The organism is Treponema sp. J25, assembly GCF_004343725.1.
GTDB lineage: Bacteria > Spirochaetota > Spirochaetia > Treponematales > Breznakiellaceae > J25.
This window is the reverse complement of record NZ_PTQW01000012.1, coordinates 115,344-173,014: the sequence shown is the minus strand read 5'-3', so window position 1 is coordinate 173,014 and position 57,671 is coordinate 115,344. Positions and strand designations below refer to the sequence as shown.

Below are 57,671 nucleotides of genomic sequence, written 5' to 3'. Positions count from 1 at the left end.
AACTTTTGCCGGAAGAAATTCTGTATCGACTTGAACATTCGGAAGCAAAAATCGTGGCCACCAATACCAACCATATTGATAAGATTGCCCGGGTGTGCCGGGACGTGGAACAGAAAACGGGCAAACCCCTGACTATCATTTGTTTAGATGAAACCTATGACCTTAGCTCCTGTGATTTTCCCCGGGACCGGCTTTTCAGGATGGATCACTGTCGGACCCAGGGGGAGGCGGCTCTTTCGGTAACCGCATCAAAACTCGATCAAATTGAAAAAAACTGCCAGGGCGACGATGTGGTCACCATTTCTTATACCTCGGGAACCACCGGGAACCCGAAGGGTATCATGCTTACCCATTATAACTACTATATCAATAGCCTTGATTCGGTGAATATTTTTAAAGTTCCAGAAGCAAAATACGTGAATTTTGTTATCCTTCCAGTGGACCACTCCTTTGCTCAAACCGTTGGGATCCATGCGGCGGTCCAGCGGGGTATTCAACTCTGGTTTGTAGATTCCCGCGGGGGATCCATGGCGATCCTCCGGAATATCCCCCAGAACCTTAAGGAATGTGAGCCCGTCTTTATGATGACTGTGCCGGCCCTTTCGGCGAATTTCATGAAAAAAATCATTGCCGAAATCGATAAGCGGGGTGGAATAGTGAAGACCCTTTTTGATCTAGGGATAAAAAGTGGTATTGCCTATTGGGGGGACCATACCCATCCACCGAAGACACTGAAGTCCTTTGTAAATGGTCTTATCTATTGGCCCCTTCGGAAGCTGGTACTGGATAAGGTCCGTACGCAAGTGTTTGGACGGCGGGCCCAGTTCTTTTCCGGGGGAGGGGCGAGCTTTGATATCGGTCAACAGCGGTTCTATCGGGCCCTGGGCATGCCCCTGTACCAGGGCTACGGAATGACCGAAGCGTCGCCGGTCATTTCGACCAACATTGCGGAACATTGCAAGCTGGGGACCAGTGGTATCCCCCTGGATCATGTAGAGATTCGGATTGAACGGGAAGATGGGACCGTGGCGGCTCCCGGCGAAAAGGGAGAAATTTGTGTCCGGGGCCCCAACGTAATGAAGGGGTATTTTAAGAATCCTGAGGCTACCCAGGAGGCCCTGCGGGGGGGCTGGCTTCACACCGGAGACCTTGGCTGGCTCGATGCGGATGGGTATCTTACCGTGGCCGGACGAGCGAAGGCCCTCCTGATTTCGGCGGATGGAGAGAAGTACAGCCCCGAAGGAATAGAGGATGCCATCTTAAACTCCGCTACCATGATAAATCAGGTCATGGTCTGGAACGACCACAAGAAATTTACCTGTGCGCTCATAACCCTGGATGAAGAAAAGGTTCGTCGGACCATCCGCGAGCGGCATATAAAGACAGCGGAAGAACTCCTTGAGGTAATCAAGGACAGTTTCTATTCTTTCCGCCAGGATCCGTCGTATAAAAATATGGTGCCCCTTAACTGGACGCCGGCCACCTTCCAGATTATTCCAGAGCCCTTTAGCGAAAAGGACGGTTTAATCAATTCTACCATGAAGCTGGTGCGCCATAAGGTGGTGGAAAAATACCATTCGGTCTTGGAATATATTTACAACGAAGGTTCAACCTATAAGAATCCCCAGAACCTGGCGGTTTTAAATACCTATTTTAACGAGAGGAGACCCTGATGAGTGATCGTACCTACATTTTTACCTCCGAATCGGTGGGAGAAGGCCATCCTGATAAGCTCTGCGATCAGATTTCTGATGCCATTCTTGATGCCTGCCTTAGGGATGATCCTTCAAGCCGCGTGGCCTGTGAAACCTTTGCTTCTACGGCGATGGTGTTAGTGGGCGGTGAGATTACCACCAACACCTTTGTGGATATCCAGCAGGTGGTCCGGGATGTGGTAAAAGAAGTGGGCTACACAGATCCCGCCTATGGATTGGATTATGAATCCATGGCGGTGCTCGATATGATCCATGGCCAATCCGCTGATATCAGTCAGGGGGTTTCGGGTAACGGCCTTGAAGAATTTAAAGGGCAGCAGGGTGCGGGAGACCAGGGCATGATGTTTGGTTTCGCCTGTAGCGAGACACCAGAGCTTATGCCTGCTCCTATTCTCCTGGCCCATCGAATCCTTGAGCGGGCCACCCATTTGCGAAAGGCCAAAACGATTCCGTGGTTGCGGCCCGATGCAAAAAGCCAGGTTTCGGTGGTGTATCAGGGACATAAGCCTATTCGGATTGATACGGTGGTAGTGTCCCATCAACATGATGATGGGATTGCCTACGATGAAATAAAATACACCATCATCGAAGAAATTATAAAACCTGTTCTGGCCCCAACGGGATTATTGGATGAAAAAACCCGCTATTTCATTAACCCCACCGGCCGCTTTGTGATTGGTGGGCCCTATGGGGATACGGGACTTACGGGACGAAAAATCATCGTGGATACCTACGGCGGTATGGGACGTCACGGGGGAGGCGCCTTTTCAGGGAAGGATCCCACAAAAGTAGACCGCTCAGCCGCCTACATGGCTCGCTATGTGGCAAAAAATGTGGTTGCCGCAGGGCTGGCGGAGCGCTGCGAGGTCCAACTGGCCTACGCCATTGGGGTTCCCTTCCCGGTGTCAGTGATGGTGGAAACCTTTGGTACGGGCCGGGTTCCGGAGCAGGTAATTGAAAAGGCCATCCAGGAAGTATTCGATCTTTCCCCGGCGGGAATTATTAAGACCCTGGATTTATTAAGGCCTATCTATCGCCGTACCGCTACTTATGGACATTTTGGGAGAGACGGTTTTAGCTGGGAAAAAACCGATAAGGTGGATGCCCTGAAGAGGGCGGTAAAGTAAAAGGGCTGATTCCACCCCAGGCCCGTTCTGGGAAAGCGTATTGGCTGGGGTGGGCTAGCAGGAGAACCTCTAACAGTATGAATACATAAATATACAACAAAACAGTATATTTAATTGAAATTATGGTGTACAATAGGGGTGTTAAAAACAACGGATACAGGGCAATAGCCTATCAGAGCTAGAGGAGGAAAGGTTCTTATGAAACAACGGTTTTGGAGTGGATGGAAAATACTGGGATTTTTGGGAGTGGTCCTCGTGTTGTCTGCTTCCTGTGGGGGCAAGAAAACCGATTCGGCCGGGGCTGGTGAAAAGGGTGCTACTGGCCGTGTAAAAATTGTGGTGGCCTCCGATGCTACCTGGCCACCCATGGAATTTGTGGACGAAAACAAGAATATCGTGGGCTTTTCCCCGGATATGATGAAGGCTATTGCCGAAGCGGCCGGTTTTGATGTGGAAATCCGGAATACCGCCTGGGATGGTATTTTTGCGGGGCTAGAGGCAGGGGCCTACGATGCCATTTGTTCTTCTGTGACGATTACGGAAGAACGAAAAAAGACCATGGATTTTTCTGAGCCCTACGTGAATGCGGGCCAGGTGCTGGTCGTTTCTAAAAAGCTTGAAGGGGTAAGCGCTCTTAAAGACATGGTAGGTAAAAAGGTGGGGGCCCAGATAGGAACCACCGGCGATATAGAAATTCAGAAGGTCCCTGGTATACTTCGTTCTACCTATGACGAAATTGGTCTTGCCTTTGAGGATCTTGCCAATGGGCGCATAGATGGGGTTGTAGCCGATAGTCCCATCGCGGCTAATTTTGCCCTCCAAAATCCAAAATTCAAAGAGAAGCTTAAAATCGTAGGGGAACCCTTTACCGACGAATGGCTGGGTATCGCCGTGAAAAAAGGAGACACCCGGACGTTGGAACTGATAAACAAGGGCCTTTCTATTATTAAGGCTAATGGAACACTGGATAAAATTGCTGCAAAATGGCTCCACTAAGCATGAATCGGACGGGTACCCCAAAAAAGGGGAAGCAGGAGGTAGGTCCTAACCGGGAAGAACACCTTATCCCTGTTCCCACCCATATTACCGTTACCGATAGTACCCTTATCCCTCAAAAGGGAGAAGAAGGGGTACTGTCGGCCTGGAATATTTCTTTCTTTGGGGCCCTGGTGGTTCTGGCGGGGCTGGTAATTTTGTTCCCGGATCCGTACCGCCAGATCCTCGCCTTTGTCCCCGATGGTCTTGCGGTAACCTTCGGCGTAACCGTGGCGGCTATCTCTTTTGCCCTTGTTATTGGGCTTTTGGCAGGCCTGGGGAGAATTTCTCATAATGTGGTGATAAATCGCATTGCCACCGTATATGTGGAAATAATCCGGGGCATTCCCCTGTTGGTGCAACTTTTTTATATCTACTACGCCCTGGGAAACTGGATAAAGCTTAGTGGGCCCGCCGCCGCGATCCTTGCCATGTCAATCTGCTATGGAGCCTATATGGCAGAGATATTCCGGGCAGGGATTCAGTCCATTCCGAAAGGCCAGATGGAAGCCGCCCTTGCCCTTGGTATGAGCCGGGGCCTTGCGATGCGGAAGGTAATTTTACCTCAAACGATAAAGGTAATTTTGCCCCCCATTGGGAATGAATTTATCGCCCTTTTAAAGGATTCTTCCCTCGTTTCTATCCTGGCGGTGGCGGATCTTTTACGGCGGGGGAGGGAGTTTGCCTCTACCTCTTTCCGATATTTTGAAAGCTATACGGTCGTTGCGTTAATTTACCTCGTGATGACCCTATTCTTTTCGCGACTTGTCGCGATTATGGAAGAAAGGTTGCGAAACCGTGGAACCCTTCATTAGTATTCGTGGAGCCCGTAAGCATTACGGGAAGGTAGAAGCCCTGCGGGGTGTGGATCTAGAGGTATCAAAAGGGGAAGTGGTCCTCATTATTGGCCCTTCTGGGTCAGGGAAAAGCACCCTCCTGCGAAGTATTAACCGCCTTGAGCGACTGGATAGCGGCACTATTTTTATCGATGGGGACTGTGTCACCGACGAAAAGGCGGATATCCGGAAAATTCGGGAAGAAGTGGGAATGGTGTTTCAGAGTTTTAATCTCTTTCCCCATCTTTCGGTGATAGAAAATATTACCCTCGCCCCTGTTACGGTAAAGAAAATCGATCCCCTGGAAGCGGAAGAAACAGCCCTCAGGCTCTTAAAAAAGGTGGGCCTTTCTGATAAGGCCCGGGCTTACCCGGACCAACTGTCTGGGGGACAGCAGCAGCGGGTAGCCATAGCCCGAGCCCTGGCTATGAATCCGAAGGTAATGCTTTTTGATGAACCCACGAGCGCCCTCGATCCGGAGATGATAAAAGAGGTGCTGGATGTAATGACCAACCTTGCCCGGGAGGGAATGACCATGCTCGTAGTATCCCATGAAATGGGTTTTGCCCGCGCCGCGGCAAACCGGGTCATTTTTATGGACCAGGGCCAGATTATCGAAACGGCTCCGCCAGAAGAATTTTTTACTAATCCCAAAGAGGAACGGACAAAACGCTTCCTGGAACATATTTTATAGTTTTCCCCAGGGGGGCCCATGAGTGATAAGAAAAAGGTGCTTTTCCTATGCACCGGTAATTCCTGTCGTTCCCAGATGGCCGAAGGCTGGGCCCGGCACTATTGGAATGATCGCTATGAGGTGTTTTCTGCCGGTATAGAAACCCATGGACTTAATCCCCATGCGGTTCGGGTGATGGCCGAAGCAGGGGTGGATATTTCTTCCCATCGATCCAAGCATGTCCAGGAACTTCTGGATAAAGGAATTGATTTCGTGATTACCGTCTGCGACCATGCGGCCGAATCCTGTCCCCGCTTCCCCGGGAAGGCCAGGATCTTTCACCGTTCTTTTCAGGATCCCCCGGCGCTGGCAAAGAATGCTGCCTCTGAAGAAGAAGCCCTTACTCATTACCGACGGGTCCGGGACGAAATTCGGGACTTTGTGAAAAACCTGCCCCAGTTCTTGGAAGGAGAAGCAGAGTAAGTCGCAGACTTCTCCCGCTTTTCCCAGGTTCGACAAAGGCTGCCCGCCGCTCATGCCCGGCGTATCTCTTTAATGTTCCTATCCTCTGCTTATGAGCCTACCATACCTCCTCACCTTGTAAAGCTGTGGTCATGGCAGCGGGTACGATGAGGGCATAAAGCTCTTTTTAAAGGGTTCCTGAAAATAATGCAGGAAAAGCAATCCATACTGTTGAATCCCCTGGAAATAGGTGTCAATAAAATCACAGAGGACAGGGCTCAGATACCGATAGTGCCAGCTTTCCCATCGATACCCGGTAACAGCTTCATACCCCTGCGGAAAAGAAAGGGACCAGCCATAGCGGCTTGCATTTCGTTCTAACCAACGGCTTGCGGCAGTTTTAGCAAAACTATCGTCGATACTGCCAAAGTCTACCACCGTTCCTAGCTGGTGCTGACTGTGTCCCGGTCTGGCCGATTCCCGATCTGTCGCAGCCTGACCCATTTGCCGCACATTTCGTTCGTACACACTTTTTTGATAATTGTAAGAACGATAGGTGGAAGATACCACCAACGTTACCCCTTCTTTTCGGGCCGCCTCGGCCATAGCTTCCAGGGCTTTCGCTGCTTCCTGGCGAAGTGTAAGTCCTTCCCGGGAAAGACGGTAGACATTAGATCGGAGGGGTACTAAATCGGCTGGTTCATAGGAAGGATCGAGACCATGCTGCTTGTCCACCAGCTTCCAGAGATAAGGGTCAAGGTTGTATATGACGGTGAGTTCCCGTATAACTGCATCGGGTGTCTTGCGGGCCTTTGCGAGGAGTGGTTCATATATATTCCGGGGGAGCCTCAGGGATTCAGCGGTTGCCTGAATTTGCTCTGCCAGGGAAGGTGTTATTATCTTCCCTATTTCTTCGGCATTTGCCTTTTCTTCCTTTCCTGAACAAGAAAAAGTTACTACCAGTATCCAGAACAAAATCCCCGCAATATAAGATTTAACGAACCTCATGGATAGAGCGGATAATCTGGAAAAGTTCAGGGAAGCCCGTAGATTCTATCGCCAACCGTACAATTTCGCTCGGATTAAGGATATATAGCTTGTGCCCCCGTTCCTGTCCAATTTCGATAGCCGACATCAAAACCCCGAGCCCAGACGAAGAAAGGCTTGAAACCCGACTCATATCAAGCACCAGATTGGTTTGATCGATAAGGGTATAGACCCGTTGCTGAAAATCACTATAGGTATACGAATTGATAGTTCCCATGATTTCAAGAAGTACGTAATTATCGCCCGGCCGCTCACTTATGTTTAGATGATCCATAGATTACCTCTTCTAGAGAAATTTTATAGCCAGAATAGTGATATCGTCATTCAATTCCTGGGAAACAAACTCGATAACCGCTTCCTCCAGGAATCGGACGATCCGTTCTGCCGAAACACTTCGGTTTTCCAAAAGATTTTTTTGTATCCGTTCTTTGCCAAACCGAACTCCTCGAACCGACTCTGCGTCGGTCAAACCATCGGTGGTCATGAGGAGAATGTCCCCACTTTTAAAGGCTGCCTTCCGAACATTAAGGTATGGCCCAATATCTTTTACGAACCCCAGAACCTTCCCTGTTCCCTGAATTTCTACAGGGTTGTTGTACGATACTGAAAGCAGGTACATCACGGGAATACCGCAGTTTACAAAGTAGAGGCTCCGTTCTTTAAAATCAAAAAGCCCGATAAGGCCCGAAAAAAAAGTTCCCCGGGGTAGGTACTGCTTTATAAAGCTATTTATTTTAATAATAAGGCTCTTAAAATCCTTGGTTTCTTTTAAGAATGTCCGGATCATCGATTTAAGGATGATCATACTCATACTGGCGTTAAGCCCTTTCCCCGATACGTCACCGATAACACACATGTATCGATCAGGGGTCATGCGGACAAAATCGATGAAGTCCCCCCCCAATTTTCGGGTAGAGCGGGTCATAAAAGCAATGTCTGCATGGGGATGTTCGATCCGGTCCATGTTTTCCTGGAGGGACTGGATAATCTGCTCCGAATATTCAATTTCCCGGTCTACCGTAGTGACAAGGGATTGCTGGGCGATATTCTTAAGATAGTAGGCGGTAACAAAGAGCTTCCCATACACCCGTAACAGGGCTTCGTAATCGTAATCCAGAAAGTCACTTCCATTGATTTTACTCCCTATCAAAAGGAGTCCGATAATATCCCGCCCGTCCCGGAGGAGAACCAGGGCATCGGAGGAAAATTTATCCAGGAGGTCCAGGATTTCCTCTTTTACCGTGTGGTAATCATAATTTGTAATGACCTCAGTTTTTATCAGAATAGACACATCATTGTTCAACATGAGGTCGATAAAGGGAGTTTTTATAGGGATGGTATATGATTCAATGGTCTGAGTTCTGGATATTGAACGAACCAGGGCCAGTTCATTTTGATTGTTTTCTATGAACAGATGTACCGAAGAACAGGCAATGCGCTTTTGGATTGAATCCAGAAAATCCTGGATTACCGCATCTCGTCCTTTTGAATAATCGAGGGAAGAAAGATCTTCTTCCAGTCGTTCTGCGTAAGCCCGCTCTCCAAGAAGAATTCGTTTAAATCGGGTCTGTAAGAATGAACCAATCCGTTCTGCTAGTAGGAATACTACTACCCCAAGGCCAAATAAAAGAAGAGGATTCATTTCTTTTACTAGGAGATATACCAATGCATAAACGAAACCGGTGACCCCACCAACAACAAAGAAATACAAAATGAAAGAAAGAACAGAGGTAATTACTACGAAAAGATCTACAATCCTTGTAAGGGATACCCCATATCCCAGAACAACGGCCATAAGGGCAGCACCAAACATCATGAGGGGATATACCCAGCGGACATTCAGAAAGTGGGGGAGCCCTACCCCTAAGAGAAACGTAATTACATATCCCACGAGAATACCAATAACAAGAATGCCGCTCTGTAGTTTGTAGATTTTGCTTTCAAAAGAGAACTGACGAATAAAAAGTATCAGGGCCGATAGTAGTCCTAACGCCAGTCCTCCAACGGTAAAGGGAAGATAGAAGGGGCCCCGTATCTGGGCAAGGTTTCCATCCTGAAACGAAATATCTTCAAGGTATTGGTTGGTGAAAAGGATAAAGGCCGCCCCTACCAACCATACAAGAAGGATAAAATTCCTCAGAATTGCTCCTTTTTTTGCAGAGGGGAAAGAGACAGTCAAGAGGAAAACAAGAAAGTGGGTGCCCAGGGCCATGAGGGCTGTCAGTTTAATAAAGAACAGAGATGCTCCCTTGTATCCTGAAGAAGCCGCCGAGTACCCTGCGCCGATGCCCAGTGCCGCCAGGGCCACTGCAATACAGTAGTAAAAGATGAGATCGTTATGGTAGGTTTCGGCCCCCTTAAAGCGGAGCCGGAATCCATAAATAAGGAGACTTGCAAAAATAAGATAGTTTAGCAATGAAAAAACCATCGGATTACTCCTGTATTTTAGCTACGAGAATGGTAACATCGTCCCGTAATTTCATTCCCCCCGCATGTTCTATAACGAGGTTAGAAAGGGCCCCTACAAATTCCTGGGCCGGGGCTTTAGATTGCTCAAGGATAAAATCGATCCACTTATCCGTATCTCCCAGCATTTCCCCCGCTTCGTTGCTCACTTCTGAGACTCCATCAGAGGCCATCAAGAGGACATCCCCCTTAAGGAGAGGAACTGTTTCTACCCCTACTTCATCGAGGTCAAGAATCCCAATCACACTGCAGGTGGAGCCAAGACGACGGATCTGTCGTCCTGCCCGGGTTTCTGAAATTATAAGGGGATCCGCCATTGAGGCATTTACATAGGTGAGTTTCATTTCCCGGGTATCGATGATACCTACAAACATAACCGTGTATTTATCCTCAAGCCGCATTCCCTTGATGGCGCTGTCTACCGTGCGAATAACCAGTTCCAGGTCATCCTTCTTTTCCATGATGCGAATGGTGTTTACCACGATTCCCATGATAAGGGCTGCGGCAAGTCCTTTGCCCGAAACATCGCCCAGTAACAGGAGCGTTCGGTATTCATCGATGGGTAATACATCGAAATAGTCCCCTGACACGTTTACCAGGGGCTTAAAGTAGGAAGCCAGTTGAAGTCCCTGGATTTCCGGGAGCTTCTTGGGAAGAAAGGCCTTTTGGGTCTCTGCGATCATAGACCATTCTTTAGAGACCGCCGCAATGGCATACATTTTTTCTATGGTTTCGTTTCGTTTTAAAAAATTGGTGAATTCCGTATAAATCTGAGGAAAAATATCAGGATCCATGTTGCGAAGGTATCGCATGTACACATAGCAATGGAGATTGTTTACCACCATGAAAAAACCCCGGGCCTTTTTGCTGCTCGATACAAGGTCCAGATGGTCATCAAAGAAATAAATTCCGTTTTTCCAGTTATCATAGTGACGAACCAATTCCTGGAAGTTATACTGGTCCATACCGATAAGCGAAGAACTGTTGTAGATAAGGTAGCGTTTGGTCATATCTACGAAAAGCACCGTGCTATCAAGACGGGTTTCCAGAATTTCACGAAAGGCTCGAATGAGGTCACTGATGGTAAAGCAAAAGCGGAGTCGATCTACGAAAAGACCCAGCTCTCTACTTTCTCCTTTAACAAAATACCATTCATACAGAAAGCGTTGAATTCTCTGAAGCCCGTATTCATACAATAAGCGAACAAGAATATAACTCACGCTGGCAATGACAATGATTCCATAAAAAGGGAGATTTCGTACAAAAAAAGAAGTAGCACCCGTAAAAAGCGCCGCAGCCAGAACGAAGATGAGTATTTCGAGAATCTTTTTATTTGTTCTGTACATACAATACCGCCTTGTATAGTTATACTGCCATACCTGTAAAATTGTCAATTTTGAAGAGCTTTTTTAACTCGTACGTAATAAAACAGACTTCGGGGTATGAAACCTTGCCCCTTTTACTGTATCGGAGCAGAATTAGCAAGTTTTGAATGATTTCTTGGACCCTGGAAGAAGAAAAAGGGACAGTAAAAAACGAACGGCCCCTTTAAACCGTAAGGGGCCGCCTGTTCTGGTTGTTTCTTTGTTTAAAAATGGGTCTTAGGACCGATCCCGAATCTGGGAAAGGGGAATAGGATTAGGATTGCTGTTTTCCCCTTCTATACGGGCCAGTTCTTCGAGGAGTTCCCGGCCCCGTTTAGAAAGTTTTGTAGGTATTTCAATATAGAGTTTAATATACAAATCTCCTCGCCGGCCACCGCTGGGGATACCTTCCTCTTTTATCCGGAGCATCTTTCCATGCTGGATTCCCGCAGGAATTTTTACCTTGATCTTTTTCCCTTCCAGGGTAGTAACATAGATTTCCGACCCGAGGGTGGCCTGGGTAATGGAAATAGGTATGGCACAATACAAATCGAGCCCATCCCGTTCAAAATATTCATGGGGTTTGATATGGATAAAGACGTAAAGATCCCCCGGTGGTCCACCGTTCGGCCCTACATCTCCCTGATGGGGGATAACGATTCGTTTCCCATCTTCGATCCCGGGAGGGATGGTAACCATGATCTTTTGCCGTTTTTTCTGGGTTCCCAGGCCGTTACATTCCTTACAGGGGTGCTCAATCACATACCCCTCCCCACCGCAGGTGGGACAGGGGGATGCGATGGAGAAGAACCCCTGGCTGCGCCGGATCTGGCCAGAACCGGCGCAGCTAGGACATACCCGCCGACCCGCCCCCCCGGCAGAACCGGTTCCATGGCAGGCTGGACAGGTATCGTTACGGGAATACTGGATTTCTACTTTTGTGCCGAATACCGCATCCTGGAAGGGGATTTCTACGTCGTACCGAAGGTTAGAACCCTGCCGGACCCCGCTCGTGGTGCGGGATGAACGGCGAGTCCCACCCCCAAAGAAGGTATCAAAGATACCAGAGAAATCTCCAAAGATGTCTTCAAAATCACGGAACGCCGACGAGAAGTCTTGCTGTCCCCCGCCCATTCCTTCTACGCCAGCAAAGCCAAATTGGTCATAGGCCGCCCGCTTCTGGTCGTCGGAAAGCACCTCATACGCTTCGGTGGCTTCTTTGAATTTTTCTTCCGCCTCTTTATTCCCCGGATTTTTGTCCGGGTGGTACTGCACCGCCAGGCGGCGGTAGGCCTTCTTGATTTCATCCTTTGAGGCTCCCCGTTGAAGGCCTAAGACTTCATAGTAATCCCGTTTTGCCACGTCGGCATCCCTTCTTTACTACAGAATTATTTTTTATCGTCGTCTACTACTTCGTAGTCCACGTCTTCGGCCCCTTTACTGGAGGAACCACCACTCTGGGAATAACCGGAATAATCCTGTCCCGTTGCTCCCTGAGGACTGGCGTGCTTATACATTTCCTCCGCAATCTTATACGACGCTTGCTTCAGGGCCTCGGTTTTTGCCTTTATAGTGGCCGTATCGGTGCCTTCCATGGCCTTCTTCAGGTCCGCAATAGCCTCTTCAATCCTTGCCTTATCGGAGGCATTCACCTTGTCTCCGAGTTCGCGGAGGGTTTTCTCGGTGGTATAAATGAGCGTATCCGCTTCGTTCCGGGCTTCTGCTCGTTCTCGCTCCCGCCGGTCCTCTTCCGCATGGGCTTCCGCTTCTTTTATCATCCGTTCAATTTCGGCTTCCGAGAGACCTGAGGAGCTTTCGATACGGATCTTTTGCTCTTTACCGGTTCCTAGATCCTTTGCGGAGACATGGACAATACCGTTGGCGTCAATGTCAAAGGTAACCTCGATCTGTGGTACCCCCCGCGGTGCCGGCGGAATACCTACCAGGTCGAACCGTCCCAGGGTACGGTTCTGGCTTGCCATTTCCCGTTCGCCCTGAAGAACATGGATAGAAACGGCGGTCTGGCCGTCGGCGGCGGTGGAGAAAATCTGGCTCTTCCGGGTGGGAATGGTCGTATTGCGCGGGATGAGCTTGGTCATCACGCCACCCAGGGTCTCGATACCCAGCGAGAGGGGGGTAACGTCCAACAGAAGCACGTCCTTTACGTCACCACCCAGGATGCCTCCCTGAATAGCTGCGCCGATGGCTACTGCTTCGTCAGGGTTTACTCCCTTATTGGGTTCTTTGTTAAAGAGTTCCTTAACTATTCTTTGAACCGCGGGGATGCGGGTAGAACCACCGACCAGGATCACCTCATCAATCTGATCTACCGTAAGTCCCGCATCGGCCAACGCCTTTCGGCAGGGTTCCTTGGTTCGTTCAAGAAGGTCATCGACCATCTGCTCGAACTTGGCCCGGGTCAGGGTCTTTTGGAGGTGCTTTGGCCCATTCTGATCGGCCGTGATAAAGGGGAGATTGATTTCGGTCTGCTGTACCGCCGAAAGTTCTATCTTGGCCTTTTCAGCGGCCTCCCGGATCCGTTGCAGGGCCATGCGGTCCTTGCTGAGGTCGATGCCGGTATCCTTCTTAAATTCTTCAATGAGCCATTCCATGATGCGGCGGTCAAAGTCATCCCCACCGAGGTGGGTATCGCCGTTAGTGGACTTAACTTCGAATACCCCTTCGCCCAGCTCCAGAATGGAAATATCGAAGGTTCCTCCACCCAGGTCATATACCGCGATGGTCTTTTCTTTTTTCTGGTCCTTGTTAAAACCGAAGGCTAAGGCTGCAGCGGTGGGCTCATTAATAATCCGTTTGACGTCGAGCCCTGCGATACGGCCCGCATCTTTGGTTGCCTGTCGCTGGGCATCGTTAAAGTAGGCAGGAACCGTGATAACCGCTTCAGTGACTGGTTCGCCCAGATAGTCTTCCGCGGTTTTCTTCATTTTTTGGAGAATGAAGGCCGAAATTTCCTGGGGGGAATAAAGCTTGCCCTGAATATCGACCCGCACATCATCCCCATGTTCCACCACTTTGTAGGGAACCAGTTTAATTTCGTTAGTTACTTCCGAATACCGACGCCCCATAAAACGTTTAATGGAGTAAATCGTATTTTCGGGGTTGGTAATCATCTGGTTCTTGGCGGGCTGACCAACGATGCGCTCTCCCTTACTGGTAAAACCCACGATCGAGGGGGTTGTACGTCCTCCCTCCGAGTTCTGAATGACTACCGGTTCTCCCCCTTCCAGAACCGCTACACAAGAGTTGGTGGTTCCTAAGTCAATACCGATTATTTTTCCCATAGTGCTACTCCTCTTTACTTTCAATTCAGCTGCGCTGAATGTCTAACGTGCTCCTTCTCCTGTTATAGGGAACCCATCGACGGGGTTCCCGCTGCATTCTGGGCCATCGCCCCATTCGGGGTGGCTGTCCCAGCACCTTGATTGGACGCCTTTGGCATGAGGACCTTTACTTTTGCCGTCCGGATTATCCGGTCCTTAAGGAGATATCCCTTGATAAGATCCTCTCCCACCACCGGCTCAGGAATGGTGGGATCCTCTTCTATCATTATGGCCTCATGCCGATTGGGATCGAAGGGCTCTCCCCGGGATTCAAAGCGTTTTAGCCCCCATTTATTTTCCAGCATGGAAATTAGACTTTTTTCGATCATGCTGATCCCTTCGTGGAGGGTACCATAATCCCGGGAAGCCTCGCTGGAACGAATCGCCCGTTCAAAGTCATCAATGACGGGGATAAGATCCAACAGGAGACTCTGATTCGCAAATTCGATGGCCTCCTGTTTTTCCCGTTGCATCCGTTTCCTGAAATTTTCAAAGTCCGCCACTTTGCGGAGATACTGGTCCCGGAGGGCCTCTACTTCAGCCTGAAGGGAAGCAACTTTTGCCTTGAGGTCCTCTTCTTCTTCTGCGGAGGAAGATCCTTTCCCTTCTTCTTGTTGCAGACCCTCAGGGGTTTGGGCAGAAGTAGTTTCCCCCCCATGGGAACCCTCTTCTTTTTTTTGCTCCTGAGGGGAGCCCTGTTCAGTTTTCTTTTCGCCCGAGGAAAAATTCTGCTCCCTCTGTTCTTCTGTTCTTTGCTCGTGATGGTGCTGCTTTGACATTATTATTCCCTAAACGTATTGGTGATATAGTCTCAATTGTTAAAATAATGAGGTATCTATCTAAAGGTCAAGAATTTTCGATAAAATTAGGTCTGTATTTTCCCCCCAAGACAAGGTTTTGCAGGTTCGTCATTTTTCATCTATAGTTAATTATTGTGGTATGTCCCTCGCCTTTTGAAGAGAAATATTTTTTCTTTTGAGAAATGGGTGTGCCACGCGGGAATATGCTGCCCACAAAAGCGGGGGATACCCTGGCTAGGGGATTGTAGGGTGGTTAGAAAAGCGGCCCCCTTTTTATGAGGGAACAATTCTATGCTTGATACGGTATACCCTGTGTTGATTGTGGACGATTCGGCGGTAAACCGGAGTTACTTGCACTATATCCTGGACGAAGAGGGCTATAGGGTTATAGAAGCTTCGAGCGGAGAGACCTGTCTTGCCGTAGCAGAAAAAGAACGGCCCCTTTTAATTCTTTTGGATGTAATAATGGGAGGCATTGATGGCTTTGAAACCCTAAAACGCCTTAAGGCCGCCCCTTCTCTGGCGGGAATCCCGGTGATTATGCTCACCAGCCTGGATGATGAGGACTCAAAACTCAGGGCCTTTGAATTAGGGGCGGTGGATTATATTGTGAAATCCGCCAGACCAGCGGAAATAAAGGCCCGGGTTCGGGTCCACATTCGGCTGAGTATGGCAAATCAGGAGCTTCTTCAGAGTAAAATAGAAAGCATGCGGCAAATCAAGGAAGCCCAGCACGCCCTATTAATTCAGCCGGCCGACTTCCCTGAGGCGCACTTTGCGGTCTACTATCAATCCCTGCATGAGGTGGGGGGAGACTTTTACGATGTGATTCGAGTAGCAGACGATATTTACCTCTACGTCATGGTGGATGTGGCAGGCCATGAGGTGGGGACCAGTTTTATTACCCCCGCGGTAAAGGTCCTCCTAAAGCAGTTTTCTACTCCTACGTACACGATGGAAGAAACCTTTAGCTACATGGGAAATATCCTTGCCCAGACGGTTTGCCAGGACACCTACCTTACGGCCGCGGCCCTGCGGGTGAATCGTCGTTCTTTGAAAGCCACGTACCTTACCGCCGGACACCCTCCGATTCTTCATCTCGCTTCGCAAAAAGGGGGCTCCGGAGGGAACGGGCGGTTACTTCAAACAGATAATCCACCTATCGCGATGCTGGAGGGGGTGCAGTATCGGAGCGAAACCATTGATATTGCCTCAGGGGACCGCTTTATCCTCTGTACCGATGGCCTTTTGGAAGTGAAAAGCCCTGAAACCCATAAGACCATGGCCTGGGTAGAGGGAATGAAGTATTTACAGGCGGCGGAAAACATGATTCGAGATGTTCCCTTGGATGAAGTTCCTTCGGTGCTCGTCCATGAATTTGCCAGAGGAGGGCAATATATGGACGATGTGGCGGTTATCTGTGTAGAAATATAGGGTCGCAGTTAGGATACGCCATATTTACCGAGCTTTCTTTCTCTGGGTATTATAAGAAAGAGAATGGGGAGGGGCTGGAAATGAAAAAGGTTATTGCCTATGGGTTACTCCTTGTGGGGCTTATCACGGTGGGGAGCACCTTTTATGGGCTTACTCGAAGGAGCCCCTCTCAAAAAGGGGGGACGCTGCAATTGCCTTCATTTCTTTCGGTGCAGAATGAACGGGAGCTTTCGGGCGAAATAGTGGAAGTACGAAAGGAACTTTCCCCTTTTTCGCAGGTGAGCATCCCCGGCGCCGGCCGGGTAGTGTTTCGAAAAGGCGATGCCTGGGCCGTCACCATCCGGGCAGATAAAAACGTCATAGATTCCCTTGATACACGGGTAGAAGGGCGTACCCTGGTGCTGGGACAACAAAAGAATTTTCTATTTTTAAAAAATGCGCCTATCGAATATTCTATAACAATCGCCGACCACCTTGAAAAAATTTCGATTGCGGGGATGGCAGACGTACGGGGGGATTCGACGCTTGAAGGACCGTCCTTTCTGTTAGAGCTTGCCGGTTCAGGCACGGTGTCGTTACCAGTCAACGTAGAAGAGCTTCAGCTAAAGGTATTAGGGTCGGGAACGGTGGAAATTTCCGGTACCGTAGAAAAACTGGAGTATCAACTGTTGGGACGCGGTACCCTGAAGGCCCATAACTTGACCGGAAAAGAGGGGAATATCTCCGTATTGGGGGCGGGTAACTCGGACCTCGGTGTTTTTGAAGAATTGGATATCACCATTGCCGGTTCCGGGACCATTACCTACAGCGGTAATCCCCGGATTAAGAGCCGTATCCCCGGAACTGGCACCATTCGATCCCGATGAGAGCTTTTTTGCTCCCCGGCTCGCAGGGGAAGCCTTAGCCTCTTTTAGTTTTTGGGGTGCTTAAAAAACAAGATGTACCAGGTATTGGTCCATAAGAATCAAAAGGGCGAGGAACCCCGTGTAGCAGGCAAAGCCCCAGAGGTGCCCTTTTTGTAATATTTTAAGAAGAAGTTTTATAGCAAGAAACCCCGTTATGGCTGCTGCTCCGGTGCCAACCACCAGGACAGGTGCTGACAGGCCCCCCAGAATGCCAGGGCCTTCGTGCATGATATCTTTGAGTTGAAATACCAGGGCCCCCAGGATGGCGGGAATAGCCATGAGGAACGAGAATCGTCCTGCGTAGGACCGTTCGCAGCCCGCCATAAGCCCCCCCGCAATGGTGCTTCCTGAGCGGGATATGGCGGGGAAAATGGCAATGCCCTGCATGAGTCCCACGAAAAGGGCCCGGAGATATCCCATCTGGGCGGCATCTTTGATGGGGAGCCCCTTATGGTGATGTGCGGTATCCCGGGGCGCTAAAACGGGGGGCTGAGCGACCCCTGGCGCTTCTGGTCCCTGGGTTGTCCCTGTTTCTGCGGCGGTGTTCTGAGGGATAAACCGGCGTGAGAGTATTTCTCCCACTAAAAGGAAGGTAGTGGTAAGAAGAAAGCCCCATCCGAGCCAGGCGCCCGTGGAGAAGGCTGTTTCAATGAAATCTTTAAAGAGCAGGGCTATGATTACCGTGGGAAGGGTTGCCACTATGACGAGGTACGTGGTTTTCTGGAAAGGTCTCTGAATAAGGGGCCAGATGTCATCCCAGAGGGCAACAAAAACAGCCAGGAGGGTTCCACAATGGAGCAGGGTATCAAACAAGAGGGGCACATCCTTTAACCCAAAAAGCTTTTGAAAAAGCACCAGGTGCCCCGAACTACTTACGGGTAGAAATTCGGTAAGGCCCTGTACAATCCCTAAAAACAAGGCTTCTACGATACTCATGCGGTGTACTCCTTGTGTGTGTATTGTCTGCAGAGTAAGAACTCTTGCAAAAGGCCCGTCGGGGAAGACGCCCCTTTTCTGGGCACCTTTTACGGAATAATCCCTAACCGTTTCCCTACCTGGCCAGATACTTCAAGGATTGTATCCAGTTCTTCGTCGGTATGAATAGCCATGTAGGAGGTTCTGATAAGGGCCCCATTGGGAGGAACCGCTGGGGCTATAACGGGATTTACGTAAATCCCCGCTTCGTACAGGGCTTTCCAGAAGAGGAAGGTTTTCTGGTTATCCTTAATATGCAGAGGAACGATGGGGGTTTCGGCGGTGCCAATGTCAAAACCAAGCTCTTTAAAGCCCCGAAGCATCTTTTGAGCAATGGCCTGGAGCCGCTGTATCCGCTCTGGTTCGGCTTCGATGATTTCCAGAGCCTTGGCTGCGGCGGCAATGTTCGCGGGGGGCATGCTGGCGCTAAAGATAAGGGGCCGGGCAAAGTGGCGGATATAATCTATGACCGCCGCATCGCCCGCCACAAAACCCCCAATTGAACCAAAAGATTTGGAAAAGGTACACATGATAAGGTCCGCCTGCGCCACATTCCCGTAGTGTTCTACTGTCCCCCGGCCGGTAGGGCCAATAACCCCGATGGCGTGGGCCTCATCAAGATAGATGCGGGCCCCGAACTGGTCGGCGATTTTACGGATTTCGGGGAGCCGGGCGATATCCCCCTCCATGCTGAAGACCCCATCGAGTACGATGAGGATGGGTTCCCCTGGGGGGATTTTTTCTAAAACCTTCTGTAAATCGTCGATATCATTATGCTTGAATCGATGCAAATTCACGTGTTTGTTAAGGCCGGTGCTTAAAAAGATGCCATCCATGATGGAAGCGTGGTCGAATTTGTCGGTTACCACATGGTCACTCCGACCGATGAGGGCGGAGATGCTCCCTAAATTGGTCTGATAGCCCGTGGTAAAGGTAAGGGCTGCCTCTTTACCCACAAAGCGGGCAAGGCGCCACTCGAGTTCTTCGTGAAGTGCCAGGGTTCCGTTCATGAAGCGGGAACCGGAACAACTGGTGCCGTACTTTTCCACCGCCTTAATAGCGGCTTCTCGGACCCGTTCGTCAAAGGCAAGGCCGAGGTAGTTGTTGGACCCCGCCATAATCATCTCTCGGCCTTCGATGATTACCTTGTTTCCCCGGTTCGCTTCGATAGGACGGAAGTAGGGATACCACCCTTCTTTTCGGGCCTCTTCGGCGGCGGTAAAGGCGTAACACTTGCTAAATAGATCTTCTCGTGTTCCCATGATGTTCCTTCCTTTATTTCTCTTTTGATGGAATAGCCTGCTTTGTCTTTTGGACATCTTTGATTTGCCAGTCCATGATCCGCTCTACCAGTCGTGGAAAGAGTCGGTGGAGATGATAAATGAGGGCACTTTCGGTATCCGCAAAAATATAGAATGATGAACTTGAAAGCTTTGCGATTACCCGCCGGGCTACCTGGTCGGGAGAAAGCAATCGGGCATTTCCGGCAATCCGGCGGGTTTCTGGAGGTTTGTATTGATTTTCCTCGGCCAGTTGGGGCGTATCCGTGTCAGGGGGGCAGAGCACCTGAACGGTGATACCATAGCGACGGGCTTCGGCCCGAAGGGTTTCCGAGAAGCCGATGACCCCGAATTTGCTTGCCCCATAGGCGGTGTATCCAAAAACGCCCACCAGGCCCGCCAGAGATGATACATTGATGATTCGGCCGCTGCCCTGTTGTGCCATCGACGGAAAAACCGCCCGGGTCATGTGGATGGTTCCCAAAAGATTGGTTTTGATGGTGCGTTCAAAAATTTCCGGGGCCAATTCCTCAAAATAACCTGGCCGCGCTATGCCGGCGCAATTAATAAGGATGTCTGGAGTCCCTGATTCGGCTAAACAGGAGGGGATGCATGCATATACCTGTTGTGGGTCGGAAACATCCAGCGGGTGTTGGTAAATAGGTGGGGGCATCTCTTTGCTGGCGGAACTATTCTGGGGTAAGCCGGTATCATTCTTGGCACCGGAGGCAAAAGTTCCCTCCCACTCTTTACGTAATTGGGTAACGGCGCTTTCTAACTTGTGGGGGTCTCGGCCAAAGAGGTATACCCCTATGCCCTGCTGTACGAGTCGCCGGGCAATGGCAAGGCCGATACCACTTGAACCTCCGGTGATGTAGGCTAGCTTATGTTTTTCTTTAGCCATTCGCTACACCTCGCCCGCATCTAGAATCATGTAGCCATCGGGGGCACTGCACTTCCCCTGACTTTTTTCTTTTGAACACTGTGACGACGGGGTCACAGTATTTTGTTGTTGTACATGCCCCATAGCCTATGCATAAAAGAGAATTCTGTCAATCAAAATAAAATAAGCCCTTTGGATAGGGGAATAAACCAGGGGAATGGAGGGGTTTTCTCTTGCAAATTGGCCAAAAATAGAGGGGAAAGGGAATCCCCGCAGGTTTTGTAATGTCCGATTCCTGGGAACGTTCCTCTTGTTCTTTTGTATGGTCCTTGAGTACATTCTTTGTATGGGTGAGCCCTTCTATAAAATTCTGCATTCCCAGGGGTTTGGCAGTCGGAAAGAGTGTATTCAGATGATTCGCCATGGTCGCTGTGCGGTAGATGGAGCGGTGATTACCGATCCCGAAGGGGCTGTGAGCCTTTCTGAGGGGGCTATTCTTACGGTGGATGGTGTGTCCTGGCCCTATGTCCAAAGGCTTTACGTGGCCCTTAATAAACCGGCGGGCTATGAGTGTTCCCGGGCCCCGACCCACCATGACTCGGTTTTTGAGTTGTTGCCTCCCCATTTTATGCGTCGGGGTGTACAGCCAGTAGGGCGTCTTGATTGGGACAGCCGGGGACTCCTGCTCTTTAGCGATGATGGAGCCTTTATTCACTATCTAACGAGCCCCAAAAAACACATACCTAAAACATACCGGGTTACCACCGAGGCACCCTGTACCGACAGGATGGTCCGGGATCTATTGCAAGGAGTCCTGTTGAGGGGAGAGGCAGAGTTGTGCCGGGCCCTGGGGTGTACCATTTGCGGGGACTTCCAGATTGAACTGGTGGTAGACGAAGGGAAATATCACCAGGTAAAGCGCATGCTGGCGGCAGTAGGAAATCGCTGTACAGAGCTTGAGCGGGTACAAATTGGGAGTCTTTCTCTGGAAAGGTTGGGAATCCTTGAAGGCCAGTGGACTTACCTTACGGCGGAGCATCTGCGGGATGTGGGGTATGTAAAATAAGCAGGGGCGAAAGAAGAAGATTTTTATTTACAAAAAGTGCTAAACCGGTTTATAATAAACGGGTCAATGAAGATTCTTGTGTCAGGTCTTGTAAACATAGAGACCACCTTACAAATCGATGCTTTCCCTATAGAGTATGAGCCGGTTCGGTACCCCTTTTGGGGAATTCAATCTACCGTGGCTGGAGTGGGAATTAATGCAACTCTACAGTCCTCGAATCATTGTTATCGGCCAGGGAGAGGGAGGGGCTATGCTCCTTGAACAGAATAGCCAGAGCATTCATTTTCCCGCCATAAAAACGCGCCCCGTAGTTTCTACTATCGGGGCAGGGGATGCTTTGTTTGCTTCATTTCTCAATTTTTATGTTAAAGGGTTCCCGGCGCAAGAAGCCCTTAAGCGCGCCATGGTCTTTGCTAGCTGGAAGATTGGCACCAGGGGCGCCGCCCAGGGGTTCTTGAATGCCCAGGAGTTTGAACAAGTTTATTCGCAGGTAGAAGGAACTGCGAAATAGGAGGATACGGATGATGCAAAAACGGAACATGCTTGTGCTTGCAGGAAGCGTATTCCTGGCAGTCTTCTTTGGCTGCACCAGCACCGGGGAATCGGAGGGGTCTGGCGGGACGATCGCCGGGCCTTCGATACCGACCTACCAGACCGTTGCCCCCGGTACCATCGAGAACATGGGGCATCCAAAGATGAATCTCATTATTCCCGCCCACGAGGCCCTTAAGCCAGGGCCCGATGAAGTGGTGGTATACTACCTTCGCAATGACAGGAATTACGAGCCCTGGGGTTTCTGGCTGTGGGCCGTCCCCGGTGGCGATGGGGCTGCGGTGTGGGATAAGACCAGGGATCTTCAGGTGGTAGAAGGGGTTGGCTACATTCGATTTAAGAAAGACGGGTCTACTTATGGGGTCAAAACCATTGGAAGCGATGGTCTCTTTGGCATCATCCCCCGAAAGGACTCAGGTTGGGAGAAGGATGGAGAACAGGACCGAATTCTGGATGCCACTGCCTCTAATGAATGGGTGGTATTCCAGGGGGACCAGAAAACCTATCCCTATGGCCCCTATGTGCCCAGTATCGAAATGGCCCGACTCGTTTCTCAAACTGAAATAGTCCTGGACCTTTCAGGACGCTATGGTCTTGCCACCGAAAAGGGAGATAGCGGCTTTACGGTTTCCTTTGCCGATGGTAGTGGTACGGTAGCAGTGCTGGATGCGGTCAATGCGGCGGATCCGGAAAACAAACAAAACAACTATGCGAAAAAGGTAAAGCTCCTGCTTGCTCAGCCAGTGCCGCTGGATAGGCCGATCCAGGTAGCTCATCCGGACTTTTTTGCTCCCGTCCCGGTGGATACCACGGCCCTGGTGGCCTCACTCGCCGATGCCATCGTCCCTCCCCGGGACTATCAGTTAGGGGCCCTCTATGATGCAACCCATAAATCCGTAGAATTCCGTCTTTGGTCTCCCTTTGCAAGCCGGGTACAGGTCCGGCTCTTTAAGCAAAGCCTGGCGGAAAAGGCAGATTACACCCTCGAACTGAATAAGAATGAAGGAACCGGTGTATGGTCTGGGGTCTTTAATGCCCGGGACCCCGATGGGCTTTTCTATGAATATGTGCTGTCCTTTGGAAAAAAGGAAGTGGTTGCCCTGGATCCCTATGCGAAGGCCATGGATGCCTTTGTGGGAAGCGGTATTGGTCGGGGGGCCATTATTAATCCTGCGAAGGCCCAGCCTATGGGAGGCTGGGAAGGCTATACGGATGTAAAACTAGAAAAGCGGGAAGATGCAATTATCTACGAAATTTCTGTCCGGGATTTTACGATTTCTCCTGACTCGGGAGTAAAGAATCGACCCGGTTCCTATCTGGCCTTTATCGAAAAGATCCCCTATCTAAAGGAACTGGGGGTAACCCATGTCCAGCTTATGCCGGTGTTGAATTTCTACTATACCAATGAACTGAAAACCGAATACGAAGCCACCGGCCGGGCCAATGACAACAATTACAACTGGGGCTATGATCCCCACAACTACTTTACCCCCGAGGGCTGGTTCGCTTCTAACCCGAAGGACCCCTATAACCGCATTGTAGAGCTAAAGACCCTCATCAAGGAATTGCACAAGGCGGGTATCGGTGTAATCCTTGATGTGGTGTACAACCATACCGCCACTACCGCCATATTCGAAAACCTGGTGCCCGGCTATTACTACCGGCGGGATGCCCGGGGCGCTTTTATTAGCCAGTCGGGGTGTGGCAACGATGTGGCCTCTGAACGGTACATGGCAAGCAAGCTTATCCAGGATTCCCTTTATTATTGGGTAGATGAATATAAGGTTGATGGATTCCGCTTCGATCTCATGGGGCTCATCGATGCAAAGACCATCCTTGATGGGCGACGCCGGATTGCCGAGAACCTCCCCGGAAAAGAGGATGTTTTGTTCGAAGGGGAAGGATGGAAAATGTACCGGGGTCCCAAGATTGAGGTGCTGGACCAGAATTACATGCTCAAAACCAATGAGGTCGCCGTCTTTAACGATGAGTTCCGGGATATCCTTAAGGGCGGAGGGCTCGATGATAAGCGCAAGGCCTTCGTTACCGGTAGACCTATGAATACCAGGATGATCTTCGAAAATTTGGCGGGCCGGCCCATGCTCAATTACAAGGCCGATGATCCCGGCGATTCGATGAATTATGTTTCTGCCCACGATAACCTTACCCTGGCAGACAACATCGCTTTTAATGTGGGTCTGGATCCCCAGTATCCCCAGGAACGGGCCGAAATTGCCGCCCGGGCAAAACTTGCCCAGTTTATGGTGCTTACGGGTCAGCCCATCGCGTTTATCCACGGGGGCTGTGAACGGGGCCGCAGTAAACCGAAGAAGAATTCCACCACCGAAGTAATCGGTCCCTTCGTTCATAATAGCTACGATGCATCCGACGATATCAACCAGTTCATCTGGAATGCCCCTAAAGAGTATCTTGCCATGGCAGAATGGGTGAAGGGCCTTATCCATATCCGCCGTCAGGAAGAGGCCCTCCGTATCGGCGATGCGGCCCTTATCGAGAAGGCCATGAAACAAATACCCCATGAAAGTCAGCTTGCCCTGGGGTACCAGGTAAGTTATAAGGGTACCACGCTGATCATGCTCGTGAATGCTAACTTTGATGAACCGGTCACCTTTAAAACCGGCATGAATCTTACCTCGGCCAGGATTCTGGTGGATGCCGACGAGGCCCGACCTGAGGGGGTTCGCCAGCCCACGGGCCTCGACATCCAGGATCAGGAAGTAACGGTCCAGCCCCTTACGGCGGTGATGCTCAAGTTATAGGGAAAATGAAGGGTAATCGGTATATTGCCCGCCAGGGTAACGCCTCCTTGACTGAAACATGGTGGCGCCTACCGGCCCCCCCACCGGTAGTATAGTTAAAAATCTGTTAAAGCCAGGTCGGGCCAGTAGTTTTTACTGGGAAAGGCCTGGCTTTTTTGGTATGGTTGTATATGATTTTTTATAATTCAAAGAGCGGAGTAAGATACCATGCACTATAGAAAAATAGATACCCCTGAAAATTATGTGTTTAGCACCAGTACCCCTCAGGAACTCCAGGTCCCCTCCGGGGGAGAGGCGGTGAGAACCATCGTCCGGAGCCCCCGATATCCAGAGGTTTATGTAAAACTAAAAAAGCTGGGACCCGCTTTGTACCGGTACCGCGGAAGCTCCGATCGCTGGAAAGCGGAAACGGAAAAACTCGTGGCCCTGACACCCTTTGCACAAAATGAGGAAACCCCTGAATCGGCAAACGGATCGGAGAAGGACCAATCTCTATTCTTCTCTGAAAAAACCGCGGATGGAGCAGAGACAGAGGCCCTTTCCTGTGTTCTTGCCTCCGATGGCGGGCTAAGCCTTTTGTCCGGCGAGCAGGTTGTTTTGCGGGGCCTTGGGCTGGGACTTAATGGCAAGCGCTGGATGCTCCGTTTTGCATATAACGAAAGGCACCGTTATTTTGGGCTGGGCGGGAAAAACCTGGGATTTGAAGTTTCGGGAAAGCGGACCCTTTTCTGGAATACCGACCTCTTTGCGGAGTTCAGCTGGGAAGAAATAGAACAATCAAAAGCGGACCCCCTGTATGCGAGTTTTCCCGTTCTCATTGGCCACGATCCGGACAGTGGCGTCTGGTATGCCCTTGTGATGGATGCTCCCTGGCCGGGCTTCATGAATATCGGAGCCACCGAAGGCATCTTTGGTGCCCGGCCGTTCACTCGCTATCTCTATCTGGGGGCCCACAATGGGGAGCCCGATGTGTGGATCCTCATGGATAGGCGGCCGGACCGCTTAGTCCAGGGAATCCAGCAATTGCAGGGGACCTTCTCTCTTCCTCCCCTGTGGGCGCTGGGGCATCATCAGTGTCGTTGGGGATACCGATCCGCAGAGGACCTCGAGCGGATTGCCGCCGAGTATGAAAAGCGGGGAATTCCCAACGATGGACTCTGGCTTGATATCGATTATATGGATGGTTTTCGGGTGTTTACCGTGGAAAAGACCCATTTTCCCCGGGGCGCTGAGCACATCCGGGCTCTTAAAGAGCGAGGATACCAGGTAGTACCAATCCTGGATCCAGGACTCCGCCGGGACGAAGCCTACGGCCCCTATAAGGAGGCAGTGGAGCGCCGTCTGCTCTGTGAAACGAAAGAAGGTATCTCGTATACGGGTTTTGTGTGGCCCGGGTATACGGTGTTTCCCGATTTTTCTTTAGAAAAAACCCGCTCCTGGTGGGCCCAAAAAGTAACGGACTTTACAAAGACCTATGGATTTAGTGGCTACTGGATCGATATGAATGATCCCGCTACTGGTTCCGCCCCCCTGGAAGACATGCGCTTTAAACAGGGTAAACTTAAGCAAGAAGCCTTTCACAACCTCTATGCCCTGGGTATGGCCATCGCTACTCGCCAGGGCCTGGAAGCCGCCTATCCAGAAAAACGCCCCTTCCTCATAAGTCGTTCCGCCTTCTTGGGTATGGCCCGCTATAGTGGCATGTGGACCGGCGATAATGTGTCCAACGAAACCCACCTTAAAGCGAGCATCCCCTTTAGCCTCAATCTTTCCGTTTCAGGGATGCCCTTCCAGGGGCCCGATGTACCGGGTTTCGCGGGAAACGCCAGCGCCGCCCTGATGGAAACCTGGTATAAGGCGGGCTTCCTGTTTCCTTTTTTGCGGAACCATAACGTACACAGCGCCCAGGACCAGGAACCTTGGACCCGTGGGCCTGCTACCGAAAAAGTGGTAGCCGAATACATTCGCTCCCGTTATAAACTGATTCCCTATCTCTATCAGCTCTGGATTGAACAAGAAGAGATCGGTTCGCCGGTGATGCGCCCCCTGTGGTACCAGTATCCTGAAGAAACGTGGACCTTCTCCTGCGACGATCAATTTTTGATTGGGCCTTCTCTTATGCATGCACCTCTTACCAGCCTAACAGAAAAGGGGCGGATAGTACGGCTTCCGAAGGGGCACTGGTTTGACTGGAACCGGGGCCAGGTTATAGCAGGGGGGCAGGAATTGGAAGTGCAGCCCGGAAGAATGGAGACACCCCTCTATATTCGTTGTCCGGGGGTGCTTCCCCTTTTGCCGGGGCAGAGAACAACCAATCAGAAAGATCTGCGAATGGTGGACTTTCTGATCCTTGTGCAAGAAGGGGATACGGGGGTATATCGCTATCGGGCCGACGACGGGGAAACCCTGGAGTATCGAAAGGGAGTCTACAGTGAGCTTGAAATTCACTATACCTGTGCCGGAGGTCTGCTGCGCCTAGAAGTACAAACCCTCCGTGATGCCTACGGGCCGGTGCACTACACTTTCCAGATCCCCTCTTCTCTGGCGTGCCGTGGGGTAGTATTGAACGGCAAAGAGGTCCCCCCACACAGAAACCGGGTCTCCCTCGTAGGAAAGAGACTTGAGTGTTATGGGGTGCGGGGGGAGTAGGCCTTTCTATTCTTAAGGAGCTACCCCAAAAAATACGCACAGTGCAGAGCGGTAATCCCGGGCGAGAGTTCTCGAGTAACCGGATCCTGGGAAAGCACAAAGCTATGGATCAAGGGTTTGTCCAGAAATTGGGAAAGGTCCCGCAAGTGTCGTGCATCGACAGGGCTGACCCGATCGGTCATTTTTATTTCAAAGGCCAGAAACCCTTCTGATCCTTCGAGCACCAGGTCTACTTCCCGCCCATCCAGGGTGCGCAGGTGATACAAAACCCAGGGGCTTTCTTTGGTGCGGATCTGTTTATATATCTCCGCAATCACGAGACTTTCGAATTCGTTCCCCGAAGGGTTCCCCCATTTCCCCAGGATCCCCTGGAGAACCCCCTGATCCAGGAAATGGATCTTTGGAGCCTTTGCAAGGCGTTTCTGCGGATTCCTGAAATAAGGGGGCAGCACAATTGCTTGATAACTATATGAAAGGTACTGAACATACCGCTGCACCGTCTTGAGGGATATCCCCGTATGGCGACTTATCTCCGCGTAGTTTATAAGCTGAGCCGTAGCCTGGGCGAGGTACCGCTGGACCCGTATAAAGGGTTCTAGATCCCGAAAACTTGCTAAATCCCGAACGTCCCGTTCCAGATAGGTCCGTACATAATTGCTCAGCCAATCCCGCCGATCCTGGTCGTCCAGACTCTTTTCGGTGAGGGCAGGATAGGCCCCAAAATGGCAATAAAAGTCCCAGGCCTGTCTTTTTGTGTGGTATAGGGGGTCGAGCCGAAAATCAGGGAGCAACTGGGAAATCATTTCCTTTATGGCGGCCGGTCTCTGAAGGAGTTTCTGACAGGGAGAGTCCTCTACCGGGTCTTCCCATGATTCAGTCCGCAGTTCCGGCAGGGTAAGGGGGTACAGTTCGATGATGGTACAACGGCCCGCCAGACTTTCCCGCACCTTTTCCATCAGCAAAATCTGACTTGAGCCGGTAAGCACATACCGTACGTCTTCCCATTGATCGTAGGCAGCTTTGATACTTTCGATAAGCCGGGGAGCCTTTTGAACTTCATCAAGAATTGCCAGGGGATAGGCGGTTTTCCATTGGGCGGCGGTAAGCTGTCCATAGGTTTCCCGGAGCACCGGATCTTCTATGCTTAAAAATTGATACTGAGGAAATAGGGCCCGGGCCAGGGTGGTTTTTCCGGTTTGACGGGCCCCGGTTAGAACAAGAATGCGGCCAGTTTTTTTCTCCCCTGTTCTCAGAATAAGGGGGGCGATTTTCCTGTTCTTCATGCCTCCTAGTATAGGGTGTCTGACGAGAAATGTCTATAATTTGGCGTAAAATGTGGAGTATTTATACATATTATAGCGTAAAATATGGATTAATTATACATATTATGGCGTAAAATATGGATAAGTAATAAATATAATGGCGTAAAAAATGGATTTTTTATCTATGTGTCATCTGCTTCTATTCTTTTCACCTTCGGAGAATGAGACAACTCCGGGGTGCCGCCAAAAGGGTCGCCGATACAAGGGGAGATGCTTTTACCTGTGGGGGGTCCCCCACAGCAAGGGGCTCCACCCTTTGGGGGGCATGGGCCTTGCGGTATGGTTCCTGCACATATACACCAGCGATAGAATCCTCCCCCAGGGCTACCCAATTGATAAAGGCCTCGCTGCTTTCGGCAAGGATTTCCCACTGTCCCCCGGGAAGGATAACCGGGACTGCCGTACGGTTGTGGTTGGCGACTATGAGCAAGGGGGCTTCCTTTTTTCGTATCCTCTGACCATCAAGGTGCCACACCAGAGTCCCTGGAGGACTGGACATAAACCGCAAGGCCCGCCGCACTTCTTTGCCCCTTTCCAGGCGAAGGAGCGGATGCTTTTTTCGCAGGGCTATGAGGCCCCGCACATACGCCACGGTTTCCCGGTGCTGGAGCGCCCGTTCCCAGTTCAAACTATTCAACAGGTCCCCCGCTTTGTAGGAATCATGGCAGAAAAGACGAACCGATAAGTTTTGGGGGAGCCCTCCTCCTGCAGGGGCGAAATCTTCCCCGCCGTTCTGTTCGGTAAGGGCCACACATTTATCAATCCCCCCTTCTTGAATCCACTGGGCCGGAACTTCCTTGGTTCGGCAGAACTCCATACCCCCATGCATGAGCACTATTCCCTGGGAACAGAAGAGCAACGTCATCGCAAATCGCTGCATCCCTTCGTAATAGTCCATCGATTGGCCAGGCTCAACCAGCTGGAGTTTGTCAAAGAGGGTAAGGTTGTCGTGGACTTCAAGGTAGTTTATGCTTTTCCAGGTATATTCTGACCAGGGTCCAGGCCGGGCCGTTCCTATCACCTTTTTATTGTGTACCTGGGGATGGCGAACGGCACCCACAAGGCCGAACTTTACCGCCTCTTCCCATCCCGATTCTCCATGGATCCAGCCCCCTTCTGAAGCGTGAAACACAGAACCCTTTACACCGTCCCGAAAGGCATCATTGAACATCCCGATACCTTTAAGAAGATGGATATTGCGCTGAGAAGCCATGACCGGCCGGGAAAGGCCGCACATGTCCCAGCCTTCACCGTAAAGAAGGATGTCCGGCTTACGGTGACGCAGGGCCTTTTCAATTTCCCGCATGGTGTGGACATCATGGAGTCCCATAAGATCGAAGCGAAACCCGCACAGTTTGTAGGTGGTAATCCAATGAATAAGGGTATCCTTCATGTACTTGCGGAACATGTACCGTTCGCTGGCCGTGTCATCCCCGGCGCCTGAATCTCGCCGCCCCCTGAAGTAATAGCCTGGTACGCAGGCTTCCAGGGCAGAACGACGAAAATCCGGTACATGGTTATACACCACGTCCATGATAACGCCCATGCCCGCCTGTCCCAGGGCAAGAACGAGCTGTCGCAACTCCCGTATGCGGCAGGCTCCATCGAAGGGATTGGTGGCATAGGATCCTTCTGGAACACCGTAGTTCCCCGGGTCGTACCCCCAATTAAAAGCTCCTCCCTCTTTCCGGTTGCGATACTCCGGTTCCCGGACCCGAGTTTCGTCCACCGAAACAAAGTCAAAGATGGGTAAAAGCTGCACATGGGTAATCCCCAGAGCCTTGAGGTAATCCAGTCCCGTCGGGATACCTGTCCCCGACGCATCCTGGTAGCTAGTGCCCTTTGTGGCTGCGCCGAGAAAGGTGCCCCGCAGTTCCTCAGGGCCCTGCCAGGTAGGATGGCAGGTAAGGTCCCGGATATGGGCTTCCCAGATAATCGCGTTGTTTGCTTTTGCCAGGGTGGGTGTGGTAAAACTATTCCACCCTTCGGGTTCAAGGCGGGAAAGGTCGACCACCATGCCCCGCTGGCCGTTTACTCCCGATGTAATTGCATAGGGGTCGATGGTTTCCCGGAAAAGGGAGAAAATGCGAAGGCGATAAGTGTAATAGGTCCCGTGAAGGTCCCCTGCCACCTGACAGGACCATACGCCCCGTGGGCTAATGTGCATGGGAACTATTGCAAAGGGACTTCCCCCCGTACCCTGTTCATACAGACAGAGCTGTACTTCCTGGGCTACGGGGGACCAGAGCTTGAATTCGGTAGCCTCCGGACGGTAACGAGCTCCGAGCCTTTCGTCGGTGTGGAACTGGCGGGCAAAATCGGCAGAATCGTACCATTCCTTTAGGATTGCTATGGGTCCCCCATTGTAGGTGTTACCGAGTATCGCCTTTTCTAGGGCATTCCTGCAGCGGAACGGAAGATTCCAGGGGGGGAGGCGGGGGACACAGAAGGATAGGTCCGGAAGATCTGAGAAAAATCGATGCTTCAGCACCGGCCGGATGCAGGTCGGCCGTTTCTTCTCTCCAGAAAGATACGAGAATTCCATGGTATCCAGGTTGAGCGTTACCTCGTAGGACTTACCTTGCTCAACATGGAACTGCCAGATCCGCTCTATCCCTTCGTGAAGGACCTGGATCTCTAGGAGAGGTGGCCCCGGAGACTGAGAAGAAAAGGGATCTCCCTGGGTCACCCTTTGGGGAGCATCAAATACGGCCCCCGCGGAAGGGTTCCCTTTCTCCTCCACCTTTAAGGTATAGTGAAGACAGTTTTGCCCTTTTGAAAGACCCACGGAAATGTGCCAGGGACCTGCCTGCTGGCTGCCGACTACCCGATTATGACCTGGGGGGAGCTGGGGCGCGACGATAAGTTTGTTTTCCAATAAGCGGGGGCGTATACCAAGCCAATCCTGAAAGATGGTCCGGGTATATTCGGAGACACTCCATGCCTGAGAGTAAGTGCCCGAGTGGATAATCCTCCCATCCGCCGAAGGGTGGGCATGGAGATTTTCTCCCAGGGTCCCCGCCGCCCCCTCCTGCATGATCTGGCGGGCCAGTTCCTTCGTGAGTTGCCAGGCTATATCACCCTTTCCAAAACGAAGAAGGGCGTATATTACGGCGCCGGCGTTCCACTGCCAGATGGTGCCATTGTGATATGCCGCATCCTTGTGGTACTGGCCAGGCCACTCATGATGGGGATGAAAGAGGGGATCCTCCTGGGAAAGGCTTGCTATTCCATAGGGATACAGAAGATTCTGTACCGCATCAACCAGGACCTGTTGCATGATTTCTTCAGGTAAAAGTTGATCTTCCTGGGGAAGAATGGCCGTGGCCAGGAGGGCGATGAGCCCATTGGGACGGCAGCGAAGGTCTGCCGCTGTTTCACTGGGTTCTTCGTTGCTATCCTGGGGTAAAAGACGATCTGCCAGACGGCCATACTCGGGGTACCAGAAGTATCGCCGGAAATTTTCTTTTAGGGTTCGAGCAAATTCTTGATACCGGGATTCCCGCTGAAAGTCCCCCGCCAGGTGTGCGAGGGCAGCCCCACAGCAGAGGGCCGTGTACCAGAGGGCCTGTACTTCTACCGCCCGGCTCCCCCGCTCTGACCAGGGCTCCTTTCCCCGGATGCGGGCATCCATCCAGGTGTCCGCATGGTCGTGGAGCAAGAAATGAAAGGTATCGCAACGGTCCATGTCCGCATCAAGGGCCTGGAATACGACCTCTGCCATAGAATGAAGAAACGCCAGGTCTCCCGTGTATTGGCCGTATTCCCACACTTCCCGAATAAACCAGAGGGTCCCATCGACGGTGTTGTAGATGACATCCTCAGGACTGCGCCAGCGGTTAGGAATGCGACCATAGGTTGGACTCCCAGGATTGGTATCCTGCCACCCCGCGAAGGTGGTGATAATTTCTCGGGCCTCGTGAAATTGACCGCTTACGAGCAATATCCCCGGGAGGGCGATAAAGGTGTCCCGCCCCCAGTTATCCCGAAACCAGGGGAGCCCCGCCCAGATGCCTTTCCCCTGGACCCGGGTAACCAGGCTCCATCCAGAAAAGGCGGCCCACCCGATGGCTTTGTTTACCAGGGGATCCCCCATGTCCCAGGAGAACCCCTTAAAAAGGGTTTCTATGCGCTGGCGGTGCTGCTCCTTACGGTTTTCTTTGGCTGTATACAATGCTCGAGTTGTCGCTTCCTCCAGGGTAGCGCCCCAGGCAATGTAATACTGAAAAGGCCCTTTTAGTTCTTCCTGTTCCCTCTCTCCCAGGGGAAGTAGGAGAATAATGCGATATATTCCATACCCTTCTGGTGCGAAGGGGCGCCGTATATCACATATTCTTACGTGATCTATGGTGAAGGGAGCGTTTCCTACGATAGCGATTGCTTCTGGACTCGGGACGATTCCTTCGCTGGCCCCGCTTAGGACAATATTGGGTGATGTAGTGGCCTCCCGGCCATAGAGGAACCACCCCTCATGGGTTCCCATGGAATGCCAGGGCTCTGATACTACAGGAAGCATGAGTCCCGCCCCTCCACTGTGTCCGTTGGGGCTGCTTTTTCTCTGGAGCTTCGGCACTTCTACGGAAATCCATACGCAGCCGGTTTCAAATAACAGGGCATACCGGAGTTTCCCACCGGCGGTTCGGGACATTTCAATCTCGCCGGGACGAAGGGTAATCTCATCGGCCTCGCGAACCTTTCCCCGCCCATCGACCCAGAGAATGTCCTTAAGTCTGCACCGGGAGCCCTGCACATAGCCCGCGCCCTTCCCATAGGCATAGGGAATAATGTCTATATACCCTTGTTCCCGATCGGCCCAGGCAATGCGACGCCATGAAGCCTCAGGGACAGGATATCTTGAAAATCGAAGGGGAAGGGCCCCGCCAGAAAGGGAATAAACAAGCCCATGTTGTAAAACTTCTTTTTTTTCAATTTTGTAAGAAAAAAAAATCGACCGAATATGCCATAGGGGGCTCCAAAACCGGTTTAGTATATGCTATAGTACGGGTATCGGAGTATTTCTGCAAGAGCTCGAGCTAAAAAGATTTCTTCTCTAATGGGGAACTACGGGTTCTAAAGGGAATGAAGAAGGGAAGGGCTGCACCCGAGAGGGAGACAGGTTATCAAAAAAGCTAGGTCTTTTTATCCTGATCCCAATCGGGGGGCCCTGACAAGGGGAATTACTTCCCTGGATCTCTTGATAGTGAGCGCTCTTATCAAGGAGGTTTGTATGCGTCGTCTGTGGCAGGTATTATTTGTTCTGTTGGGGATGGGGGTTTCCCTCTGGGCTCAGGATATCCCCTGGTGGCAGGCTGCTCCAGGACCGGCGTATCAGGTGTTAGTCTACTCTTTTGCTGATTCCGACGGGGACGGTTATGGAGACCTGCCGGGGCTCATACAAAAACTGGACTACCTGAACGATGGGAATCCTGCCACCGCCGATGACCTGGGTATCAGTGCCCTCTGGCTCTCACCGATTCATCCTGCCTCGAGTTATCATGGCTACGATGTTAAGGATTATTACAGCATCGATCCCCGGCTGGGAACCATGGCTGATTTTGAGCGGCTCGTGACAGAGGCCCATAAACGGGGCATAAAAATCATCCTGGATATGGTATTTAACCATACCTCCCGGGAACATCCCTGGTTTTTGGATGCCCTGCGGTCCGCTGCAAGTCCCTACGTCAATTATTATAAGACCCGGGATGTCCGCCTTACCTATGGGAGTGGGGGAATGGGCCGTTTTTACACCTACACCCGGCCAGATGGCTCCAGATTCGAATATTTTGCGGCCTTCTGGGAGGGGATGCCAGACCTCAATCTGGATAATACGGATGTGGTAAACGAACTAAAAAGGGTGCTGCAATTCTGGCTCCAAAAAGGGGTGGACGGTTTTCGGTTTGATGCGGCCAAGCACGCCTTTGACCCGAACGAATTTCCCCCCGGCACCCAAACCCTGGCGTTGAATAAAACTTTCTGGAACGATCTGCGCCGTTTTTCCCGGCGGATAAAGCCGGATGTGTACTTTATCGGGGAGATCCTCAGTACCTCCCTTACCGAAGTAAGCTCCTATGCTTCAGTTTTTGATGGCCTTTTCGACTTTCCTACGGCAAACCTCATCTTGAATTCGGTCCGAGGGACAGGCCTTTCTACCTTTTTACAGACCTGTACCACCACCTATCGACAATACCAGCGCTTTTCTGGTTTTGTGCCCTCCCCCCTGCTTTCGAACCATGACCTGGATCGGCCTATGAGCTCCCTGTTGCAAAGCCTTGGGGTAGACGCGGTAAAGGGTTATGCCATTGCTCCCGAGGACCCGGAGCCCATCCGTTCTTCCAAGGCGCTGGCCCTTAAACGGGCAAAATTGGCCGCATCGCTGTACCTTACCCTTCCGGGGCTTCCCTACATTTACTATGGCGAAGAGCTGGGCATGACGGGCCGGCGCTATAAAAATGATGATGTGGCCCGGCGGGATGCCTTTTTGTGGAACGAGGGGGATACGCAATCAACCGTTACCTGGACGAAAACTTCTGGTAAGATTGAACCGGGGCAAAACGCTCTGACGCCCTCGGTCCAGGCCCAGCTAAAGGATCCGCAGAGCCTTTTGCGGCACTATCTGAGGCTCAGTCAGCTCAGGCAGGTAAGCGCCGCAATCCGCCAGGGAACCTTAGCGGCTGTCCCCTGGGCCGGTTTCGATGGTGCATACCTGCTGGCCTGGCTGCGGGAAACCGACGCTCAGCGGGTCCTGGTGCTTCACAACCTTGACACCATACAATGTACGGTAAAGGTCCCCCAGGGGGTACAACTTGCCCTGCTCTGGACGAGCAGCCAGGGGGTAGTGCCCAATAAGGGCCGCCCCGTCCTGACCGCAGGCGAGACACTTTCTCTGGATCCTGCGGAGTCAGCGGTATACGAGGTTATGAAATAGGTGAATCATACTGCCCTTGGTGCCCTGCACTGCGATAACGGCTCGTGTAGAGGATTACTACGCGGATACCGGCGAGAAACGAATAGGCAAGCCATAACAATGGAGCCTTCAGGGCCGGTATAAAAAGCCCCGCGAGCCCAACCACAAAGGCAGGCCCCGCCATGATGGCGGCGGCCATCTTTATTCCTTCCAGGGGCTTGAGTGCCGGTCCCGAATCGTCTCCCAGTTTCTTTCGGTACACCGCAAAGGAAAGCATAACGCCAAGGATTGCCACAAAGGCGAGATTTTGCACAAACATCAAGGGGAACAGGGATAAAATAATCGACGGGATTGATGAAAATGCGGCGGCGAACAGGATCCCTTCTATAAGATCCGTAAGGGTTTTACGGTTTTGAGCAGCCTGCTTTAGAACATCCGAAGAAAAGCCTTCAAAGACTTTGAGGGGAGCGCTGACCTGGATGCCTGTTTTCCCGTTCCGCACAAGAAAGCGGTCTGGCCCGATCTGAAGAAGATTTCGCCCATTGCCGCTTCCGGGACCTGCGGTCGTCGGGGCTTTCTGTGTTTTCGGCGTATCTTCTTGGGTAGTCACGATAACATCCCAATCACCAACCGTAAGAACAAGGGGGGTAGTAGAATTGCCCGCAGTTACTTTCCCCGAGTCGATGGAAAACACAAAACCCGAAGCTGCCGTAGCCTCGAAGGCATTCCCAAGACCGGGGTACTGCCGTGTTTTGGAAGCGGTTTCCGCATCCCTCCAGCGGTTTGCGGCAAAGGGAAGACCTATGGCGATGGTAGATGTTATAAAAATGGTAAGGATAAAAAACCAGTTAAGCCCCCTGCATTCCTGGGCAGCTGTGTCGGACCACCAGGCCTTTGTCACGGTCCAGAGGGGTAAGGGCGCTTTCTTTTGATGCTTTTGCATAGATTTATTGTATCTATTGGGTTGGATCCAGTCTACCGAAGTAAGGCTGTCCTCGAGGACCCCTTTTTAGTTTTCCTCTTAATGATAAAAGAACTTAAAAGGTGCTGGCCCCCACCTGTGGGCCAGCACCTTTTGTTGAGTATGTTATCCCTTTTCTGCTCCACTGGCCATACCGTATACGATGAATCGTTGCATGTAGAATTGGACGATTGTAATGGGAGTGGCCAGTACCAGAGCTCCCGCCATGAAATTAAGGGGATTATAGTAGAGGGTACTGAAAGAGTCGGTCAGCCGATAGAGAAAAATTGCCACCGTTTGGTTTTGCATGTTAAGGAGTTGGTTCGGTAACATGTAGTCCATCCATGGAGCCATAAAAGCATTCACCGCTACAAAACCAATGATAGGAGTGGAAAGAGGCAGAATTATTTTAAAAAATACCTGAGTCTTGCTTGCTCCATCTATGAGAGCTGCCTCATCAATAGAAATCGGAAGGGATCGCATGTAACCACGAATGAGGAAGGTATTGTAAGGAATCGAACCTGCCGTGTAGATAAATACGAGATAGAGTGGTTTGTTAAGCCAACCAAAGGTTCGGAAAATCATGAATAGGGCTATCATTCCCATAAACGAAGGAAACATCTGGAGCAAGAGGAATGAAATGAGGATCGGTTTCTTCCCTTTGAATTTAAAGCGGCTGAATACGTACCCTGTAATGGTGGTAAAGAATACCACCGAAATGGTATTGAGAATTGCCACGGAGAGGGAACGAAGAAAGGCGGCGATAAAGTCCGGATACTTGGCTGCAGAGGAACTTTTGTAGGTAAACAGATACTCGTAATGTTCCAGGGAAAATTTCTTTATGTCAGGAATAAGGGGAACCCCAGAAAGAAGCTTACCAGAGGTAAATGAAGCACTTATCATCCAGAGGATAGGGATGAGTACCGTAAGACACACAAATACCAGCCATAGGTATTGCAAGAAACGGAGAACATCATTTTTTATCCTGGCCGAACGAGAAAGCTGTCCTTGTACCAGGGTTAAGGGTTTATTGGTATTCATTCGCCTGCCTCCTCCTGGAATGAGCGGGAACGTACCAGGTTATATACTGAAAAGCCCCCTACAATGAGGAAGATTAAGATGGTATAAATGGCCGCCACATTGTACTGTTCAAAATCTTTTGTAAACGAAAGCTTGTAAATCCAGCTAATAAGAATGTCTGTCTGTCCCGGCATGGCTGATCCTACAATGCGCATACTGTCGGGTATTTGGGATGGATCCCAGTTCGGCCCTCCTCCAGTAAGGAAGTAAATTGCCCCAAAATTATTAAAATTGAAACTGAATGTCATGATAAGGGCCGGCATAGTAGCCGCAATAACCATTGGCCAGGTGATGTACTTAAAACGTTGCCAGCCGCTCGCCCCATCTATCGCCGCAGCTTCATATAATTCTCGGGGGATGGTGGAAAGGGTTCCGATAATCATCATCATATGGTAGGGGGCCCCAAGCCAGAGGTTCACGAGGATAACTATAAATTTGGCTAAACGCCCATTATAAATGGGTTGAAACCAGAAAATAGGCTGGTCTGGTTTTCCCTCAAGTCCAATGCGGTATAGGAAGTTGGTAACCGGTTCCATGAGCCCTGTGGCAAACAAAAATTGGTTCACAAGCCCATCTTTATCAAAGGCATTGCGGAACATCATGAGGCTTACCAGGGAAGGAATTGCCCAGGGAAGGATCATGATAGTTCGCCACAGTCGTTTGTGTTTTACCAGCGGTGATTCCACGACCATGGCATTAAAGAAGCCCAATCCATATACGGTAAAAGAGGACATAATTGCCCAGAGAAGGGTCCATAAGAAGATTTGCCCAAAGATACTAAGCCAGCCAGGGTCCGTGGCTAAAAATGCAAATGTATCAAAGCCAACCCATTGAATAAGTTTTGCACCTAATTTAATTCGATAGGTATAATTGGTAAATGCTAACAGGAATGTGAAAAAAATAGGGATTATGGTAAAAACAAGGATCATAAGAAAAGCAGGAGTTGAAACAAGATATACGTACAGGCTATCCCAGATTCGTTTCCAGAACTGAAGAGAACTTTCTCGAACTCCACTTGCTTGGAAACTAAGGTTGGTTCGATATGCATCCACCATTCCCAGAATCCAGAGGATTACGAAAACCAAGAGTACCGCGAGGGAAAGAAGGCCGTTTCCCAATAGAACAATAGAATTGTCTGCGGTAAGCCAGGGTATATCTTTATTGTAGAGCTCGATGGTTCCCCCCGCATAGGAATCTCCGATGACAAGTCGGCCCAAGGTCCATATACCCCACATGCCACGGGAAAAAAAGCCCCCAAAATCTCGTAATGGATATCGTACCCGTGCTTGTTGATAGTTAGGATAGCGATAGGTTGAGCTTTTTAAAGCCTCTTCTTCGCTCGTACCAGTAAATATATCAGATTCACTTTGGGATTGGCCATCGTTTTCATCTTTAGAAAAGTCGGGGCTCCCAAAAATATCACCTGAAGAGGAGCTTGTTTCATCATTACCGAAAAGGCTTTCTTCAGAAGAACTGAAAAGTTCATCTTGTGAAGAAGTACTACTTTCGTCTAGACCGAGAATATCTCCCAGAGTTTCTGCTTGCTCTATCCCGGTATTCCCTGCTGTTCCCCCAGTAGCGGTGTATTCAGCTACCAACATTTCTTCTTTTGAGACTTTTCCCTGGATAAGCCGAATGTATCTTTCCCATTGGGAGGTACTTAACTCTATGGTGAAGAAAATGATGGCAAGCAAAAACCAAAAAAGGGCTTTTAGTTTTTGTTTATTGATAAGCTGTCCTAAACCAGGAATGAAAGCGGAAGCTAGTGCAACTCCCAGGGCTTTTCTTCTGGATAGAGAATGATGAGAAACGGAGGAAATTGGCGGTACCTCAGTATTCATCTATTTGGTCCTCCTAAAACACAACAAGGGGCGGCTGTTCCGCCCCTTAAGATAATTTTACTTTGTTAGGCTTGTTGTTCCTTTGGATCTCCCTTTTTACCTATCTCTCCTGTCCTATTAAAAATCAACAGAACGGAAGGGCCCCAAAAGGAAGAGAAAACTATCTACTTATTATTTTCCGCATACCATTTCTTATAAAGATCCACAATGGTTGCCTGTGCCTGGGCCGGGGTTTTTTCGCCGTCCCACACAGCCCGTAATTCCAGGTTAAGACCTATACCGTAGTACCCATCCATAGCTTTTTTAGCGGGATTCTTGGGCAATGTTAAGGTTGGTTCGGGATAGTTAAACGCAAAGGCTACAGACATCTCTGCCTTGTTCGGGTCGTTCCGGTAATTGGGGGTGTTCGGTGCTCCCTTCTTAAGAGCGGGAATATACGCCGAGTTATTTACCAGGGTCTGAAGTCCTTCTTTTGTATAGAGAAGTCTGTACAATTCATGGGCTGCAGAAGGGTATTTGGTAAAGCCATTAATAACAAAACCTTTCGTTTTTACAAAGGGACTCAAGCGATTTCCCTTCCAGGTAGGCATGGGCCCAAATTTAATATCATAACCGCCCTTTGTTTCGGCGCCATTGACATCCATCCAGGTTCCTACAAGGAAGAAGGGAGCAGTTTCATTATTCAGGGCATCGTCCCAGCGCCATACCATGGATGCCCCCGGTGTTTTTACGCCGTTTGCTTCTACACTGATCATGGCATCTGCCGCTGCTTTAATGAATTCAAGTCCCGCAAGAAATTCAGGGGTTTCAAAACTGGGGTTCTCAGCTTTTTTGTCAGGGAAAATTCTGAATTTCCCCGCCGTAAGATTAGAATAGCCCGACCACACTTCGTCCAGGCACATGGGATAGACGATAGTAACAGGTTTCCCTTTATAAGTAGGCCGACTTGTTTGCCATTTCTTCGCTAAATCGAAAATCTCTTCCCACGTGTCAAAGGCATCGGGAAGCCCATCTTTATTTTTATCGCTGGTATCCAGTTTAAGGGCCTCCATCATCGTTTTATTCCAGGCAAAGGCCATACCATCGTAGGCAATGGGAACGTATTTAATTACCGCCCCCGCGTTGGCTCCAGAATAAAATGGCTCCTGAGCAAATTTGGCCGCTCCATCGGTAATTACCTTATCAAGTTGCAGCAGGGACTGGAAGTTTCTTCCCACTTCCCCATCGATAACGAGGGCTACATCGGGGGCTTCTCCCTGCAGGGCCGTAATTTGGTCAGCCCCACCGGCGGCCCCAAAATTCATGTACTCTACCACCCCTTTGGCTTCGGGATGTACCGTATTCCAAAGATTTACCAGGGCTTCTCCCAGTTTATCGTTGTCTACGCCCAAACGGATTTTAGCCCCCTTTTCAATCTGATACTGGTTACCTCGCCAGACCGCCTTTGATTGGGCCATCAGGTTCCCCACGATAAGTAGAAAACAAGGGATGATTACCCACGTCTTTTTCATGGATTTCCTCCTAAAGTAATATAGCTAAAACGGTTTACTAAGTAATAGCATAAGGGGTAAACTGTAATCCGTCAAGAGTTTTTTATACAATTCATAAGGAGCGTATATGTGCAAACCAGAGGCGTACCACCGCAGTTTTGATAACCTCTGTTATTCTCCCGACGGCAAATCTTTAGTTGTTCGTCTGATAGCCGGTGTGGATAATATTAAAACGGTCCATCTCTGGGCAGGAGACCCCCATGAATGGGAACCCCTTACGCAAGGAAAAAGTCGCTGGAAATGCCATCCCTACGAGATGCGCCGGGCCGGTTGCGACGGGGTTCATGAATATTGGGAAGTTACCCTTGTTCCTCCCTATAAACGGCTTCGCTATTTTTTTCGGATAGTCGATCTGGATGGCCAGGCGTGGGACTATGGAGAAAAGGGGCTTTTCCCCTGTGAGGATCCCGCAAAGGCTATTCCAAGCGGGGATTTCTGGAACGCCTTTATGTTCCCCTATCTTCATGAAAGTGAAGTATTTCGGGGGCCTCAATGGGTTGCCCAAACCGTGTGGTACCAGATTTTCCCCGAGCGATTTTGCAATGGGAACCCCACCAATGATCCGTCCCAGGTTAAGCCCTGGAACCGGGGACCGGTGACCAATCACGAATGGTATGGAGGGGATCTTCGGGGGATCATCCAGAAATTAGATCATATTGAAAAACTGGGATGTAACGGTATCTACCTCACCCCCATTTTTCTTTCTCCGTCGGTCCATAAATACGACACCACCGATTATCTTACGGTGGATCCTGCTTTTGGGACAGCAGAGGACCTGCGAGAACTGGTCCAGGAATGCCATCGGCGGGGTATTCGCATCATGCTGGACGCGGTGTTTAATCACTGTGGCCGAGAATTTGGTCCCTGGAAGGATGTGATGGAACGGGGAGCCCGGTCTCCCTATCGGGATTGGTTCTATATCAAAGAGTTCCCTTTGTTCACCGAAGAAAAGGGTGGCCATCACCGCCATAGGGCAAACTTTGAGACCTTTGCCTTCGTTACCGGGATGCCCAAACTGAACACCACCAATCCAGAGGTCCGGGAATATCTCTTAGGGGTAGCGGAACACTACGTTCGGGAATTTGATATTGATGGGTGGCGGCTAGATGTGGCAAACGAAATAGACCACGAATTCTGGCGGGAATTCCGCCGTCGGGTAAAGGCTATAAAGCCCGATTTATATATTGTGGGCGAGATCTGGCACGATGCCATGCCCTGGCTTCAGGGAGACCAGTACGATGCGGTGATGAACTATCCTCTGGACATGGCAATCAGCGACTTTCTATTAGAAAAGAATTGGACCAAAACAGCCAGGGATCTTTGTCAACGCCTGGATCACCTCTGGTTTTCCTATCCTGAACCGGTAATGAAGGTGGCTTTCAATCTTCTGGATTCCCACGACACGGACCGGCTCGTGACCCGTATGGGAAGCCGGGAAAAGGCAAAGCTTGCCCTAACCCTGCTCTTTGTGTTCCCCGGATCTCCCTGCATCTATTACGGAACCGAGTATGCCCTGGAAGGAGGACCCGATCCGGACAATCGTCGCTGTATGATATGGGACCCCCGTCCGGAGGAAGAGGAATTTTTTCGCTTTCTTTCCCTATTGGTGCAGATGCGCCGCCAGTACTGGCAAGTCTTTGCTGAAGGTAAACGGACGTACCGGACTAATCAAGCGTATCCAGGACTTTTAGCGATTACTATCGAGTTCGGCTCCACAAAACTGCAGGTGCTTATTAACCGGGATGATAGGCCAGTGCCAGCCGATGTTTGGAAACCCCTCGCGGGCCTTGCGACAGATGCAAAGTTTCGGGACTTGCTGGAGCATACTGGTCTGGGAGCCGCCGCTAGTGGTCACCGAGCTTTAGAACCAAGCAGGCTGGCTGGGGCTTTTGTTCTGCCAGGCGTAAGCGCCGCGGTGCTGCTGGAAGAATAGCTCTCCTATAAGGGATGTGTCAGAGTCTCCTCCCTGAGAGGGGCCTTTACACTGAATCCTGGGTCGGTATGATACCCCCAAGGATGGTCCCGCGAAACAAGAGAGCACCTTAAAACAGGGGCCTGCGGCTTTGGGGTAATAGGTATGCATCATACTTATAAATCTTTAAATTTAAAAATGTCAGGTTTCATTGAATTTTTGTGTTCTTTGCGGCAATCATATTGTATATGAAAGCAATGAAATTAAAACATGTCTTTTGTTTGGTACCTAGTTCTTTTTTATTGATTTTTTCCCTTTCCTGCGCCACTAGTTCAGGCGGAACCTATTCCCGCTCCGTACATGCTGACGAGGAAGCGGCCCGCCGGAACAGGGCAGCCCAGGAAAAGAACTCCGGAAACTCAGGCAGTAGTTCATCGGGTAGTGCTTCGAGCGGGAACAGCGCCTGGGCCGCTTCGGATCCCTACGCTTCAGGATGGAATACGTCGAACACCGTAATTATAGTTAAGGAGGTCCCTCCCCATGGGACAGTGAAATTGCTTGGCATTCCCTTTGGAACGCCGGTGTTCATAGACGGTGATCCCCGCATCGGAAACACCTTTGACCTCTCTCCGGGCACGCATCATATAGAAGTGCGGGCCTTTGGATTTGAAGTATGGGAAAGGACTGTTCAAATTACCAAAGACCACACCACCGTCCTTAGCGTAGAACTGGTACCGGCAGATTTTCGTATCATCGATGTGGAAATGCAAAATAGTTCAGTGAATCCAGACAACCCAGGCTATTTCGGTTCCGCCCGGCTTACCGTATATGTGACCGCTCCGGGAACAATCGGCATACAAATTCTGGATCAGGACCATCGATCTGTCAGATCCCTCGGCCCCTATGAAATACATAAGGGATCCCAGGATGTCTTCTGGGATGGCACCGACGGCAAGGGCCGCCTGGTTCCAAAGGGTAAATACACCGTGGTGGTTCAGGGACTCGACAGGGATTCCCAGCCTATAGGACAGGAATTTCGGCACTATGTGTATGTAGGAAACGACGGCATCCCGCTGCGGACCTGGCTTGGCGGTTCGGGATTTTCGGGGCCCTTTTTTGTTCCCGATGCGCAGGTGCTGCCTGAACGGACCTGGTCTTTTGCCACGGCGTTTATTTCCCACCTGGCTTCCCCCGCCGAGCCGGTGGGTTCTACCTGGGTTTCCTTCACCTCCCTGAGGGTGGCTGTGAGTGAATATGCGGAAGCGGGGATGCTGGTAACCTATGTGGGCCGGCCTCAGGTTTCTGATGTCAGCACCGACTGGCTTGGATGTACCGCGACGGCTAAACTGAAACTCACGGAGTACCAAAACCCCTTTTCGGCGGCTATTGGTATTCGAGGTTCCTACCGCAATTTCGTAAGCGATATTTCCTCTGAAAGCACCTCCTATATTCCCCCTGCCTGGGACGGGCTCGCTAATTACGACGGTCTTTCGCTCTTGGTCCCCCTTGAGTATAGCGATGGCCCCTTAAGACTTTTTGCCGCCCCGGAGATTCAGGTTTCCACTTTTTATCCCTATTGGACCGATGATCGCTGGTCCACACCGGACCTCTTCGTCTGGTCTACTCTGAGGGTCGGCGCGGAGGTACGGATTTCCAATCCGGTGCGCCTGGCCCTCTCGGCGGCCATGAAAAGCGACCCGCTGAACAAGGGGGCGTTCGCCCTGCAGTTCCCCCTTTCATTGGGAGCGGAGGTGAGTATATATACCCGGGGGCCGCTCAATATTACCGCTTATGCCCTGGCTGAAGCAGGGGGCCCCTACAGCTATGCGGTTTATGGCGGTATCGGCTTCGGCGGACGGTTTTAATAGGTGGATGAAAGGTTTACGTGTTTCTCGTAAAAATGTGTGCATGACAAGGGTATATCATCGCAACCATACAATCAATCTAAAGATATGGTTCATGTACAAATTTATGTGGGAATTAATCCCAATGTTGTATGAGGATGGTATCACTTTTTTAAAAAAACGCTTGACAAATTTCGGGGGGGGGGTAGGCTTATTATAGCTACTACCGGTATGGCTCTTTCCGGTATGGAAAGAAAAAAGTAACGGCGCATATAGCGCACAAGGAGAACCGTATGAACGGATTTACCGAAGTGTCTTCCCTGGAACTTGAACAGATTGAGGGTGGAGGAATAGCAAGTGGAATTGCAGGGGCTTTACTTGGAGCTGCCACAGGATTTTCTCTTGGCGTACAAATTGCTCAACATGTTGCTCCTATTACTAGGGCAGGAGCAGTGGCTTGTGTGGTTATACCAACTGTGGTATTTGCTGCCGCAGGATTTGTAGCATCTTACTAAAATCAAATTTAATTTAAATTAATAAGCGTAGCTATTTCAAAACGCAGAGAGTTTTGAAATAGCTACATAGAAATCCGAGATTTGTTACAGCGATTGAAAAGTAATTGATGGCAATCGTAAAGCCAATTTCATAATTTGAAGATTAGTGGTTGAATTTTGAGATTGACTCGGTTATATACCAATTTGAGTCAGAGGGGGGAGTAAAGAAATGAAAGTAATTGTTTCCGCTGTTTATTATGTATTATTGCTTTTATTTTATGCATTTATGTTCTCACCCTATTTAGGGTTTCGAACTGATAGTTTGGGGGGAACGAAAGGAACAATGATTTTTATTAGCAGCCTTGTTTTAACTGGTATTATAATTTTACCTGCTGCTTTTAAGTTTTTTGAAACTATAAAAGATATAGGTAAAAAATCTAAGTAAGAAGCTAACATATGTGATTCGTAATAATCGTAAAAAATAAAACAATGCCCCACACATTTTTATGGGGGGCATTATAGGAGTATCTATGAAGCGATTTTCGTATCTTTTAATTGGTATAGGGATTTTATTTTCAATAGGCATATATTTTATAACTACAGATATAACCTTGTTCGTTAATGTTCTTATTCCTTATACTGTAGCAGCCTTGGGAATAGGAGTATGCGTAAAAAAGAAATTTGTCTTTCCTTTGTTTTTTATTTTGGTATGGGTTACGGGATACAATGTAGTGTATATTATTCTAAAGTTGTTCAAAATAGGTGATTTATACTCCTACCAAGGGAGAATTTTTGTGCAGTTGTTTTTACCCCTTTTATTGGATTAATGGCACAAAGATATAAAGAGGTAGCTAATGAAAATCACCGAACATAGAGAATTACACTTGTTTTCTTTACTTTCAAAGCGGTCGGATTTTTTCCCTGAAGATTTAGTAAATGAATTAGGTACAATAAAGGGTGTTCTAGAAAAATTAGGATGTTCCATTTATTCCATTATTACGGCAACCTATGGTGAAAAAACAAATAGGGAGGGAAAAAAATTAGTAGACGGAGAAATACTTATAGAATTAGAAGATGGGAAAATACCTGAAATATTACCTGAAGAATATGTCGTAAAACATGAACTTCACCTTGTAAATGCTTTGTGTTGTGAATATGAAGGGACACCTCATGCATTGCCGCAAATATATCAAAACCTTGCGGCCTATATAGGAGAACGTAAATTGCAGCCTATAACAGCGGTATATACGCTATCAAAACAACCATACAATCAATCTAAAGATATGGTTCATGTACAAATTTATGTGGGAATTAATCCCAATGTTGTATGAGGATGGTATCACTTTTTTAAAAAAACGCTTGACAAATTTCGGGGGGGGGGTAGGCTTATCATAGCTACTACCGGTATGGCTCTTTCCGGTATGGAAAGAAAAAAGTAACGGCGCGTATAGCGCACAAGGAGAACCGTATGAACGGATTTACCGAAGTGTCTTCCCTGGAACTTGAACAGATTGAGGGTGGCGTAAATATTGGGGGCGTTATAGTGGGAGGTATTGCGGTTGTTGCTGGAGGGGCCTTGGTAATTTCGGCTATTACCTGTCCTTCACCAGTAAGTATACCAGCAATAAAAGTGGGAATAGGCGCTATGTCAGTGGGAGCATTAATAATATATGCTTCTACGAGAGGCTGAAATGAATTGTAATTTTGATGTATAACTAAAAAATCGGAGTTAACAAGAATGGTAGACATGACATGCTATGTTAATGAATTATCAAAAAATGGTATATCTGCTTATAGTAAAAATGAGCAATTAATTGTTAATATAAGCAGCGGTTTTAGTTTAACAGTTAATATTAAAAAAACGTTTTGTTGGTACATTTCTGTTGGGTTTATAAAATTTTCCTGGCTTCTTGACTTTCTGTTTTTTTTTACAATACTTGTTTTCTCTTTTAATGTTATTATGGGGCCAATTTTTAATTTAGCTACTACAATAGGAATATATAGTGTGATCATTACTATTTTTTTATATATAATATTTATATATATGAGACTGACGACGGATGTTGTAGTGGTTATTAATATTTTATTAAGAACTAAATCATTAGCAGCAGAAAAATCTTAAAGTATAACTTTTCTTTGTAGAGGATAAAAAAACACGGAGAAAGGGGGGATTGAGAGTAAAGAAATGAAAGTAGTTGTTTCCGCTGTTTATTATGTATTATTGCTTTTGTTTTATGCATTTATGTTCTCGCCCTATTTAGGGTTTCGAACTGATAGTTTGGGGGAAACGAAAGGAACAATGATTTTTATTAGCAGCCTTGTTTTAACTGGTATTATAATTTTACCTGCTGCTTTTAAGTTTTTTGAAACTATAAAAAAATTAAAGGTATATAATTTTGTTAAGGGAGCGAGATATTTTTTTATCCTTACTAAAAAAAAGAGATTAAAATTTGAAATACATAATTACTTTTGTAATAGCCTATATTGTTTCTCGTTTGTTTTGGGGAGTAATAGGTTTTTCCTATTTACTATTTGAGGCGCCTTTTAATTTCTGGAAGCTTCTTGTTGATGTTGGTACATTCTGTGGTATTTATTTTTTTGTTTGGAATGTTATACGAATTGTCGAAAAGAATCAAAATATAATCAAAAATAAGGAGTTTGAAAATGAATAATGATGATCTTATGAGCTTATTGTTCAAAATACTGATTCCTATTTCTCTATGAAATGTATTCGTCAGCTTGATGAAACCGATTGTGGGGCCGCTTGTATTGCGATGATAGCCCGACATTATAAATCCCGCTCTGGAGTTACTCGAATTAGGGAAATTGCTGGGACCGATCGCCAGGGCACTACCCTGGGCGGAATGGTAAAGGCAGCAGAAACCTTAGGTTTTACAGCTCGAGCTCTTAAGGGAAACTATGAGGCCCTATCACCAGCTTTACCGGTACCCTTTATAGCCCACATTAAAAAAACAACACCCCAGGGTGGGCTTTTGCATTTTGTTGTTGTGGCACGGATAACGAAAAAAATTATTACAGTTTTGGATCCCGCTGAAGGTCGGCAAAAATATACAATTCAAGATTTTTGTAAACTCTGGACTGGCTATGTGGTATTCCTCTCTCCCGGGAAAGATTTTCTTATAAAAAAGAAAGAAGCGGGACTTTTTACTCGTTTTTTACCACTGCTAGTACCTCATAAAAGCGAATTAATCCAGGTAGGTATTTCTTCTTTGTTAATTACTCTTTTTGGAATCTCGGGATCTCTTTATTTTCGTTATTTAATTGATGAAATCCTTTTTTCTGGAGCCTTTACAAGCCTTCATGTAATTTCTCTGGGCATGGCAATTATCACCCTATTCAGGGTAATACTAGAAGTGATTCGTAACCATATAGTACTTACCTTTTCACTTAAAGTAGATTTCCGTCTTATATTTTCATACTTTAGACATGTGCTACATCTTCCAATTCCTTTTTTTGATTCCCGTAAAACCGGTGAAATCCTCTCTCGTATAGATGATGCTCAAAAAATTCGGAATGCCCTTTCGGAAGCGGCTGTAACGGTGGTTTTAGATATCCTCATGGTGCTTGTTGTCGCGGCGGTACTTTTTTTTCAATCGTCTTTGCTTTTCTGGGTTACCTTTTTGACTGTTCCTCTTTCTTCTGTTCTCGTTTGGTTCTTCTCCCGCCGCTTTGCCCGAGGATATCGACAGGTTATGGGAGAATCAGCCCATGTGCAGTCATATCTTGTTGAGGTTTTAGGGGGAAGTAATACGATTAAGGCTCTGAATGCAAGTAATCTTGTGTACGAAGAATACGAAAAACGACAGATGCATGTAGTTCATACTGCTTATAGCCTTGGTATAACCCGCAATTTACAAACTTTTTTTACTACTCTTATAGAAGGTTGGGTCACAAATGCGATTTTCTGGATTGGAAGTTATAATATTCTAAAAGGCCAGATGAGTCTTGGTCAGCTTATTTCTTTTAATGCACTCCTTGGTTATTTTACTGGTCCCCTTTCACGACTTATCAATTTACAACCATCTTTACAAGAAGCTTTTGTTGCCGCCGATCGGTTAGGTGAAGTTTTGGAATTAGAGGAAGAAATCCCTTCCTATGGTAAATGGCTTAAACCCCAGCGCTTTGCAGGAAAAATAGAATTTAACACAGTATCTTTTCGCTATGGAACTCGACGACCTGTACTGGAGGATCTTAATTTTAATATACAATCGGGGCAATGGGTTGCTTTTGTGGGACCCTCCGGTTGTGGTAAGACTTCTTTGGTAAAACTTATTTTAAAATTTTATAAACCAGAAAAGGGTACGATTTTTTTGGATGAGCATAATTTAGAGGATATCGATACGGTGCATCTCCGATCTCGTATTGGTTATGTGCCGCAAGATATTTTTTTGTTTTCTGGAACTATTGCAGAGAATATTAGCCTACACCAACCTGATGCTTCACTCGAAGAAATTGTGGAAGCAGCAAAAAAGGCTCGAGTCCATGATTTTATAGAAGCCTTGCCAGAACGATATAACACGGTTATATCAGAAAAAGGAGCCTCTTTATCTGGAGGGGAACGACAACGGATTGCTTTGGCCCGGGCTTTGCTTGGGAATCCTGACTTACTTATCTTTGATGAAGCCACAAGTAATTTAGATAGTATTTCGGAGCATGAAATTCACCAAACAATGGAAAACCTTCGAGGAGAAAAAATAACAACAATTCTAGTGGCTCATCGACTTTCAACAGTAGTCCACTGTGACAAAATTTTTGTGATGGAACATGGACGTATTGTTGAATCTGGAACTCATCAGGAACTGCTGGCTTATAAAGGACTGTATGCTCGGCTATGGGAAGGGGCCAGTATATGATAAAATTTGGGGACCTATCAAACTATAAATATGGGAGAGATTTCTTTGAACAAAAAATCCCATGGGTAAGTACCTATTTCATTGGGATTGTAGGTATCATAGTTGTTACGACGATTATCTGGGCTTGCCTTGGTTCAATAGATATCGTAATAAAAGCTCCAGCGTCACTTTGTTATCAGGATTACACTTCAATTATTAAGAATCCTGTTGCAGGAGTACTCCAGGAACGGTGCTATATCAATGGGTCTAAAGTGGGAAAGGGAGACCTGTTATTTCGAATCAATACAGAAACTTTGATGGTTGATTACACCTCTACGGTAACAGCTATAAAAAGAAGTGAGGAAGAATTACGAAATCTCTTATTATTTGAAAGAGCTGTTAAAGCAGGGACTAACCTTGTTTCTCCTTTATATGAACAGGCTTATGCAAGGGCTGCTCTCTATTTTGCCGATAAACGTAGTTTAGAGCTAAACCTTAAAAAGGCTACAAATGCTTTTGAAGCGGAACAGCGATTACCTAGTGAGATGGTTGCGGCAAAACGTATAAAGGATCTTGAAATCGAACGTGATCTTGCTCAGGCAAATTTAGATGCCTTTACACCAAGACAGTTACTTACTCTGGAGCAAGAAAAAGAACAAGTAACGGAAAAACTCGAAGCACTCCATAAACATCTTTCCATCGTTAACAAACAAATTCAGGATAGCCAAGTTCGAGCTCCTATTTCAGGAACTGTGGAGGAACTTAAGAAAATAAATCAGGGGGATTTCCTTTTTGAAGGGGAAGAATTACTCCGTATTGTTCCAGAAAATTCAAAATTCCTTACTGCAGAAATTTCTATTGCTAGCCGTGATATGGCTGATATCCGACCAGGAATGGCGGTGTCCCTCCGACTAAACGCATTGCCCCCCGCAGAGTACGGCGAGATTAAAGGTACGGTATGTAGCGTTTCGGCGGATGCTTTGTATTTAAACACAGGGGCCGCTTATTTTCTGGTAAAAGCTCTTCTTCCTCAGCAGTATGTGATGAACCGCAGGGGCCTTGCTATTCCCCTTAAAGCAGGCATGTCTGGAGAAGGCCGAATTATTACGGAACAAAAACGTATAATCCGCTATATTCTTGAAAAATTGGATTTCATTTAGGCGACCCTCAAATCCTGGAATCACTCTGCCGCTTCGGAGTAATTAAGACCGTTGGGGACCGCTGTACGGAGATAGGTCTAGGTTACAGCCTTCCCAGCAGTCGGTAGGCGATAAGGCCAAGCCATTCGCGGATGAGACGGGTGGAGCGCGTAAGGGCCCATGCGTCGGGGAAAAGGTCCGCAGGAAGAAGGAGGGGCTCCGCCTGGCTATCCACCGAAAAGGGGATGGCCGGGAGCTTGGTTTTCTTGGAGATGGCCAGGGCACGGGGGAGGTGCCAGGCGGAGCTCACGAGGAGTACCGGCCGAGGAGTGTGCTGACTGCTTTCAGCGAGGCCTTCCAGAATCTTTTTACTATAAACAATGTTTTCGTGGGTGTTTCGGGAAGCCACTTCTGTAATAATTGCCCTTTTGGGAACCCCCATAAGCGCTAAAATCTCCGCCATGTAGGGGGCTTCTTTCTTATCTGGAAAAGTAATAGAACCGCTGCCGCCGCTTGCAATTATAACAGGGGCAGCCCCGGCCCGATACAGCCGGGCGGCGGCGGTAAGCCGTTCAAAGGTGTCATTTCCTTCCACAAGGCCTGGCCGGGAAGCGGCGGGTTCCACGGTGCCTCCCAGAACAAGGATCGCCGTATAAGGAGCGCCAGCCATCACATCCTCAATCTGAGAAAGGGGTACTTCGTAAAGTCGGGAAAGGAGGCGGGTCACCATTGGCAGGGATAACAATGTTACCAGAATGAGAATAGAAAGACTTATCCCCTTAAGCCAGCGCTGAAATTGATTCCTGGCCTGCAACGATACAATAACCCAGAAACTCAGCACAAGACCAATAGCTAAAGGGGAGGTTAAAAGGGGACGCAAAATTTTAGAAATATAAAATACGATCGTCCCCATATCTCTTTTAATTATTGACGAAGGCTTTCTTTAATAATTCCAGATCGAGTTCTGGATAAACGGGAAACCGATCCAGAAGGGCCTTTACCCGCCGATGGGCTTCCGCTTTTACCATGGGGTCGATCACGTATTTTGCCTTGCTCGGCTGGGAAGGATTCTTGGGATCCGGTGCGGGCTTGGTCCCTTTCAGCACAAGGGCAATGATGGCCCCTAATTCTTTCATCTCCGTCGGTCCCATCCCTAAGGTGGTTACCGCGGCGGTACCAATCCGGAGCCCCGAGGTGTACCAGGGCCCATTGGGATCAAAGGGAAGGCTGTTCCGGTTCAAGGTGATGTTACATTCGTGGAGGGCGCTTTCCGCCTGACGACCCGTGAGTCCCTGGTTGCGAACGTTCACCAAAAACAGGTGATTGTCCGTACCGCCGGTAAGCACCTCAAGCCCTTCGGCCATACAGGCCGCGGCGAGGGCCTGGCTGTTCTCCACAATTTTGTGGGCATAGGTCTGGAATTCCGCGGTTCCCGCTTCCCGGAAGGCCACGGCCTTAGCGGCGATCACGTGGGGGAGGGGGCCGCCCATGGTAAGGGGGCAGCCCTTATCCAGAGCTTCGGCAAACTCTTTGGTGGAAAGCACGAGTCCCGCCCGCGGCCCCCGGAGGGTCTTGTGGGTGGTAGTGGTGACCACATGGGCGAAAGGAATGGGGTTGTAGTCCCCGGTAAAGACCTTGCCTGCCACAAGCCCCGCAAAATGGGCCATGTCCACCATAAAGACCGCTCCTACTTTATCAGCGATCTCCCGCATTCTGCGGAAATTGATTTTTCGGGGATAGGCAGAATAGCCCGCTAATAGAATAAGGGGCCGCACTTCCAGGGCCTGCTTTTCAATTGCGTCGTAATCTAAAAGACCCGTTTCTTTCGAAACCGTGTAGGTATACACATCAAACATTCGGGCCGAAACATTGTAGCGATACCCATGGGTCAGGTGGCCGCCGGAATAATAGTCCAGCCCCAACAGGCGCTGATTACCGAGCATCGTCTTAAGTTCTTTCCATTGTTCGTCGGACAGCTTATACAGATTGGTCTCGCCGAATTTCTCCAGGGCTGGCATTTCTACCCGGGTAGAAAGAATTGCCCAGTAGGCCAAGAGGTTGGCATCGGCACCACAGTGGGGTTGAACATTGGCGTATTCTGCCCCAAACACCTTACAGGCCTCGGCGGCGGCCAGGGACTCGATGGCGTCCACATTTTCGTTCCCCGCATAAAAACGGTGGTTGGGCATCCCCTCGGCATACTTGTCAGTAAGCAAATTCCCCATGGCGAGTTGCACCGCCATGGAACAGTAATTTTCACTCGCGATGAGCTTTACCCGGCTCCGCTGATTTTCCAGCTCCTTTACAATAGAGGCAGCAATTTCTGGAGCAACCCGGGAAGTCTCGTACAGATTGCAGAGGTAGGCAAGCAACGCTGTATTAACCTTTTCTAGAGGGATGGACGCAAGATAGGCTGTTACCGGATTAGTAGACATGGGTATATATCTCCTTTGTCAATGGTTCCTGCCCAGGCGTGCGACAGGCAATTGAACAATCCCTACGGGATCTCCAAGCTCCCCGATGGTTTCCCATCTTGAAACGCCAGTTGCTCTCTATTCCAGCAGCGAGTCCCTGCCTTAGTGGAGAAAAGGCCGCGGAGGACCCTTTTTATGATAAGGGGGCCTCACCGATGAGATATGGTAGCGGGAAACAACTAATCATGCAATAGGGTTTTCAAATAGACCCTTTGGAAAAAGTTTCCGAAAAACCGCCGGCGTTCTTATTAAAAGGACACCAGCGGTTAGCCAGGTTACTAAGAAATAGGGAGTTATGGCTTCTTTATGCCTTTTTTGCCGGTTTTCCCACGTAGACAAAGCCACCCACGAGGGCAGTGATAGGTGCTACCATAACCAGGCCAAAGCTCCCCACCATGGTGTGAATGATTTCGGCGGAGACATATATCATATTAAGGATATTTGCCAGCGGTATCCCCTGGGCAATAAAGGTCATGAGGAGGGCCGTATACCCACCGGTGTAGGCAAGGAGTAATGTGGTTGTCATGGTTCCTACCACATGGCGTCCCACGGTAAAACCGGACTTTATGAGTTCCCATCGGCTAATCTGAGGGTGCTTATGAACAATTTCGCCCATGGCGGCAGAAATATCCATGGAAAGGTCCATCACCGCTCCGCTGGACGCAAGAAACACTCCCGCCATGAATAAGCGGGGAAGCGAAAGCCAGTCAAAACCCATATAGAGGAGATTTTCCGCAAAGGGACGAATGGCCCCATGGATTTTAAACCAGGAGGTAAAGAAAAAGGCTAATAGGGTAGTAAGAAGAACTCCTCCCATGGACCCGATGAAGGAAACAAGGCCTTTTTTAGTAAAACCACCCACAAGGAAAATAATCACAAAGGTAAGCAGCGCAACTATCCCCAGGGTAAGTAACAGAGGGTCCCAGCCATACAAGATGAGAGGAAGAAGTACTTTAATAATAAGAGCCACAGAAAACACAAATGAAATAAATGCTTTAAAACCTATCCATCCTGCGAAACCGATAAGGACAAGGATAAAAAGAACAAAAAGCGCAAGAATCCCGTCCAAACGGAAGTGATCCATCACATTCACGTGGGCCACGTCCTTTTTATCTGGAGTAAGATCCATAACGACAAAGGCCGTGTCGCCGGGGGAAAACCATTTATCTAACTCTTTTTTACCAAGAAGATTATTGGTGGTAAAAAAATGGCGTCCTTTGAACCGGGTTGTAAGAATCTCTATTTCTAATTGTTGGCTTCCATGTTTAGAGGGACCAATCGTTTTAACCGTACTATTGTCTGTCGCAAGAATACGAGCTTTGGCCCAGAGGAAAGAACCCTCCGGATAGGGCGACGTAAAGCCGGTGGGAATAAAAAAAAGAACCCCACTTATGAAAGTGACCAGAATAGTAAATATCAGGTCCTGTCGATGGAGATGCAAAAAGGCTGTAAATCTATTCATATGTTCCCCTTTTGGGTAAATAACATCACCGTTAGACAACTGTTGAAGTGCCTAAAATCTAAGGGGCTCGCCCTTGTGGGCAGCCCCTGGTACTTTTTGATAATAGAGAGCCCTACTTTATTGTTATTTTGCTATTTACTACTTATTTCGCGGCCACCGGCGTCCCTGTTGTCGCGGGGGTAAGTCCAAGGCTGATCATCAATTTCTTAAAGATATCCGTATTGTCGTAATATCCCGCAAAGAGTTCCTGATTAACCCCTTTAGCAAAGACAGGTACGGGAACCCCCGTGTGGGAATAGCTGGTCCAACCGATACCCGCCATCTGGTTAAGGATTTGGGTAAGTTTTACCGTGAGGGGTTCGTAACCACCGTACAGCAGGTATTCTTCTTCTTTTATCGAGCGTTCTACTTCGTTCCCCATGGTCCGCTTAAAGGCCCGTTCCAACTGTTCCTTTTGAAGGACATTGAGGGAAGCGATATCGATACCAAAGGCATCCTTGATTGCCGGCGCCAGATCTTCCAGTTTAGCCTTATCTTTGGGGGTACTGGCCTTATAAGGTTTAAGAACTTCTTCATTGAATGCCACGTAGGACATTTTCTGGGGGGCAATCTTATCAAAGAAGGTTTCGTATTGGGTCCCGGCAAAACCAATGGCCATTCCACCAGTTTCATGGTCACCCGTGACCAGAACGAGCGTTTCGTTGGGGTGTTTTTCAGCAAAGGCCAGGGCCTCCCGTACGGCCGCATCAAAGGCGAGGGTATCCTTTATGGCACTTGCCGCATCGTTGGCGTGGCAAGCCCAGTCGATTTTTCCTCCTTCCACAAAAATAAAGAACCCATTGGGTCCATCCTGCAGAAGTTCAATCCCCTTGCGCACAAAGTCGGCAAGGGCGAGTTCCCCTTCCTTTCGGTCTATATCGTATTTCATAGCAGAGGAATCCTGGAGCACCGGATTGATGGCGATAACCTTACCGATCCCTGCCTTAAGGTTATCAAAGGCCTGTTTGGTCTCTACAATAGTATACCCCTGCCGTTTGGCGAGATCAAACACACTGGTAAGATCTTTGTTCTTTCCTTTGGGTTGCAGGAAACCACCGCCGCCAAAATAGTCAAACCCACTCGCCGTGAGCTGAACCGCAATGTTGTAGTAATTCCCTCGGGAAGGTTCCTTAGCGTACATTGAGGCAGGGGTCGCATGGTCTAGAGATACCGATGAAATAACCCCTATCTTTTTCCCCTGCTCTTTGGCGTATTCGGCGATGGTCTTGTAGGTTTTGGTCTTTGTTACATCCATGTTGATAACACCATTCAGGGTTTTGTGTCCCGAGGCAAAGGCCGTACCCGCAGAAGCTGAATCGGTGATAAGAGAACCCGCATCAAAGGTGGTACAAAGTCCTGTTACGGGAAGCTGGGAGAAGGCAAGGCGCTTTACATTTACCTCTTTGGAAGAGAGGGCGTTTGCGTACGCCTCGGTAGCGGTAATCTGGGGCATGGCAAGCCCATCACCTACAAAAAAGAAGATGTACTTAACCTTTTGAGAAGATCCCGAGGGGGTTCCCCCTTTTTGTTGATCCGCCGTACCACCGGCAAATACCTGGCTGCTTACCAGGGATACAACCAAAAATAGGCAGAAATTTCTAAACCAACCGTTCCTTTTCATCAAAGGCCTCCTTACAATTTGGTAAGCCTATGATGAAAGGAGACAGCTAGAGAATAATGAGAAAAATATAAAAAAATGATGAGAGTAAGAGATTTCGGCGGATGCTAGGCTTGTCGTCCGGTCCTCAATTTTTCTTCAAAGCGTTCCAGGTTTTTCCCCGTAAGGCGGCCGGTCTCAGCGGTAGACGCCCCATTGGCTTCGGGGCTCTTTGCATTCTGCAAGGCGGAGTGTTTCGTTTCTGGTTTTCCTTGCGGAGTAATTCCCAGCCGTCGCTGAAGTTCCGCAAATTCCTCCCGGGAAAAGCGCACTCCCCCCAGAATATGTCGTTCAAAGGATTCGCAGCACCGGGGGGCTACCGTCCGGGCAATATCGAACATAACCTGGGCATAGGCGCGAATCTCCTTTTGGGCATGGGGATCGAGACGAAGCTTTAAAAAATGGAAAAGGTTATGCAGATCCATTTGCCAATACCATTCAGTATATAAGGAAAGGGGAAGGTTTATTCGGGCAAGTTCCCGGGCAAGTCCCTGCTCCAGTAAGTTCTGATATTGTTGATAGGCCTGACGTTGACCTGCTTCTAACTGTTCCTGAATAAATCGACCGGTATCGGGGTCTACCGGTTCTGCCATCCGCCCCTGTTTATTGTCAGTGCTTTGAAGGGCGATGTCTTCTAAGGCGGGAACATAAAAATCATCTTTCATCACCGAGTAACGGCCAGAAATCTCGTTTAACCGGGCCGTTCGATGTCGCACCATCTGGCGGGCCACAAATATGGGAAGTTTTAT

The 57,671-nt window shown here is 49.1% G+C and carries 44 protein-coding genes and 1 riboswitch (2 of these 45 cut by a window edge); of the genes, 23 read left to right on the top strand and 21 right to left on the bottom strand.

The features are described from left to right. The 6 genes from C5O22_RS04285 to C5O22_RS04260 form a co-directional block, all read left to right on the top strand. On the top strand, positions 1-1,673 hold the 3' portion of the coding sequence (locus C5O22_RS04285; protein ID WP_132779960.1) for an AMP-dependent synthetase/ligase. Its footprint begins 265 nt before the window's first position; only the last 1,673 of its 1,938 coding nucleotides appear in the window; its start codon lies off the left edge, out of view; the stop codon is at positions 1,671-1,673. Continuing rightward, entirely contained in the window at positions 1,673-2,842 is a 1,170-nt protein-coding gene (gene metK / locus C5O22_RS04280) for a methionine adenosyltransferase (RefSeq protein WP_165910396.1), read from the top strand. The genes C5O22_RS04285 and metK overlap by 1 nt, the downstream gene beginning before the upstream one ends. 198 nt (positions 2,843-3,040) lie before the next feature. Beyond that, entirely contained in the window at positions 3,041-3,838 is a 798-nt protein-coding gene (locus C5O22_RS04275) for a basic amino acid ABC transporter substrate-binding protein (protein WP_132779958.1), read from the top strand. Further along, positions 3,826-4,692 carry an amino acid ABC transporter permease gene (locus tag C5O22_RS04270; RefSeq protein WP_243692860.1) on the top strand — a complete coding sequence of 289 codons (867 nt, stop codon included), beginning with the start codon at positions 3,826-3,828 and terminating at the stop codon, positions 4,690-4,692. Before C5O22_RS04275 ends, C5O22_RS04270 begins: the two co-directional genes overlap by 13 nt. Beyond that, positions 4,676-5,407, top strand: coding sequence for an amino acid ABC transporter ATP-binding protein (locus C5O22_RS04265; protein WP_132779977.1), 732 nt, complete (start codon positions 4,676-4,678; stop codon positions 5,405-5,407). The genes C5O22_RS04270 and C5O22_RS04265 overlap by 17 nt, the downstream gene beginning before the upstream one ends. An 18-nt stretch (positions 5,408-5,425) precedes the next feature. Next, positions 5,426-5,869, top strand: a complete 444-nt coding sequence (locus tag C5O22_RS04260; RefSeq protein ID WP_132779956.1) for an arsenate reductase ArsC — start codon at positions 5,426-5,428, stop codon at positions 5,867-5,869. A 129-nt stretch (positions 5,870-5,998) separates the two neighbouring features. Here C5O22_RS04260 and C5O22_RS04255 read toward each other — a convergent pair whose 3' ends face one another. The 7 genes from C5O22_RS04255 to grpE all read right to left on the bottom strand — a co-directional run bounded on the left by C5O22_RS04255 (position 5,999) and on the right by grpE (position 14,845). After that, positions 5,999-6,856, bottom strand: a complete 858-nt coding sequence (locus C5O22_RS04255; protein ID WP_132779955.1) for a M15 family metallopeptidase — start codon at positions 6,854-6,856, stop codon at positions 5,999-6,001. Next, the gene (locus C5O22_RS04250) at positions 6,843-7,169 is read right to left on the bottom strand and encodes an anti-sigma factor antagonist (RefSeq protein ID WP_132779954.1); all 327 of its coding nucleotides are present in this window, start codon (positions 7,167-7,169) and stop codon (positions 6,843-6,845) included. Before C5O22_RS04250 ends, C5O22_RS04255 begins: the two co-directional genes overlap by 14 nt. Positions 7,170-7,181: 12 nt before the next feature. Next, the gene (locus C5O22_RS04245; protein ID WP_132779953.1) at positions 7,182-9,323 is read right to left on the bottom strand and encodes a SpoIIE family protein phosphatase; all 2,142 of its coding nucleotides are present in this window, start codon (positions 9,321-9,323) and stop codon (positions 7,182-7,184) included. A 4-nt stretch (positions 9,324-9,327) separates the two neighbouring features. Then, positions 9,328-10,707: a PP2C family protein-serine/threonine phosphatase gene (locus C5O22_RS04240; RefSeq protein WP_132779952.1), complete on the bottom strand. Its 1,380-nt coding sequence runs from the start codon at positions 10,705-10,707 to the stop codon at positions 9,328-9,330. Positions 10,708-10,962: 255 nt separating this feature from the next. Continuing rightward, positions 10,963-12,087 (bottom strand): molecular chaperone DnaJ, encoded by a 1,125-nt coding sequence (dnaJ, locus tag C5O22_RS04235; RefSeq protein WP_132779951.1) that lies wholly within the window; start codon positions 12,085-12,087, stop codon positions 10,963-10,965. Positions 12,088-12,113: 26 nt separating this feature from the next. Beyond that, positions 12,114-14,027, bottom strand: a complete 1,914-nt coding sequence (gene dnaK, locus C5O22_RS04230) for a molecular chaperone DnaK (RefSeq protein WP_132779950.1) — start codon at positions 14,025-14,027, stop codon at positions 12,114-12,116. A 62-nt stretch (positions 14,028-14,089) separates the two neighbouring features. Continuing rightward, on the bottom strand, positions 14,090-14,845 hold the full coding sequence (gene grpE, locus C5O22_RS04225) for a nucleotide exchange factor GrpE (RefSeq protein ID WP_132779949.1): 756 nt from the start codon (positions 14,843-14,845) through the stop codon (positions 14,090-14,092). 312 nt (positions 14,846-15,157) lie between these two features. Here grpE and C5O22_RS04220 point away from each other — a divergent pair, with 312 nt between their 5' ends. Beyond that, positions 15,158-16,300, top strand: coding sequence for a PP2C family protein-serine/threonine phosphatase (locus tag C5O22_RS04220; RefSeq protein WP_132779948.1), 1,143 nt, complete (start codon positions 15,158-15,160; stop codon positions 16,298-16,300). Between the two features lie 80 nt (positions 16,301-16,380). Continuing rightward, on the top strand, positions 16,381-17,166 hold the full coding sequence (locus tag C5O22_RS04215) for a head GIN domain-containing protein (protein ID WP_132779947.1): 786 nt from the start codon (positions 16,381-16,383) through the stop codon (positions 17,164-17,166). Positions 17,167-17,226: 60 nt separating this feature from the next. Here C5O22_RS04215 and C5O22_RS04210 read toward each other — a convergent pair whose 3' ends face one another. From C5O22_RS04210 to C5O22_RS04200, 3 genes are all read right to left on the bottom strand, one after another. Continuing rightward, positions 17,227-18,141, bottom strand: a complete 915-nt coding sequence (locus C5O22_RS04210) for an undecaprenyl-diphosphate phosphatase (RefSeq protein ID WP_132779946.1) — start codon at positions 18,139-18,141, stop codon at positions 17,227-17,229. Positions 18,142-18,230: 89 nt separating this feature from the next. Next, positions 18,231-19,442: an aminotransferase class I/II-fold pyridoxal phosphate-dependent enzyme gene (locus C5O22_RS04205; protein WP_132779945.1), complete on the bottom strand. Its 1,212-nt coding sequence runs from the start codon at positions 19,440-19,442 to the stop codon at positions 18,231-18,233. A gap of 13 nt (positions 19,443-19,455) precedes the next feature. Further along, positions 19,456-20,364, bottom strand: a complete 909-nt coding sequence (locus C5O22_RS04200; protein WP_132779944.1) for an SDR family oxidoreductase — start codon at positions 20,362-20,364, stop codon at positions 19,456-19,458. Positions 20,365-20,689: 325 nt separating this feature from the next. On the opposite strand from C5O22_RS04200, the gene C5O22_RS04195 reads away from it, so the two are divergent. The 4 genes from C5O22_RS04195 (at position 20,690) to C5O22_RS04180 (ending at position 27,390) form a co-directional block, all read left to right on the top strand. Further along, positions 20,690-21,409: a pseudouridine synthase gene (locus tag C5O22_RS04195; protein ID WP_132779943.1), complete on the top strand. Its 720-nt coding sequence runs from the start codon at positions 20,690-20,692 to the stop codon at positions 21,407-21,409. 196 nt (positions 21,410-21,605) lie between these two features. Beyond that, positions 21,606-21,920, top strand: coding sequence for a carbohydrate kinase family protein (locus C5O22_RS04190; protein ID WP_165910395.1), 315 nt, complete (start codon positions 21,606-21,608; stop codon positions 21,918-21,920). A gap of 10 nt (positions 21,921-21,930) precedes the next feature. Next, positions 21,931-24,741 (top strand): alpha-amylase family glycosyl hydrolase, encoded by a 2,811-nt coding sequence (locus tag C5O22_RS04185; protein ID WP_132779941.1) that lies wholly within the window; start codon positions 21,931-21,933, stop codon positions 24,739-24,741. Between the two features lie 207 nt (positions 24,742-24,948). Continuing rightward, the gene (locus tag C5O22_RS04180; RefSeq protein WP_132779940.1) at positions 24,949-27,390 is read left to right on the top strand and encodes a glycoside hydrolase family 31 protein; all 2,442 of its coding nucleotides are present in this window, start codon (positions 24,949-24,951) and stop codon (positions 27,388-27,390) included. Positions 27,391-27,410: 20 nt separating this feature from the next. Here C5O22_RS04180 and C5O22_RS04175 read toward each other — a convergent pair whose 3' ends face one another. Both C5O22_RS04175 and pulA read right to left on the bottom strand, forming a co-directional pair. Continuing rightward, positions 27,411-28,673, bottom strand: a complete 1,263-nt coding sequence (locus C5O22_RS04175; protein WP_132779939.1) for an ATP-binding protein — start codon at positions 28,671-28,673, stop codon at positions 27,411-27,413. A gap of 187 nt (positions 28,674-28,860) precedes the next feature. Next, on the bottom strand, positions 28,861-33,462 hold the full coding sequence (pulA, locus tag C5O22_RS04170) for a type I pullulanase (protein ID WP_132779938.1): 4,602 nt from the start codon (positions 33,460-33,462) through the stop codon (positions 28,861-28,863). Between the two features lie 477 nt (positions 33,463-33,939). Here pulA and C5O22_RS04165 point away from each other — a divergent pair, with 477 nt between their 5' ends. Further along, positions 33,940-35,637, top strand: coding sequence for an alpha-amylase family glycosyl hydrolase (locus C5O22_RS04165; RefSeq protein WP_132779937.1), 1,698 nt, complete (start codon positions 33,940-33,942; stop codon positions 35,635-35,637). Here the strand turns inward: C5O22_RS04165 and C5O22_RS04160 are convergent. The 4 genes from C5O22_RS04160 to C5O22_RS04145 all read right to left on the bottom strand — a co-directional run bounded on the left by C5O22_RS04160 (position 35,627) and on the right by C5O22_RS04145 (position 41,009). Next, on the bottom strand, positions 35,627-36,559 hold the full coding sequence (locus tag C5O22_RS04160; protein WP_132779936.1) for a hypothetical protein: 933 nt from the start codon (positions 36,557-36,559) through the stop codon (positions 35,627-35,629). The genes C5O22_RS04165 and C5O22_RS04160 overlap by 11 nt on opposite strands. Before the next feature lie 144 nt (positions 36,560-36,703). Continuing rightward, entirely contained in the window at positions 36,704-37,618 is a 915-nt protein-coding gene (locus C5O22_RS04155; RefSeq protein ID WP_132779935.1) for a sugar ABC transporter permease, read from the bottom strand. Continuing rightward, the gene (locus C5O22_RS04150; protein ID WP_132779934.1) at positions 37,615-39,498 is read right to left on the bottom strand and encodes a carbohydrate ABC transporter permease; all 1,884 of its coding nucleotides are present in this window, start codon (positions 39,496-39,498) and stop codon (positions 37,615-37,617) included. The genes C5O22_RS04155 and C5O22_RS04150 overlap by 4 nt, the downstream gene beginning before the upstream one ends. 164 nt (positions 39,499-39,662) lie before the next feature. After that, positions 39,663-41,009, bottom strand: a complete 1,347-nt coding sequence (locus tag C5O22_RS04145; RefSeq protein ID WP_132779933.1) for a type 2 periplasmic-binding domain-containing protein — start codon at positions 41,007-41,009, stop codon at positions 39,663-39,665. 106 nt (positions 41,010-41,115) lie between these two features. On the opposite strand from C5O22_RS04145, the gene C5O22_RS04140 reads away from it, so the two are divergent. From C5O22_RS04140 to C5O22_RS04095, 10 genes are all read left to right on the top strand, one after another. Continuing rightward, positions 41,116-42,981 (top strand): glycoside hydrolase family 13 protein, encoded by a 1,866-nt coding sequence (locus C5O22_RS04140; RefSeq protein ID WP_132779932.1) that lies wholly within the window; start codon positions 41,116-41,118, stop codon positions 42,979-42,981. 227 nt (positions 42,982-43,208) lie between these two features. After that, a complete protein-coding gene (locus C5O22_RS04135; protein WP_132779931.1) occupies positions 43,209-44,825 on the top strand; it encodes a FlgD immunoglobulin-like domain containing protein in 1,617 nt (538 codons plus the stop codon). Between the two features lie 272 nt (positions 44,826-45,097). Then, entirely contained in the window at positions 45,098-45,319 is a 222-nt protein-coding gene (locus C5O22_RS04130) for a hypothetical protein (RefSeq protein WP_132779930.1), read from the top strand. A 208-nt stretch (positions 45,320-45,527) separates the two neighbouring features. Beyond that, positions 45,528-45,743, top strand: coding sequence for a hypothetical protein (locus tag C5O22_RS04125; protein ID WP_132779929.1), 216 nt, complete (start codon positions 45,528-45,530; stop codon positions 45,741-45,743). 85 nt (positions 45,744-45,828) lie between these two features. After that, positions 45,829-46,125: a hypothetical protein gene (locus C5O22_RS04120; RefSeq protein ID WP_132779928.1), complete on the top strand. Its 297-nt coding sequence runs from the start codon at positions 45,829-45,831 to the stop codon at positions 46,123-46,125. A 27-nt stretch (positions 46,126-46,152) separates the two neighbouring features. Beyond that, a complete protein-coding gene (locus C5O22_RS04115; RefSeq protein WP_132779927.1) occupies positions 46,153-46,629 on the top strand; it encodes a hypothetical protein in 477 nt (158 codons plus the stop codon). A 137-nt stretch (positions 46,630-46,766) separates the two neighbouring features. Further along, positions 46,767-46,988: a hypothetical protein gene (locus C5O22_RS04110; RefSeq protein ID WP_132779926.1), complete on the top strand. Its 222-nt coding sequence runs from the start codon at positions 46,767-46,769 to the stop codon at positions 46,986-46,988. A 48-nt stretch (positions 46,989-47,036) separates the two neighbouring features. Continuing rightward, complete coding sequence (locus C5O22_RS04105; protein WP_132779925.1) at positions 47,037-47,420, top strand: hypothetical protein; 384 nt, start codon at positions 47,037-47,039, stop codon at positions 47,418-47,420. A 598-nt stretch (positions 47,421-48,018) separates the two neighbouring features. After that, positions 48,019-50,172 carry a peptidase domain-containing ABC transporter gene (locus tag C5O22_RS04100; RefSeq protein WP_132779924.1) on the top strand — a complete coding sequence of 718 codons (2,154 nt, stop codon included), beginning with the start codon at positions 48,019-48,021 and terminating at the stop codon, positions 50,170-50,172. Further along, positions 50,169-51,311 (top strand): HlyD family secretion protein, encoded by a 1,143-nt coding sequence (locus C5O22_RS04095; RefSeq protein ID WP_165910394.1) that lies wholly within the window; start codon positions 50,169-50,171, stop codon positions 51,309-51,311. Before C5O22_RS04100 ends, C5O22_RS04095 begins: the two co-directional genes overlap by 4 nt. Before the next feature lie 82 nt (positions 51,312-51,393). Here C5O22_RS04095 and C5O22_RS04090 read toward each other — a convergent pair whose 3' ends face one another. The 5 genes from C5O22_RS04090 to thyX form a co-directional block, all read right to left on the bottom strand. Continuing rightward, entirely contained in the window at positions 51,394-52,203 is an 810-nt protein-coding gene (locus C5O22_RS04090; RefSeq protein ID WP_132779922.1) for a YdcF family protein, read from the bottom strand. 7 nt (positions 52,204-52,210) lie between these two features. After that, the gene (locus C5O22_RS04085; protein WP_132779921.1) at positions 52,211-53,725 is read right to left on the bottom strand and encodes a glycine hydroxymethyltransferase; all 1,515 of its coding nucleotides are present in this window, start codon (positions 53,723-53,725) and stop codon (positions 52,211-52,213) included. Positions 53,726-53,748: 23 nt separating this feature from the next. Then, positions 53,749-53,849, bottom strand: a riboswitch (ZMP/ZTP riboswitch). 219 nt (positions 53,850-54,068) lie between these two features. Further along, entirely contained in the window at positions 54,069-55,226 is a 1,158-nt protein-coding gene (locus C5O22_RS04080; RefSeq protein WP_132779920.1) for a YibE/F family protein, read from the bottom strand. A gap of 142 nt (positions 55,227-55,368) precedes the next feature. Further along, the gene (locus C5O22_RS04075; RefSeq protein WP_132779919.1) at positions 55,369-56,886 is read right to left on the bottom strand and encodes an alkaline phosphatase; all 1,518 of its coding nucleotides are present in this window, start codon (positions 56,884-56,886) and stop codon (positions 55,369-55,371) included. A 104-nt stretch (positions 56,887-56,990) separates the two neighbouring features. Next, positions 56,991-57,671, bottom strand: partial view of an FAD-dependent thymidylate synthase gene (thyX, locus tag C5O22_RS04070; protein ID WP_132779918.1) — the 3' portion only. The gene runs 237 nt beyond the window's last position; only the last 681 of its 918 coding nucleotides appear in the window; its start codon lies beyond the right edge, outside the window; it ends in the stop codon at positions 56,991-56,993.

What these genes read in the sequence shown, in the direction of transcription:
- C5O22_RS04100 (WP_132779924.1), top strand. Translation starts at nt 48,019, where the DNA reads ATGAAATGTATTCGTCAGCTTGATGAAACCGATTGTGGGGCCGCTTGT.
- C5O22_RS04075 (WP_132779919.1), bottom strand. Translation starts at nt 56,886, where the DNA reads ATGAAAAGGAACGGTTGGTTTAGAAATTTCTGCCTATTTTTGGTTGTA.
- C5O22_RS04085 (WP_132779921.1), bottom strand. Translation starts at nt 53,725, where the DNA reads ATGTCTACTAATCCGGTAACAGCCTATCTTGCGTCCATCCCTCTAGAA.
- C5O22_RS04210 (WP_132779946.1), bottom strand. Translation starts at nt 18,141, where the DNA reads ATGAGTATCGTAGAAGCCTTGTTTTTAGGGATTGTACAGGGCCTTACC.
- C5O22_RS04185 (WP_132779941.1), top strand. Translation starts at nt 21,931, where the DNA reads ATGATGCAAAAACGGAACATGCTTGTGCTTGCAGGAAGCGTATTCCTG.
- C5O22_RS04140 (WP_132779932.1), top strand. Translation starts at nt 41,116, where the DNA reads ATGTGCAAACCAGAGGCGTACCACCGCAGTTTTGATAACCTCTGTTAT.
- C5O22_RS04150 (WP_132779934.1), bottom strand. Translation starts at nt 39,498, where the DNA reads ATGAATACTGAGGTACCGCCAATTTCCTCCGTTTCTCATCATTCTCTA.
- C5O22_RS04105 (WP_132779925.1), top strand. Translation starts at nt 47,037, where the DNA reads ATGGTAGACATGACATGCTATGTTAATGAATTATCAAAAAATGGTATA.
- C5O22_RS04205 (WP_132779945.1), bottom strand. Translation starts at nt 19,442, where the DNA reads ATGGGAACACGAGAAGATCTATTTAGCAAGTGTTACGCCTTTACCGCC.
- C5O22_RS04220 (WP_132779948.1), top strand. Translation starts at nt 15,158, where the DNA reads ATGCTTGATACGGTATACCCTGTGTTGATTGTGGACGATTCGGCGGTA.
- C5O22_RS04260 (WP_132779956.1), top strand. Translation starts at nt 5,426, where the DNA reads ATGAGTGATAAGAAAAAGGTGCTTTTCCTATGCACCGGTAATTCCTGT.
- C5O22_RS04120 (WP_132779928.1), top strand. Translation starts at nt 45,829, where the DNA reads ATGAAGCGATTTTCGTATCTTTTAATTGGTATAGGGATTTTATTTTCA.
- C5O22_RS04180 (WP_132779940.1), top strand. Translation starts at nt 24,949, where the DNA reads ATGCACTATAGAAAAATAGATACCCCTGAAAATTATGTGTTTAGCACC.
- C5O22_RS04125 (WP_132779929.1), top strand. Translation starts at nt 45,528, where the DNA reads ATGAAAGTAATTGTTTCCGCTGTTTATTATGTATTATTGCTTTTATTT.
- C5O22_RS04130 (WP_132779930.1), top strand. Translation starts at nt 45,098, where the DNA reads ATGAACGGATTTACCGAAGTGTCTTCCCTGGAACTTGAACAGATTGAG.
- C5O22_RS04145 (WP_132779933.1), bottom strand. Translation starts at nt 41,009, where the DNA reads ATGAAAAAGACGTGGGTAATCATCCCTTGTTTTCTACTTATCGTGGGG.
- C5O22_RS04165 (WP_132779937.1), top strand. Translation starts at nt 33,940, where the DNA reads ATGCGTCGTCTGTGGCAGGTATTATTTGTTCTGTTGGGGATGGGGGTT.
- C5O22_RS04160 (WP_132779936.1), bottom strand. Translation starts at nt 36,559, where the DNA reads ATGCAAAAGCATCAAAAGAAAGCGCCCTTACCCCTCTGGACCGTGACA.
- C5O22_RS04200 (WP_132779944.1), bottom strand. Translation starts at nt 20,364, where the DNA reads ATGGCTAAAGAAAAACATAAGCTAGCCTACATCACCGGAGGTTCAAGT.
- C5O22_RS04155 (WP_132779935.1), bottom strand. Translation starts at nt 37,618, where the DNA reads ATGAATACCAATAAACCCTTAACCCTGGTACAAGGACAGCTTTCTCGT.
- C5O22_RS04095 (WP_165910394.1), top strand. Translation starts at nt 50,169, where the DNA reads ATGATAAAATTTGGGGACCTATCAAACTATAAATATGGGAGAGATTTC.
- C5O22_RS04215 (WP_132779947.1), top strand. Translation starts at nt 16,381, where the DNA reads ATGAAAAAGGTTATTGCCTATGGGTTACTCCTTGTGGGGCTTATCACG.
- C5O22_RS04080 (WP_132779920.1), bottom strand. Translation starts at nt 55,226, where the DNA reads ATGAATAGATTTACAGCCTTTTTGCATCTCCATCGACAGGACCTGATA.
- C5O22_RS04255 (WP_132779955.1), bottom strand. Translation starts at nt 6,856, where the DNA reads ATGAGGTTCGTTAAATCTTATATTGCGGGGATTTTGTTCTGGATACTG.
- C5O22_RS04115 (WP_132779927.1), top strand. Translation starts at nt 46,153, where the DNA reads ATGAAAATCACCGAACATAGAGAATTACACTTGTTTTCTTTACTTTCA.
- C5O22_RS04135 (WP_132779931.1), top strand. Translation starts at nt 43,209, where the DNA reads ATGAAAGCAATGAAATTAAAACATGTCTTTTGTTTGGTACCTAGTTCT.
- C5O22_RS04240 (WP_132779952.1), bottom strand. Translation starts at nt 10,707, where the DNA reads ATGTACAGAACAAATAAAAAGATTCTCGAAATACTCATCTTCGTTCTG.
- dnaK (WP_132779950.1), bottom strand. Translation starts at nt 14,027, where the DNA reads ATGGGAAAAATAATCGGTATTGACTTAGGAACCACCAACTCTTGTGTA.
- C5O22_RS04110 (WP_132779926.1), top strand. Translation starts at nt 46,767, where the DNA reads ATGAACGGATTTACCGAAGTGTCTTCCCTGGAACTTGAACAGATTGAG.
- C5O22_RS04190 (WP_165910395.1), top strand. Translation starts at nt 21,606, where the DNA reads ATGCAACTCTACAGTCCTCGAATCATTGTTATCGGCCAGGGAGAGGGA.
- C5O22_RS04270 (WP_243692860.1), top strand. Translation starts at nt 3,826, where the DNA reads ATGGCTCCACTAAGCATGAATCGGACGGGTACCCCAAAAAAGGGGAAG.
- metK (WP_165910396.1), top strand. Translation starts at nt 1,673, where the DNA reads ATGAGTGATCGTACCTACATTTTTACCTCCGAATCGGTGGGAGAAGGC.
- C5O22_RS04275 (WP_132779958.1), top strand. Translation starts at nt 3,041, where the DNA reads ATGAAACAACGGTTTTGGAGTGGATGGAAAATACTGGGATTTTTGGGA.
- C5O22_RS04245 (WP_132779953.1), bottom strand. Translation starts at nt 9,323, where the DNA reads ATGGTTTTTTCATTGCTAAACTATCTTATTTTTGCAAGTCTCCTTATT.
- C5O22_RS04195 (WP_132779943.1), top strand. Translation starts at nt 20,690, where the DNA reads ATGGGTGAGCCCTTCTATAAAATTCTGCATTCCCAGGGGTTTGGCAGT.
- C5O22_RS04090 (WP_132779922.1), bottom strand. Translation starts at nt 52,203, where the DNA reads ATGGGGACGATCGTATTTTATATTTCTAAAATTTTGCGTCCCCTTTTA.
- grpE (WP_132779949.1), bottom strand. Translation starts at nt 14,845, where the DNA reads ATGTCAAAGCAGCACCATCACGAGCAAAGAACAGAAGAACAGAGGGAG.
- C5O22_RS04250 (WP_132779954.1), bottom strand. Translation starts at nt 7,169, where the DNA reads ATGGATCATCTAAACATAAGTGAGCGGCCGGGCGATAATTACGTACTT.
- C5O22_RS04175 (WP_132779939.1), bottom strand. Translation starts at nt 28,673, where the DNA reads ATGAAGAACAGGAAAATCGCCCCCCTTATTCTGAGAACAGGGGAGAAA.